The sequence below is a fragment of the Rudanella paleaurantiibacter genome (assembly GCF_009184635.1).
In the GTDB taxonomy this organism is placed as follows: Bacteria; Bacteroidota; Bacteroidia; order Cytophagales; family Spirosomataceae; genus Rudanella; species Rudanella paleaurantiibacter.
Window position 1 is genome coordinate 1 of the sequence record NZ_WELI01000009.1, and the last position, 57,671, is coordinate 57,671.

The window sequence follows — 57,671 nt, forward strand, 5'->3', positions numbered from 1 at the left end:
CTGAGCCTGCCTGTCCTGGTAGAAGAGGGGTGATTTTAGTCCATTCCTGCTCGGTGATCTCATAGCGTCTCATGCCACAAAGATCGTAGGATTGGGTAAGTTTATCCTAATTGTCCACACACTCTAAGCACATTCCTTTATTTTTGTACAAAATCAGACTGACTCTATGAAATTTTTCATCGATACGGCAAATCTGGCCGAAATTCGTGAAGCGCAGGACATGGGTATCCTCGACGGTGTAACCACCAATCCGTCGCTCATGGCCAAAGAAGGTATCACCGGCAAAGACAATGTACTGCGTCACTACAAGCAAATTTGCGATATTGTAGAGGGCGACGTAAGCGCCGAAGTTATTGCGACAACGTTTGACGAAATGATTCGCGAAGGCGAAGAATTGGCCGAACTCGACGAGAATATCGTGGTGAAAGTGCCGATGATCAAAGACGGCGTTAAAGCGATTAAGTACTTCTCCGAAAAAGGAATCCGCACCAACTGTACGCTTGTTTTCTCGGCTGGTCAGGCATTGCTGGCGGCCAAAGCCGGGGCTTCGTACGTATCGCCGTTCGTGGGTCGGCTCGACGATATTTCAACTGATGGCATCGCGCTGATCGAGCAAATTGTGGGTATCTACCGCAATTACGGCTACACCACTGAGGTGTTGGCGGCTTCGGTACGGCACCCGATGCACCTGATTCAGTGCGCCGAAATTGGTGCCGACGTGATGACGGGCCCGTTGAGCGTCATCAAAGCCCTGCTCAACCACCCTCTTACCGATATTGGCCTCGCCAAGTTTCTGGAAGACAACAAGAAGGCAGCAAACAAATAAGTTTTCGGTTTACGGTTTATAGTTTACAGTTAATGCTGATGGCAACGTGATTCCCGTTAGATACTGTGAACTATAAACCGTAAACTGTAAACCGTAAACTTTCTCTATGTTCAGCACCGAACCCGTTCTGATGCTCGAAAGAGCCGACATTTTTCAGGATACGAAGCTGATTCTGGGCGACATTAGTTTCTCGATTCAGAAAGGCGAATTCGTGTATCTGATCGGCCGGACAGGCAGTGGAAAAACCTCCCTGCTTAAAACGCTCTACGCCGACCTGAAACTACAGAGCGGACAGGGGAACGTAGCCGGTACACCCCTACACCGGATCGACAAGAAGCAGATTCCGTTTCTGCGCCGGAAAATCGGTATCGTGTTTCAGGATTTTCAGCTTTTCTTCGACCGCAATGTGGAAGAAAACCTGCGCTTTGTGCTGAAAGCAACGGGCTGGACCGACAAGAAAAAAATGACCGACCGTATTTCGGAGGTACTCATGCAGGTGGGGCTGGGAACAGCACAGCGTAAAATGCCTCATCAGCTCTCAGGGGGAGAGCAGCAACGGGTGGTCATTGCCCGCGCCATGCTCAACGAGCCACAGATTCTGATTGCCGACGAGCCGACGGGTAACCTCGACCCGGCCGTTTCGGACCAGATCATGCAGGTATTCCGGGCCATCAACAACGCCGGAACCGCTATTCTGATGGCTACCCACAATTACGAGCTCCTTACCCGCTACCCCGCCCGCACCCTGCGTGTTGGCGAGGGGAATGTAGAAGAAGTCCCCCCCGGAACCCGGTTTTGAGGTAAACGGACTGATGTAAAAATGGAGAAAGCGGAAGAGACAGGTGTGGCGCCTGTCTCTTCCGCTTTCTCCATTTTATGTTTTCGCAGTGCTTTACTTAGCCTGTAAATACACAAACGGCACCACCATTTCTTCCAGCGAAACGCCCCCGTGCTGGAACGTATCGCGGTAGTAGTTCACGTAGTAGTTGTAGTTATTCGGGTACGCGAAGAAGTAATCTTCCATGGTAAAGACGTAGGCCGTCGATACGTTGGGCTTCGGCAGGAATAACCGCTCCGGCTTACGGGCCACAAACAGGTGGTTATCATCGAAGCCGAGGTTTTTGCCCTGCTTGTACCGCAGGTTGGTATTGGTTTCGCGATACCCCACAATCTTGGCCGGTTTCTGCACCCGAATCATCCCGTGGTCGGTAGTTACAATCAGGCGACCGCCTTTATCGGCAATCTTGCGCAACAACTCAAGCAAAGGTGAGTGCTGAATCCACGACCGGGTGATGGATCGGTACGCGGCCTCGTCGGGGGCCAGTTCCTTAATCATGGCCATGTCGGTACGGGCATGGCTAAGCATGTCCACAAAGTTGTAGACAATCACGTTCAGCGGATTCTGCATCAGGTTGCTCACGTTATCAACGAGTGCCTTGCCCTGGTTAATATTCAGAATCTTGTTGTACGACATCTTCACGTTCAGGCGGCTCTTATCGAGCTGCCGACGTAGAAACTCCTCTTCGTGGTTATTGAGGCCCTCCTCGTCGTTATCATCATTGACCCACAGGTCGGGGTGTTGCTTCTCCATTTCGCTCGGCATCATACCCGAAAAAATGGCGTTGCGGGCAAAGGCCGTAGTAGTGGGGAGAATCGAATAATACGATGACTCTTCTTCGACTGTAAAATAATCCGTCAGAATCGGCTCAATTACTTTCCATTGATCGTACCGCAGGTTGTCGATAAGCAGAAAGAAGAGCGGTTTAGTCGACGACGTGTCAGCTTCTACAAGCGGGAACACCTTTTTCCGCATCAGTTGATGCGACATGAGCGGCTTATCGATTTTGGGGTCGTTGAGCCAGTCTTCGTAATTCTCTTCAATGAATTTACAGAAATTCGAGTTGGCTTCGCTTTTCTGCATATTGAGCACCTCGCCCATGCTTTTGTCCTGAGCACCATCGAGTTCTAGCTCCCAGAAAATAAGCTTTTTATAGATTTCAGCCCATTCTTCGTGTCCGATGCGGTCGTTGTACTGCATCGAAATGTTCCGAAAATCCTGCTGATAACCGATGTTGGTCCGCTCGGTCACAAGCCGCTTATTGTCGAGGTTCTTTTTGAGCGACAACAACAACTGATTCGGGTTGATAGGCTTGATAAGGTAATCGGCAATCTTCGACCCGATGGCCTCCTCCATGATGTGCTCTTCCTCGCTCTTGGTAATCATTACCACGGGCATATTGGGCCGCATCTGTTTGATTTGAGCAAGCGTTTCGAGGCCGGTCATGCCGGGCATCATTTCGTCGAGTAAAACCAGATCATACTTCTCCTGTTCCACCTGCTCCAGCGCATCGGCCCCGCTATTTACGGGCGTCACTGTGTAGCCCTTGTTTTTGAGAAACATGATGTGTGGCTTGAGCAGATCGATTTCGTCGTCGGCCCAAAGGATGGAATATTGCTGCATAACTGTATGGTTTCGTAGTCAAATAGCCCCATGACGGGGGCTGGTTCATGAGTAAGAACGACCGACCCGGCCGGTTCTTGCTTAACCTACTAACGGAAGGGAGTGTTTAGGCATCCCATCCGCCGGGTCTATTTAAGGTTTTTTATGAGTTGACACCCGGCTCCAAACGCGCCCAAACTGACGCACAAACCTCCTGTAAATCAGTAAGTGACCCCACATTTTCGGCAGAAAATCCAAGCAACCGGGCGGCAGTTTGGTACACCAAAACAGGTCCCCTACCCGACTCACGCAGGGCCCGGAGCGAGGTACTCCCCGCCGATTTTGCTAGTTTTTGGCCACTCGAATCGGTCAGTAACGGGTGGTGCCAGATGGTCGTTCGGGCGAATCGGTCGTCGTTGAGTAGCGTTGCCAGAAACAACTGAATAGCGGTCGACTCGCGGAGGTCTTCGCCCCGAACGATGTGGGTAACGCCGAAATGGCAATCGTCGGTGAGCGATGCTACCTGATAGGCCGGGATGCCATCGCGCCGACGTACGACAAAATCTGAAAAGGGCAGGCCGTCGGGTACCCGCACGCGCCAGGGCACACCGGGTGTACGGAGCGACAAATTTTGCGCCCGCATAAGTCGGGTAGCCTCGGCCTCACCCAGACTGCGAATTTGCTGACGCGAGAAGTCAGACGCGTACACCACGCCCCGCCGAACCAGCCGGGTCAACAGTTGGTGGTACAACGGCAGACGGTGCCGCTGCGACCAATGCCGCTCAAAATCGTCGGGACCGGTGGGGCCTACGTCGTAACGTAAACCAAGCCAGTCGAGGGTAAAAAACACATCGTCGACGTATTCGGGGCGCTTTCGGTCGGCATCCAGGTCGTCAATGCGCAACAGAATAGGGGCCGCCAACGCCTGTGCCCAGAGATACGTCAAGACAAAATTGACGCCATTGCCAATATGTAAAAATCCGGAAGGCGTAGGTGCGTAACGGAACATTTTTAGTGGGCAGTAGCAGTGGGCAGTAGGCAGTAGGCAGTAATGCGTGGCAGTGGGCAGTGGCAGTAAGCAGTAATGAGTGGACAGTACTCTTGCGTCAGCTACTGCTTACTGCCACTGCCTACTGCTACTGCTTACTGCCACTCATTACTGCCACTTGAATATCCTCCGGCGTGTCAATACCATAACTCTCCAGTTCGGTGGTGACCACCCGGATTCGGTAGCCGTTTTCGAGCCATCGGAGTTGTTCCAGGGCTTCGGCCCGCTCAAGTGCCGAGGGCGTCAGTTGGGTAATCTGCGCCAGCACGTCGGTACGGTACGCGTACAGACCAATGTGTTTGTAGTACGTATGATGCCGTAGCCACTCCTCGGTGGTACGGTCGCGCTGATACGGAATCGGCTGGCGGCTGAAATACAGGGCCTCACCCGTCTGACTCACTACCACCTTGGGCGAATTGGGGTTAAAAAGCGTGTGGGCATCGGTGATGGCCTTCACCAACGTCGCCAGTTCGGTGGTGCCGTCGAGTACCGATGTCAGCAGCTCAATCTGTTGGGGCTGAATAAACGGCTCATCGCCCTGAATATTCACCACATAATCGAACGATTCCCCCAGCGCCGTGAGGGCCTCCTGACACCGGTCGGTGCCACTCTGGTGGTGCGTACTGGTCATAACCACTTCACCCCCAAAATCGGCCACGTGCGCCCGGATGCGTTCGTCATCGGTAGCGACCACCACCCGGCTCAGTGAAGCCGTCTGACGGGCCTGCTCCACGACCCGCTGAATCATACTTTTACCGTTAATATCGGCCAACGCCTTCGCCGGAAAACGTGTAGATGCGTAGCGGGCCGGAATGAGTCCGAGAATCTTCATGGCTGTAAACATACGGAATTGTACGGGCTGATTGGATTTGAAATAACCCCCGGAAACCATAATTTTACGCAAGGACATGCCCAATGGGGTACGTCTACGCGCTTTTTGAACGTTACTTACCCATGAAATCCCTACTTGCCTTTGCAACCCTGGGTTTGCTGTTGCCCGGTGGAATTCAGGCAGCTTCACTCTCTGATTTCCCCCTCCGCCCCACCACTCCCACTACCATCGACTCGATTGGCGTTGAGAAGCGCGACGGCAAGCGATTTTTGCTGCACCGGGTTAATCAGGGGCAAACACTATACGCGATTGCCCGCCGGTACAACACCTCCGTAGATGTGATTAAATCGGCTAATCCCGACATGAAAGATGCGCTCCAATACAACCAGGTGGTGCGTATTCCCTTGCCCGAACTGAGCCGACGCGAAGAGCGAGCGGCCGAACGGGCGGCCCGACGTGAAGAAAAAGCGGCCCGTAAAACCGACAAAGACAACGAGCAACTGATGAAGCCAACCGAACCGGTGGCCAAATCAGAAACCAAAACGGCAAAACCCGAAACCAAAGAAACCGAGACACGCAAAGCGGCCGATACCCACGTGGTGGAACCGGGCCAAACGCTTTACAGCCTCGCCGTTAAGTATCAGGTACTTATGGCAGACCTGCGTCGGTGGAACAACCTGACCTCCGATAATATTCAGTTGGGCCAAACCCTGATTGTGTCGGAAAAAGGGTTTGCCGCCCGCAACGCCAGTCGGCCGGCAAACGCCGAGGTGGCTAAAACCGAACCGGCTGCCAAAGCCCCCGAGCCAAAGGCCGAAGCGCCCAAGAAAGAGTTAGCCAAGGCCGAGTCGAAACCAGAAGCCCCCACCCGCCCGGCCGAGGAGCGCCCCATCCGACCCGGTGAGTCGGGCAACAACCTGCCCGCTAAGGGCCGCCGAATGGCCGAAATCGGGATGGCAGAGCGCATCGACTCCGACGATTCGTCGAACAAATACCTCGCCCTGCACCGCACTGCGCCCATTGGCTCACTGGTGCAGGTTCGCAACGACATCAGCAACCAAAGCCTGTGGGTGAAAGTAATTGGTCGGCTGCCTAACACGGGTGTCAATGAGCGGGTGCTGATCAAGTTATCGTCAAAAGCCTTTTCGAAACTTTCGCCCAACAATCAGAGTTTTCGGGCTGAGGTGAGTTATATGGTGCCTTAAAAAAGTTTATAGTTTACGGTTTTTGGTTTATCGTTTATGGGTGGAAGTGGGGCGAGAATCTCGCCTAGGTCTGAGTTAACCACCAAAAACCATGAACTAAAAACTATAAACCCAACGAACGATGAATTCAAAAGAAGAGCGTATTGCCCGGCGGCACCGGTTGCGCGATGAGCGGATGAAAGCCACGCCGGGTTATAAAGTATTCAGCGTTATGTTTACGATTGGCTACCCGTTTGTAGCCGTGTTTACAACCGTGTTTTCCGGGATTCTGGCCTTCTTTTCGGCCATTTCGCGCGGAGTAGCCTGGATTGTCAGCGGAGGAAAAAGCCGATGAGCCCCGACATTATCGATTTGTTGAACGTCAAGGCCGATCAGTACAATCGGCCTTCTTTTATTGCCAAAGACCCCGTCAGTATTCCCCATCGGTTTCGGTTGCAGCAAGACATTGAGATCATGGGCTTCTGGGCGGCTATTCTGGCCTGGGGTCAACGGCCGGTGATTCTGAAAAAAGCCGCCCAACTCATTGACCTGATGGACGGCGCTCCGTACGACTTTGTGCGCAACTACGACGAGCGCGATCTGGCGCGGTTTGCGGCTTTCAAACACCGCACGTTTAACTTCACCGACACCGCGTATTTTCTGTCGTTTTTCCAGACCTACTACCAACAGCATGAGTCGCTCGAAGATGCGTTTCTACCGCCCGGTGGAGCAACCGACGACACCACGGTCCGGCGGCATCTCGAACACTTCCACGACCGGTTTTGCAGCCTGCCCCATTTCAGTCCGCGCACCCGCAAGCATATTGCCACACCGGCCCGCAACTCATCGTGCAAACGGCTGCTGATGTTTCTGCGCTGGATGGTCCGGCGCGACCATAACGGGGTCGACTTTGGGATTTGGACTCGTATTCGCCCCGATCAGCTTGTAATCCCGATTGATGTACACGTAGACCGCGTTGCCCACCTGCTTGGTCTCCTCCCCCAACGAGGCACCGGCACGGCTTCGCCCGACTGGAACACGGCCGTTGCCCTCACCGAAACCCTGCGCCAACTCGACCCGGCCGATCCGGTTCGGTACGATTTTGCCCTCTTTGGGCTGGGCGTCGAAGGCGAAATGTAGGTCTGAACGGTAAAAAACATAAACAACCCGGCTTACTTTTGGGTAGCCTTTGTACATCCTCTGTACCGATTTTACCGCCGATCTGATATGCTATTTTCTATCGACGCTCAGCCTTTTGGCGTTTTACCCACTGCCGAAACAAGTGAGCCCATCCTCGAATACTTCGTCAAATACACCGAAACAGGCGAAGGCTTTTCCATACTGCCGGCTTATGGCGGCATTCTGCGGCAACTGGTTTTGGGGCCCAAATCGCTGCTCATCAATGTGCTGCGCGCCCCCGACTCGCCACAGGCCCTCTTTACCGACGAAACCTACGCGAGTGCGTTGCTGTACCCGTTCCCGAGCCGGATTCGGCACGGCATTTACCGGTTTGAGGGCGAAGAGTACGCCCTCCCCATGAACGAGACCGCCCGCGACAATGCCATTCATGGGTTGGTACACCCCCAACCGTTTGAAGTGATCGGGCAGGACATATCCGACGAGAAAGCCCAACTGACGGTACGCTACACTAACGCCGAACCAATCAAAGGGTATCCGTTTCCGTTTTCACTAACCGTTTCGTACATTCTGACCCCGCCCCCGGCCGATCAGCCTAACCAGTCGTGCACATTGACTCTCGATTTTTCGGCGCTCAACACCGGAGATACGCGCTGCCCGGCTTCGTTCGGGTGGCACCCGTATTTTAGTCTGAACGGTGAAGAAACCGATGCGCTGACCATCGACATGCCCGTGAGCGAACTGATTCACCTCGACGAGAACCTGTTACCGACCGGCCGATCACCGTTTGAGGGTCAGGGCATTCTGGCCCTGCGCGACCGGAATCTGGACAATGCGTTCCGGGTACTATCGAAGCCTGAGGGTGTTACTACGGTGTTGCATTCGCCCCGGCAGCAACTGTCCCTGCACGTTTGGCAAGACGCGGCTTTTCCGTATCTTGTGGTGTACACACCCGGCCGACGCGACCATATTGCCATTGAACCACTGACAGCCAATGTCAACGCCTTCAACAACAACGAGGGGCTTTCGGTACTCGAACCGGGCGACGCCCTCCAGGGGCAGATTAAAGTTTGGGTTGGGTAATCCGAGCGGACAAAAAACCGGGCAAGCGAGGCCGCTTGCCCGGTTTTTTGTTCAGTGCTCTACCGGCGGGCCGTTTGGCGATAGTACTTCATAGCATCGGGGATTTGATTCTGAATATCCCGAATCCGGCGAGAGTCAGATGGGTGCGTCGACAAAAACTCAGGGGGTTTCTGACCGCTACCGGCGCGGGCCATTCGAGTCCAGAACCCAACCGCTTCATTGGGGTTATAGCCCGCCATCGCCATAAAAATCAGACCTAGTTTATCGGCCTCCAGCTCCTGTTTCCGGCTGTGCGGCAACGCCCGTCCCACCTGATAGGCAATCGGTAGCACGGCCCCAGCCGCCTGTAATAACATAGCACTCGTTTGTTGCGGTCGCGACTGGGCCACGGCCCCCAGAGCCAACTGACCGCCCTGTAACAGGTTACTGGCAATCAGGCTCTCGCTCATGCGCTCATTACCATGTTCGGCAATGGCGTGCGAAATCTCGTGCCCCATCACGGTAGCCACTCCGGCTTCGTTTTGGGTATAAGGCAAAATGCCCGTGTAAAAGGCCACCTTTCCGCCGGGCATACACCAGGCGTTTACCTGCGGACTCTGAATAAGGGTAAACTCCCACTGAAACCCTTCGAGCCGGTCGGCAAAATTGTTGGCCCGCAGGTAACTTTCCATAGCGGTACGCAGCCGGTTGCCCACACGCTGAATCATCTGGGCATCGTTGCCGGAGCGGATTACCCGGCTGGTATCCAGTACCCCCCGGTAATTACTGAAGCTGAGTGGAAGGAGTTCGCTATTCGGAACCAGCAGGAGTTGCTTACGGCCCGAAAGGGGTACGCGCTGGCAACCAATCGCCAGGGCGAGGGCCAACGTCATCATCATTACTTTTTTCATCGTTCGTGTCTGGTTGAGTAAATCCCTATGGTACAAAAGCAGTCCAGAACCCCGATTTGTTCAGCTTTTTTAGAATGAGGTTCGGTCGGCCCATAGATACTCCTTAGATTTGTGACGCATCTAAACGTTTAAGAGGCTGGCCTATCGGCCACTGCCCAGGTCGAGTATGAAAATTATCTGCGTGGGGCGTAACTACGCCGAACACATTCGGGAGCTGAACAATGAGCAACCCGATGATCCTGTGATTTTTCTGAAGCCCGAAACGGCCGTTCCCCTGAAAAACGAGCCCTTTTTCTACCCCGACTTCTCCAACGACGTACACCACGAGGTTGAGATTCTGGTAAAGATCAACCGGGTTGGCAAAAACATTGACGCCAAGTTTGCCCATAAATACTACGATGAAATCGGGATCGGGATTGACTTCACGGCCCGCGATGTGCAGAGCAAACTGAAAGCCAAAGGGCTGCCCTGGGAACTGGCCAAAGCCTTCAACGGCTCGGCTCCAATCTCGCCGTTTGTTCCTAAAACCGACTTTGCCGACCTGAACAACATTAATTTCCGGCTCGACATAAACGGCGAAACCCGGCAGCAGGGCAACACCAGTCTGATGTTGTTCAAGATTGATTACCTCATCTCGTTTGTGTCGCGGTATTTTCTGCTTCAGAAAGGCGACATTCTGTTTACGGGGACGCCCAAAGGCGTAGGTCCGGTTCAGGTAGGCGATACCCTCACGGCCTATATTGAAGACCGTAAGCTCCTTGAAATTGGGGTGAAATAAGCTCGTACTGTTTTGAAGAATCGAATTGCCCTTTTCTTTTTGTCGATTGCCAGCCTTGGTACAGGTCTTCTGGCTTCTGGTCAGACACCCAAACCAGCCCCGAATGGGCGACCACCTGTCCGACAGGTAGTTGTGCCCGGTTATTTTATGTTTCCGATACAGCCGGGGGGGCAAAACTCGCTCTCCGGCGGCATGGGCGACCTCCGGGCCAATCACTTCCATGCCGGTCTTGACATCCGCACGGGCGGCCGCGAGGGCCTACCCGTGTACGCTGCTGCCGACGGGTACGTGTCGCGCATTGCCGTGTTTACGGGTGGGTACGGCAACGTTATTTTTCTGAAGCACCCCAACGGGATGACCACCGTGTACGGGCACCTCAAAACACTCAACGACACCCTCGGCACCTACCTCCGCACCGAACAATACCGCAAACAAACGTTTGAGATTGACCTGCGCCCGGCACCGGGACAGTATCCGGTTCGGAAAGGCGACATCATTGCCCTGTCGGGGAATACTGGCGGTTCGGGGGGGCCGCACCTGCACTTCGAGATTCGCGACGAACGCGACAACCTCATCAACCCACTGCTGTATAACTTCCGCGAACTACGCGACGAAGTCCCCCCCTATTTCGAACGCATTGCCCTGCGCACGCTGACCCCCGGCTCAAGGCTCAACGGCGAGTACGCGCGGCAAAGTTTTGCACCGGTTCGGCGGGCCGATGGTTCGTATGGCCTGAATCAATCTATCACGGCTGCGGGCCTGATTGGCCTCGAAATTCTCGCCTACGACAAAACAACAGGCTCACCCTACCGCAATGGTATCAACTGCGTGGAGGTGAAGCTCGACGGGCGCGAGATGTTTACGTATAACATGGACTCGTTTCCGCACGAAGAAACCCGCTTCATCAACGTCCACATGGACTATGAAACCGAGCGGCTCTTCGGGCAACGGTATCACCGGTGTTACGTAGCCGACGGCAATCAGCTGTCTTTGTACCATACCGATCAGCCCCATATTCAGGCCCGGCGCGGTCGGTTGCCGCTCATGGATGGCAAGCCCCACGACGTAACCGTAACCCTATTCGATTCGTACCAGAACTCGGCGGTATTGCGCTTTACGGTACAACCCGATTCGTCGGCTAGCAACCTCCCCCTGCGCCTGAAGCCTTCCAACCAGGCCGAAGCAGCCACGATTACTACGGACCAAAACGTACTTAAGCTGGCCATTCGGAACCTACCCGACTCCCTGCCACCAGCCGCCCGTTTGTTTGAAGGTAAGAACGTAACCGAACAGCCAGCCAGCTACGTACACAACAACGCGGCTGTATACCTGATCGACCTCAACACGCACCTGCCTGAGGCCGTTATGGTCGGGGCCGGACGCGTGGCAACTAACCTCAAGAAACGGGTAACCCCCGGCCGTGACGAGACCTATGAAGACGGCACCGTGAGCCTGAATTTTGGCGCTAAAACCCTGTTCGACACACTCTATCTGGCTGTGCGGTCGTTGCCCGGCGGAGGATTGGAGATTAACCAGAACACGATTCCGCTCAACGAGCCGCTGGGCGTGGTCTGGAATACAGCCGGTGTGGCCGATACAGCCCGCACTAAGGCGTACCTCGTTGATAAAGTGGGCCGTGAACGGTACGTGGGCGGGAGCTGGCAAAAAAACAAGCTATCATTCAAAACCCGGGAGTTGGGACGGTTTCAGCTGCTCACCGACGCTACGCCCCCGCAGGCACAGCTTCTGTCGCTGCAACCCAACGGTATCTCGGCCCGCATTACCGACGACCGGTCGGGCATCCGGTCGTTCCGGGCGATGGTCGACGGGCAGTGGCTGCTGATGCAGTACGACTACAAACGAGCCCTGCTATGGTCGGATAAGCTAAACGCCCAGGAACCTTTCCCCGACGGGGCCGAAGTACTCCTCGAAGTGACCGACAACGCGGGTAACGTCACCTCCGTACAAGGCGTGGTGTCGGTTCCGAAACCGAAGGCCAAGCCTAAAGCCAAGCCAACCGCCCGTAAAAAACGCCGACGTTAACCCCAACTTGTAAACAAAACCACCATGACCAAACTGAAGCCCGGCGATCCGGCTCCCGATTTCGAGACGACCGACCAGAACGGCCACCCCCTAAAATTATCTGATTATCGGGGCAAAAAAGTTGTTTTGTACTTTTACCCCAAAGACGACACCTCGGGTTGTACGGCTCAGGCCTGTAACCTCCGCGACAACTACGCCCAATTACGGGCCGCTGGCTACGAAGTACTAGGCGTGAGTATCGACGGGGAGAAGTCGCACCAGAAGTTTATTGGTAAGTATGAGTTACCGTTTTCACTCATTGCCGATACCAATAAGCAGGTAGTTGAAGCGTACGGCGTGTGGCAGGAAAAATCGATGTACGGCCGTAAATACATGGGTACCGTACGCACCACATTCCTGATCGACGAAAACGGCCTTATTACCGACATCATCGACAAAGTAGATACAAAGAAGCACACAGATCAAATTTTAAAATAGTTTACAGTGTCTGGCTTACAGCTTACAGGAACTGACGCTTAAATAAAAGGGCTTCGTGAACTGAAAACAGTAAACCGAAAACTGTAGACTTGAAAACTATGGAAATACAACAACTCGAACACGTCGCTACTGCCGTTCGGCGCGACATTGTACGGATGGTGAACGCGGTTAACTCCGGCCACCCCGGCGGCTCATTAGGCTGCACCGATTTTATGGTTGCCCTCTATTTTGAGGTGATGAACCTGAAAACCGACGATGGTGGGCAGGTAGTATTTGATATGGACGCCCGCGACGAAGACGTTTTCTTCCTGTCGAACGGTCATATTTCTCCGCTCTTTTACTCTGTACTGGCGCGCCGGGGCTACTTCCCGATTTCGGAGCTGAGCACCTTCCGGAAGCTGGACAGCCGCTTGCAGGGCCACCCCACTACGGCTGAGCACCTGCCGGGTGTACGCATTGCGTCGGGTTCGCTGGGACAGGGCCTGTCGGTAGCCTGCGGGGCGGCTTTGGCCAAGAAACTCAACGGCGATCCCAACCACGTGTACGTACTTATGGGCGACGGTGAGCAGCAGGAGGGTCAGGTTTGGGAAGGCGCCATGTTTGCCCCCCACCACAAACTGGGCAACCTGACAGCCGTAATCGACCTCAACGGACAACAGATCGACGGGCCTACTTCGCTGGTGATGAACAACCGCGACCTGGGAGCCAAGTACGAAGCTTTCGGCTGGCACGTGGAGCATATGGAGGGCAACAACATGGCCGAAGTAGTAACCAAGCTCAAAGAATCACGCCAGGACCCCGATGTGCCAACCCTCATTCTGATGCATACCGAAATGGGCTACGGCGTCGATTACATGATGGGTAGCCACAAATGGCACGGCGTAGCTCCCAATGCCGAGCAACTTGTTACGGCCCTCAATCAGTTGCCGCTCACGGCGGGTATGTCGGACTATTGATCAGAACACAATCATGAAAAAATACGAATACACCGAAAAGAAAGACACCCGTTCGGGCTTCGGCGCGGGCATTTATGAGCTGGGCAAAACCAACCCCAACGTGGTGGCCCTCACGGCCGATTTGGCGGGTTCGCTTAAGCTCGAAAACTTTATCAAGGATTTCCCCGACCGGTACATTCAGTGCGGTATTGCCGAGGCCAACATGATTGGGGTTTCAGCGGGCCTTACCATTGGCGGTAAAATTCCGTTTGCCACCACGTTTGCCAATTTCGCTACGGGCCGGGTGTACGACCAGATTCGGCAGTCGGTGTGCTATTCTAACAAGAACGTTAAAATCTGTGCTTCGCACGCTGGCCTGACCCTGGGCGAAGACGGAGCCACACACCAGATTCTGGAAGACCTGGGCATGATGAAAATGCTGCCCAACATGACTGTTATTAACCCCTGCGACTTTAACCAGACCAAGGCCGCTACCCTGGCCATTGCCGAGCACGATGGCCCCGTTTACCTGCGTTTCGGACGTCCGGTTGTGCCTATTTTCACTCCGGCCGATCAGAAGTTCGTGATCGGGAAAGCGTGGCATGTGAACGAAGGAACAGCCGTTTCGATTTTCGCAACGGGCCATTTGGTATGGGAGGCCATCAAGGCAGGCGAAATGCTGGCCGAAGAAGGCATCGAAGCCGACATTATCAATATTCACACGATTAAGCCCCTCGACGAGGAGGCTATTCTCGAATCGGTGAAGAAAACAGGTTGCGCAGTGTCAGCCGAAGAGCACATGCTCAACGGCGGTCTGGGCGACAGCGTGGCGCAGGTGCTGGCACGTAACCTCCCGGCTCCGCTCGAAATGATTGGCGTACACGATACCTTTGGCGAAAGCGGCACGCCCGATCAGCTGATGATCAAGTACGGCCTCACGGCAGACAAAATTGTGGAAGCCGCCAAAAAGGCAATGTCAAGAAAATGAGTTTACAGTTTACGGTTTAGAGTTTACAGTGTGCTGGCGCATATTAACCGCTTCGCGCAACTGTAAACTCTAAACCGTAAACTGCAAACTAACCTCCCTATGACTGACCAGGAACTGTTAGAAAAATTTCGCGATCCGTCGAGCCGGAATTATGCCTTTAACCTGATGGTGCGTAAGTACCAGCAGAAAATCTATTGGCATATCCGGAAGATGGTGATTGACCACGATGATGCCAACGACCTTACGCAGGAAACGTTCATCAAAGTGTGGTCGAGTCTGGAACAGTTTCGGGGTGATAGTCAGTTGTATACGTGGATTTACCGCATTGCTACCAACGAGTGTTTGAACTTCCTGAATAAAAAACGTCGGCGCTTCTTCCTGCCTATTGGCGATGTGGAGGGCGAGCTGATGGAGAAATTGGAAGAAAATTCGGACTTCACCACCTCCGGGGGCGACATCAGTGGCGATGAGGTTCAGTTGAAACTTCAGAAAGCTTTATTAAAATTGCCTGATAAACAGCGACTCGTGTTTAACATGAAGTACTTCGACGACATGAAATACGAGGATATTGCTGCCATCACGGGCACGTCGGTAGGTGCATTGAAAGCATCATACCACCTGGCCGTGAAGAAAATTGAGGATTTTCTAAACAATGATTAAACCCCTGCCGTACCTGTCTGTCCAATACGTAAAATATCGGTCCACAACACGCTATGAATGAGAAACGATACATACGGCTCGATGAACTTGATGCGGGACATCCGCTCCGAAAGCACCCGATTGAGGCTACCAACCTCGGCGTGCCCGACGGCTATTTTGATGCCCTCCCGCACCAGATTCAGGAACGGGTCGTAACGAAACAGCACGGTTGGTCGATAAACTGGTCGTGGCAACGGTCGGTGGCTTCGTTGGCGGGTGCTGGCTTGGTAGCAGCGTTGGTTTGGGTGACCTGGCCCGCCCGGCAAGACTCCCTCGGACAGGAGAGCCTCGCTGACGTCAGCAATACGGCCATCACGAATTACCTTGACGAACAGGGCGTTAGCTCCATGGACCTGGCTGACTACACCCCGATTCAGCAATCGTTTGATTCCGAAGCCATCGAAACGCAGCTTCAGGACGTCAACCCGGAAGTAATTCAGGAAGAGATTGACCTCGACGTGGTAGCTGAAGATATGGCAAACGTAAACTCCTAAATGATTTTATAAATACACCTGAGATATGAAACACGTAGTAATGGGCTGGCTGATGATGATGACATTGTTACCAGCGGTCAGCACCGTCCAGGCCCAGGACGATGGACGACAGAAAATTGAGTCAGCGAAGATCGGCCACATAACCAACCGCATTAACCTGACCCCCGAGCAGGCTCCGCAGTTTTGGCCGATTTACAACGAATACAGCGCCCGGAAGCGGGAACTGAACCAGAAAGTTCGGCAGCTGAACACCCGTTCGGTGCAGCAGGGCCTATCGGAGCAGGATGTTCTGAACAACCTGCGCGAAAGCAACAACGCTAAACAAAAAATTGCGGACCTTGACCAGGAGTACATGCCGCGTTTTCTGAAAGTGATTTCACCGGCTCAACTGGCTGAGCTTCAAAACGCCGAACGGTCGTTCAACCAAATGCTGTTGAAGCGACTGAACAAAGACTAAACGTACGGACGAATACAATTCGTCTTTTTTTGAAAAAAATTATCGTCTGGCAAAATCCGCCCGACTCTCTTCTTCGTAAGTACTTCTGATCACGACCCGGAATCGTTGGATCAAGACTATGGAAAGAGAGCAAAAATCCCGGCCCCTCTTGCGGCCGGGATTTTTTTATTTGTCCAGATGGGTTTGTTCGGGTTAGTACCGCTCCACCTTAAAGCGGGAGATACCGCCGTTGAATACAATGTTGATTTTCTTGGCAGCGCTTTCGTAGTTCGAAGTTTGCATCAGCCGATCGCTGACCTCCACAAACCCTTCGAGCTGATTCACGTTTAGCCCGCCCTGCTTCTCGACCCGGCAACCTACACCTTCGGGTACACGGACCACCACCGAAGCCACACCCGCCGATAGATCAACCGAAGTCAGATCGGCACGGTCGCCCAGTTTCAGTTCCACGTCGGCAGCCCCGGCCTGCACTTTCAGATTTTTTACACTAAACGCACTCAGGTCAAAATCACCTTCGCCGGCCCCCAAGGCCAGGTCCATAGTCCACTGCGGGCGGCTGTTGAGCTTCACCTCAACCCGGTTGGCCAGTTTGCCTTCTTTCAGTTCGGCTTTGCCTTCGTTGGGTTTCAGCTCGATAGTTGGGATGCGGGTGGTAGGGTCACGCTCCACGAGCATTTTGTAGGTACCAACCGTTTGCCGGGCCTCGGCTTCGATCAGATTACTCGTCGTTTCCTCAATGGAAAACTGCCCGGCTCCCCCGCCAAATTTCAGCACGGCTTCGGGTGTTTCGCCATCCATCGACTCTACGAAGTTGGCAACGCTCGTTTCGCGTTCATCGTCCTCGTCAGAGTCAATATTGATATCAACATCAGCCTGCTCATCCTCGTGGTTGTCGTGGTCACGATGGCGGTACTCCCACCGGTTTTCGTCGTTGTTCCAGTGCCGATTACGGCCCACAAAACTAAACAGGGCAACGGGCAAGGCTACCGCCAGCAATACCGTAGAAACAACAGCCGCCTGATTGCCGCGCCGTTCCAGAATCATGTTAATGCCTGCCAGAATAAGCAATAAGGGCCAGAGATTACGGATCGTTTCCCAGTCGATGGCCAGCCAGCCTAAGTTACGCCCCAGAAAGAGCAGGCCGATCGTGATGAAGAATATACCCCAGAAAAGTCCTCGGTTCATAGTTGAAGGGAACATTAAACAGACGGACGTTAGCCTGTCGACGCATCCGTGAGATACAGTCGGTTGGCTAACGTCCGGTGCTCAACGTCATTTAGGATGGATTGTTGGTGTTATACGGATCGTTGTTCCGGTTGAATGGGTCGTTCCGGTTTGAGATCCGGTCTTTAAACAGTAACCAGACCCCGACGGCAATGAGTACCAGCGGCCACAGATCGCCGAGATCAATATCGAACCAGCGGTCGAGTAAGAACAGGACCCCTAAAACGATCAGGATAACGCCAAAGATGAGGCTCCCCTGCGAGCGGTCGGGGTTACTTGGGTTGTACGGATTCATGGTAGAAAAAGTTGGATTAGAATACAAAATTGGCTCCTGGAGTACCCCGAACCGACGTTCGGGCAACACTACCCACAAGATAATATAAACGATGACGGCCGGAAAATGGGGAATGAATAATCCGATTAGAAACAGCACCCGTACCAACGTCCGGTCGATGTTAAAGTAGCGGGCTATACCAGCAGCCACCCCGCCTAACATGGCTTCATCGCGCAATCGTTCGAGTCGAGTTTCCATTGTATTTGTTTGTTTTCGTGGTTGAAACTGATGTAAAAGTAGACCACGACTCGATTGCCAACAACGCGATTCGTAAGAGTGGATACGGGCTATGATGAATGCTTTATTTTACTGATAGTAGGTAATACATAGTACCTTCTAATCTATCTCGATTGATTCCAGAATATCCATCAGTTCCCCGAACTCGCGGCTTCCGGGCCGGTCTTCGGGGCCACCCGTGAGGGCAATGCCTTTGATGGGCCACTGCGCCAGTCGGTTGTGCACCGTTTCGGCCGTAATACCAACGCCCAGCAAAACGGCGTGTCGGCTGGCCAATCGTCCGATGGCCAGACTTATATCGTCGTCCAGGTGCAACGGGGCTCCACTTTCGAGCAGAATGTAATCGGCATCAACGGGATTGGAGTCGATCAGAGCGTCGAGCTGGTCGAGCGTGAGGTCTACCAGGTTCAGGCGCAGAATGAGCGGCTTACCCAACAACGAGAGGGCGGGTAGCAAAGCGGGTTCATCAACCTGCAGCATGTCGGGCCCGTACGTTTCCAGGTGCTCCCGAATGCGCTCCTGATCGATCTCGGCCGTTTCGCCTACAATCTGAACACCGGCCAGCCAACCCCGGATTTCGTTGAAGCGCGCAGGGTCCACATAATCGGGAGAGCTTTCGTCCATCGAGAATCCGAGCATATCAACGCCCATACCGGCGCAGTACCGGGCATCGCTGAGGTTGGTTACGTTTGAAATTTTTACTGTTGTTTGTAAGGCCATGTGTACGTAGCGCGGTTGCCCGCGCGTCATGTTGAATCGAAAAAGACCAGTTGGTCGAAGCTGGCGCGAAGTTACAAGTCAGTGGGCATTGTCGTACCCCGTACACGAAACGGCTGTTCAGGTTCGGACAAAAAGTGTACGCTTTCGGACAACACGCCCCAGTACGAGGGCCAAAGTGGGCCGAAAACCGGCTTTGCGACGTTTGGCAAAGCATTTGTACCTACCGGGCCGTTGTAAACCTGTATCCCGCTATGCTTCGCAACTACCTGAAAATTGCTTTTCGTAACCTGGTCAAGCACCGGGTCAGCACGCTGATTAACCTGTTCGGGCTTACGATCGGTGTTACAACCTGCCTGACCATCTATTTGATTACCCGGCACGAACTGAGCTACGATACCTTTCACGCTGACCACGAGCGTATTTACCGGCTGGTGGGCGAAACCCAATTTGGCAATCCGCCCGAAAAACGCCCGGCCGGTTTTGTGCCCAATGCCGTTCCAGAGGGCGTTCGCCAGGAGATTGTCGGGATTGAAACGGTAGCTGCTTTCCACAACATTGAATCAGATGTACTTATCCCGAACGGCACCGGAAAACCCCAACGGTTCGAAGCACGCAAACGCGGAGTCGACCCCGCCGAAATCATCGTAACTGACCCGCAGTATTTCGACCTGTTCAGCTACCAATGGCTGGCCGGAAACCCTAAAACCGCACTCAATGAGCCCCTTACGCTTGTTTTATCGGCTCAGAAAGCGCGGAAGTATTTCGGCGATTTGCCCCCGCACCAATACCTGGGCAAACAGGTCATCTACTGGGATTCTTTACGGGTTACGGTGTCGGGCGTTGTGCAGGACTGGGCCACGCCCACCGATCTCACATTCACAGACTTCATCTCATTGCGCAGCATTCGGGGGAGTAACTTGCTTAAACAGTCGATCAATCTGGATCAGTGGGACGATATCTGGTCTTCGTCGCAGGCGTTTGTGAAGTTGCAACCGGGCGTAACCCCGGCCCAGTTGTCGAGTGCATTTAGCAAATTTAGCCGCCAGCACTACAAAGGTCCGTTTGTATTCACCCCTGCTCTCCAGCCCTTAGCCGACCTGCATTTCAACGAAGCGTACAATGACAATTACGCGCGAAAGGCTCACCTCCCAACTCTCTATGGGCTCATGGGTGTTGCGCTGTTTATCCTGCTCATTGCGGCCATCAACTTCATAAACCTAAGCACAGCTCAATCAATGAGCCGGGCGCAGGAGGTGGGTATCCGTAAAGTGCTGGGCAGCAGCCGGGCATCGCTACTCACTCAGTTTATGAGCGAGACACTCCTGCTGACCATCGGGGCCGTGCTACTGGCTCAACTACTGGTGCAGCCTGTACTGACCGAGTTCAACGCGTTTATTCCGGCCGGTGTCCGATACGATGGGCTCACTCCGGAAACCGCCCTCTTTCTGCTTCTACTAACGGGGATTACAGCCCTGCTGGCTGGCTTCTATCCGTCGTGGGTACTGGCGTCGTACCAACCTGCCCGATCGCTCAAAGGGCCCATAGCGTCAGCCGGAGGGCTGAAAGGGTATTTCCGCAAAAGCCTCATTGTGTTTCAGTTTACGGTATCGTTGCTGTTCATCATCGGCACGTTATTTATTGGGCGCCAGCTGGCGTTTATGCGCAACAAAGAACTTGGTTTCTCAACCGACGCGGTGGTGTCGTTGCATACTGCTCAACTGGGCAAAGCCGATATTCTGGCCGAGAAGCTCCGGCAGCTTACCGATGTTCAATTGGTTACGCGGGAGTGGTTTCCGCCCATGGGTAGCAGCTACATGGTGGCCAATCTGAAGTATCGGGGTAAAAAAGATGTCGAGATGGATGTGTCAATCAAGGCGGGCGACGAAAACTTTATTCCGATGTACCAGCTGAAACTGCTCGCTGGCCGTAACTACCTCCGTAGCGACTCGCTGCGGGAGATTGTTATCAACGAAACCTACGCCCTGGCGCTTGGCTTCCCGAAACCCACCGACGCCGTCGGCCAAAACGTAGAACTCCAGGGGCGAAGTTATCCGATCGTGGGTGTCGTGGCCGATTTTCATGAGCAATCGCTACACGAAAAAGTAGGGCCGGTATTTATCGGGTACATGCCCCGACAGGCTGGCAATTTGGGCGTAAAATTAGTCAGCCAGGGTAAATCGGCTCAGGAGATTCAAACCACGCTGGCCGAAATTGAGCGTGTGTGGCAAACCGTTTATCCCGACCATGCATTCAGCTATACGTTTCTCGATGATTCCATTGCCCAGCTTTACGAAAAAGAAGCCAAAACAGCTCAGCTTGTTAACGTAGCCACGATTATTGCCATCCTGATTTCATGCATGGGCCTGTTTGGACTGGCTATGTTTACAGCCGAACAACGCACCAAGGAGATAGGCGTCCGAAAAGTACTGGGCGCATCGGTATTGAGCATCATGCGCCTGCTCTCCACCGACTTTCTCAAACTCATTCTGGTGGCTCTGCTGGTAGCTTCGCCCCTGGCATGGTACGCTACCACCCAATGGCTGCAAGGTTTTGCATACCGAATATCAGTTGACTGGTGGGTGTTTGGGGTTGCCGGGCTCATGGCCGTTGGCATTGGCTTACTTACGGTTAGTGTTCAGAGCCTCAAAGCAGCCCTGCAAAACCCCGTTGACAGTCTGCGGAACGAATAAACCCGAGTCAACCCCACAAACGGAATACTAGTTACGTCTGTACAGCCCGGCCGGAAACCAAACGCCCGGCTTCGATTGTTGGCCCTATTGTCGGTACGTTTACCCGACCCCTATCGGAGGGCTTTGAACCCTCGCAGAGCATTTATGAGCAAACACGGACGCATTCTGGTCGCCATGAGTGGCGGCATCGACTCTTCGCTGGCAGCGGTTATGCTGCACGAAGAAGGCTACGAGGTGATTGGCATGACCATGAAAACCTGGGATTATGCCTCGTCGGGCGGGACCAAAAAAGAAACGGGCTGTTGCAGCCTCGACAGTATCAACGACGCCCGCAATATCTCGGTGAGCCTCGGTTTTCCGCATTACATTCTCGACATCCGGTCCGAATTTGGCGATGCTGTCATCGACCATTTCACGGGTGAATATATTGAAGGGCGCACCCCAAACCCCTGCGTACTGTGCAACACCCACATCAAATGGGACGCACTGCTCCGCCGGGCCGACCGGCTCGATTGTGAGTTTATCGCAACGGGGCATTATGCCAACATCCGGCAGGATACCGAAGGCCCCTCGGCGGGCCGGTACGTGATCTCGAAAGGCGTTGATACGCTCAAAGATCAGTCGTATGTGCTATGGGGCGTTTCGCAGGAGAGCCTGAGCCGCACGAAACTGCCGCTGGGTCACCTACGTAAGTCCGAAATTCGGGATATGGCCACCGATCGGGGCTTTATCGAACTCGTGACCAAGTCAGAATCGTACGAAATCTGTTTCGTGCCCGACAACGACTACCGGGGTTTTCTGAAACGACGAATCCCGACGCTGGAAGCCGAAGTAGCGGGCGGTAATTTTGTGGAAGAAGGCACCGGTCGGATTCTGGGCAAGCACGAAGGATACCCCTTTTACACCATTGGGCAACGCAAAGGGCTCGGCATGGCGTTTGGGAAGCCGATGTTCGTGACCGAAATCCGGAAAGAAACGAACGAGGTAGTTCTGGGCGTTGATACCGACCTCTTCCGCGACGGCATGATGGTGAGCAAGCTAAACCTCCAGAAATACGCCCGCATTACCGAACCCCTCGATACCGTCACCCGAGTTCGGTACAAAGACCCCGGCACCCGTGCCATAGTCACCCAAACCGGCGACGATCAAATCGAAGTTCTGTTTGAACAAGGTGTTTCGGCCATTGCGCCGGGGCAGGCAGCCGTTTTCTACGAAGGCAACGACGTGGTAGGTGGCGGCTGGATTATGAAAAGCTTCCGGCAAAAATAAAAAGCGAAACATGAGTCATCCCGAATTTTCAAGGTTTTGACTATGTTGATCCAAGCTCCTCCCTGGATGCCCCGTTAGGGGCCTAATGTTGGTAGCTAACCCGGAAAATAGATCAAATAGCAGAGCCCCGAAGGGGCGTAACCCTAAACAAGTTACGCCCCTTCGGGGCTCTGCTATTGGCGGGAGACGTCTTTTCTACCAATATTGGGCCCCTGACGGGGCGTTCGAGAAAGGAATCTCCCCCTAACCTAAAATTCGGGATGACTCACTCTTTCGCTTTTTCACAGCCCGGCGGCCCGGTCTTTCACCAATTCTTCTGTTGTCCGTTCGCCTACCGGGGGGCGGTATTTCCCGAACGGTACTTTCAGAATGCCGCCGATATGGGCGTGCTCGTGCGGGTCGGGGTGGGTATCCAGGCCATACACCAATTGGCGACCCTCCTCGCGCGCAAACGTTCCGAAAATCCAGTCCCAATACGGAAAAATATTGCCATAGTTGGTGTTCGACAAGGGCAGCACGTAATGATGGTGCACGTGGTGCATATTGGGCGTAACCACCACCAGCCCCAGCAACCGGTCGGCCCAGCGAGGCAGCTCAATATTGGCATGGTTAAACTGCGACAGCACCACCGATAGCGACTGGTACAGAAACACCAGCCACATGGGTGCTCCCGTGACCACAACGGCCACCAGCGTAAACACAAATCGAATTACGCTCTCGCCCGGATGGTGCCGGTTGGCAGTTGTGGTATCAACGTGCTGATCGGAATGATGCACCGAATGAAACTGCCACATCCATTTTACGTGATGCTCTGTCCAGTGCGCCAGCCAGGCCCCGATCAGATCGAGAAGTAACAGACCAACCAAAGCCTCAGCCCAGAGTGGCAAATCGAGCCAGGGCAATACGCCCACTTTACTGGCCACTGCCCAATCGCTGGTTTTCACGAGCAGAAACGCAAGGCAAAAATTGACAACGATGGTTGTGAGCGTAAAAAAGAAGTTGATACCGGCATGGCGCGTTTTGCGGTAACCGGGCGTCGATTGATCGAAGCGAAATAAGGGGACAGCACTCTCCAGAAGCCAGAAAAACGTAATGCCACCCACCAAAATCAGGCTTCGGTGCAATGACGGAATCGTTTCAAAATACCTCACTACTTGTTCCATACCTCTTGTGAAATTTTCCTGAGTAAAAAACAAAAATAACCCAGAAAAACCACAAACCACTTGGAGGCTGGCCTATATTTCAGCAGGTGCTCTGCCCAGATCGGCTCTCCTGCCCTACCCCTTCCGGGCCTGCTCTTCCACCCTGACTTCATCGGCAACGGCCTCTACACGTTGTTGGCGATTTTGGCGTTCAAACACCTCCATCAGCACAATAAAGTAAGAGAGCAGCAACGGCCCGATAACCAGACCCAGAATCCCGAAAATAGGTACCCCGAGTACAATACCTGTGAGCGTAATGAGCGGGTGCACATCGCCCATACGTTTGGCGAGCAGAATTCGCAACAGATTATCGATGTTGATAATCACGATCACACCAACCAGCAGAATACCCAGCCCCTGCCCGGTTTCGTTTTGCGAAAATTTGATCAGTGCGGCCGGGCCCCACACCAACGGCGTACCCAATACCGGTATAAATGCCATAAAGAAGGCTATCATGCCCCAAAATGCCGGGTCGGGCGTACCAAAAATCCAGAGCGTCAGCCCAGTCAGAATGGCTTGTACAAACGAAACCACGGCCTGACCGATCACGTTGGCATTGACGTTATTCTTGAGCGATTCGCCCAGTTCGTTGAGGGTTTTCTGCTCAAAAGGCAGGTAGCGCTGCAAGCCCTTCATGAAGGTTTTTTCCTCCATGAACATGAAATACAGAGCAAAATACAGCAGGCCCAGAATGACCACAAAGTCGAGGGTGCCCCCCAAAATTGATGGAAACTGCTTGCTGGCAAACGAAGCTCCCTCGGTCACTAACTGCCGTACATTCTGTTGGGTTGTCAGCTTAAAACCAGTTGCCTTTTCGAGCTGATTGACCAGGTCCAGAATCTGCTGGGGGTTACGGGCGTAAACCTGTATCCGGTCGACGAGCAACACACTCAGCACGGCAAAAGGCAGAATAATGACAATGAGCGAAAACAGCATGAGTAATACCGTTACCAGCCGCTTATTCCACTTCTTTTTCTGCGTTAGAGAATGAAACCAGGGGCGAAATACCACGAAAAGGATGGCCGCCCCCAGAAAAGCGGTCGCATACTGACGTAACCCGGCAATGATGAACCCGGCAATAACTACCAGGCTGGTAATGAGCAAAATACGCTGTTGGCGTGGCGTGTAAATATTGGCCATAGTAAAAAGAGTACGCAATAAGATTCCCCGTAAGAGAAGCTGTTCGAGGGGAACCATTCAAACAGCTTCTTAACGTCCAGCCGGTAAGGTAGTTTGTTTTACGGGTAAAATCTGAGTCAACAGCCTCAGTTAGCACTCAGTGGCACTCAAGGCCAGGCCAGCCTCCGAGGTTTCCTTGTATTTCGTCGACATGTCGCGGCCGGTGGCTTTCATCACTTTCACCACGGCATCGAGCGATATTTTCTGATCGGAGGGCGTACCAGCCGTAGCCAGTAAAAAGGCGTTGTAGGCCTTTACGGCTCCCATGGCGTTGCGTTCGATGCAGGGAATCTGCACATAGCCACCAATTGGGTCGCAGGTCATGCCCAGGTGGTGCTCAATACCAATTTCGGCAGCAGCTTCCACGGCTTCAATGGCTTTGCCAGCGCACTCGGTCAGAAATGCCCCTCCCATAGCCGAGGCCGTTCCGATTTCACCCATGCAGCCCATCTCGGCCCCCGAAATACTCGCATTGTGTTTGACCAGAAACCCAACCGCAGCCGCAGCCCACATGCCCCGGCGGAGCGTAGCCCGGTCGTAATGAAAATGATTCTTGGCCAGGTAGGTCAAGCCCGGAATCACGCCCGACGCACCCGATGTGGGGGCCGTCACAACAATTCCGCCAGCCGCATTCTCTTCCGAAGCAGCCAGACAGTATGCATTCAGAAAAATCAGAAAGCTGTCGCTTGTTTGAGCGAGTCCCTTCGCCTGTGCGTAGAGCATAGGGGCCTTGCGTCGGAGCCGAATATTACCCGGCAGGGTGCCTTTTTGCCGGAGTCCCCGCCGAACAGCGCGGTGCATCACGTCGAGCAGTTGATCAATCCGGCGGTTTATATCTTTCTCAGAGGCTCCCGTAATGGCCTTTTCGTTGGCCAGCATGAGTTGTTCGAGCGTAATCCGGTTTGCTTTCAGGTGCGCTTTCAGCTCCTTCATGGTCTGGTACGGATACGGCACCGTAACCGAGTTGGTCGGGGTTTCGGGTTCGCCTTTCCGAAGCACAAACCCGCCCCCAATGGAGTAGTATTCCTCCTCTGCCAGCGTAGTACCCTCGGCATCGGTCAGCCGCAGAATCATGGTATTCGCGTAGGGCAACCGAAACGGCGGTTTTCGCTCAAAATGAATATGTGCAGGCCCCACCTCCACTGTTTTCGCACCCAGCTCGACCGGATAGGTCACCGTTTCGTCGCTTAGCAGTGCCAATAACTCATCAGGATCAGTGGTTTCGGGTTGCCAGCCGAGTAGACCGGCCACCACGGCGCGGTCGGTTCCGTGCCCTTTGCCGGTAGCACTGAGCGAGCCGTACAAATGAATATGAATTTCGGAAGCCCGGTTGAGGGTTTCGGCGGGCAGTTGTGTCAGCCGCTGCCGAAAATCAAAGGTGGCTTTCATCGGTCCAATGGTATGCGAACTCGACGGGCCGGGGCCGATCTTAAACAGGTCAAACAAAGAGGTCGTGATGACCGACGTGGGTACTGAACTCATTGAAATAGATTCTCAAATTGATGAAGTGCCTAAACATACAAAAAACGCGAGAGCAAAGCTTCGCGTTCTGGGGAAATTGTGTGTATAGCCTCCGGCAAACGCTGTTCGACTTACGGACTCACTAAGTTCAAACTCACGTTGACGTAGGGCGCATTACGCAGGGTATTGGCAAAAAGCGGTTTTTCGTTGGCCACGGGATTTTGGGTACCCAGCACATCGTACCGCCAGTTGATGGCCATACCGCCCTGCACCGCCAGCCACACGAACCCTTTCAGTTTACGCTCGTAGTTCAGGCGGGGCTTTATTTCACTTCGGCGCACAAACCAATCGGCAGTACGGCCCGCATTATTGCTCAGGAAGAATGAGTTTCCTTCCAGCTCGTACCCAAACGAGAGCAGCGCATTGGTGCCAAAATTGCGCCGGATGGCCGCCCGGGCGGGCAAAATGGCCTCAACACCCCATTTCGGGCTGAACGTGCGGTTATAAAACAAAACCGGAATATGCAGCAGGTCGCCCCCGCGGTAGGTGCGGGTCAGGCCGAGGCCCCACATAAAATTGTCGTCTTTTTTCCAGCCGAAAATAGCCGTGCCACTGTACGTCAGATGCTTGCTACTCAGGTCCGACAAGGCCCGGTAGTTCCCGTTGGCGTCGGCATTGGCCTGTATGATCAGGAAATGGGTGTTGTTGAGCGGCTTGAACACCGTAGCGTTCACCCCCGCTGTGCGCAGCCCCTGCTCCAGTGCCCCTTTCAGGCCGGTGGGTGCCGACAAATCGGTTTGGATTCCTGTGTTCCAGTACGAAACACCTAGATTCAGGATAAAATTGGAGCGCGAAATTACGGGCGTGTTGTACGCCAGCCGAAGCCCCCGGTAGGCCGTCAGCCGGGCGTCAGTGATGGATTGGCCTCCTTCCGGGCTACCTACCGAGGTCAACTGAGGGCCAAACTGTGCCTCATACCCAACCGAAATCAGGCGTGTAGGCGACATATACAGCACTTTTTGGGTAGCAAAGGTTTTCACCTTGCGGTCGTCGGCATCCGAAAACTCATCGAAGTTAAGGTCTTCGGGCGGGGCCGAGGTCGTATCGGCTGGGGTGGTCTGGGCAGTAGCCGTATTGTAGGTCAGGCAGGCCAGAACCAGCAGTTTGATGAAGCGAGAATACATACGTACGATGGGAGGTACTGAACGATCTATTTTTTGACTTGCCGTTTCCAGACGTCGGTCCGGCCGAACATGGATACGCCAATGTAGCCACGCACTTCGAGCGTATTCTCGTCGACGAGCTTCATTTCGCAGGCATAATCATTGCCATTTTTGGGGTCATAGATGCGGCCGTCTTCCCACTTATTTTCGCCCTTGTACGCAAATTCGCGCAGGTTTTCGAGGCCTTTGAGGGGGCGGTTGCGCAGGTTTTCTTCGGGGTTGTTTACATCGGTACGGGGCTTACCGGCTTCATCGTTGGCCACCTTTAGCCATACAATTCGCCCGAAGTACTTGTCCCCTTTTTTGTAAATCTGCACCATACCGGTGCCTTCCCCATTTTTCCAGACACCCAGCACTGCATCAGGATTGTTGGCACGGGCAGTCAGTGCGGTCACCAGAAAAAATAAGGCAAGCCAAAAACAGTTTAGTCGTGTAATCATGGTTCTATCAGTTAATGAATATACCAGAAACGACACTTTTACTATTTTGTTTAAAAGTAATGCTATCATTTTTTATAAAAAGTAAGGGGTAAGCCTCATGTCTTACCCCTTACTTTTTATCCATCTACCCGATTGTCTGCGCCTTAGCTTTCCGCCACCCGGTTGGGGTTCCAGCGCCAGAGGTACCGGCAGGCCAGGGTCCGGTAGGGTCGCCAGGGTTCGGCTATTTCGTGCAACCGGCGGTACAGCGGTCGGCCCGTTTCGGTAAGGCCATATGCCCGGACCATTTTTTGGCGAATGACCAGGTCATCTACAGGCAACACATCGGGCCGGTCGAGCACAAACATCAGTAGCATTTCCACCGTCCATCGGCCTACGCCCTTAATCGGGATGAGGTAACTAATCACTTCCTCATCAGTCAGAGCGTCAAAGAACGGCCGATCCATCCGGTTGGCCAGTGCAAACTCGGCAACACTATGGAGGTACTTGATTTTCTGAAACGATAGCCCCGCACTGCGCAGTTCTTCGGGCGTTTTGGCCAGCAAGCGCACCGGGTCGGGATACCCCTCGGCTCCCTCCCCCGGCAAGGGTGCGTCGGGGGAAGGAGTTGGGTCGAGAAACAAAAGCCGGAATTTCCGGAAAATAGCGTCGGCTGCCTTCACCGAAATCTGCTGCGACACAATGCTTTCCAGCAAGGCCAGATACACATCGTCGTTCCAGTCGTAAAACGCCTTGGGAAGGGGCGTTTCGGCAATAATTTTACCCATAACCGGGTCATTGGCCAGATGGCTCAGGGCAGCGTCGGCAGCGGTCATTCCAGACGGTAAAGCTGATTAAACAATAATTTAAAGGTGCCGTGCGGCTGTGCCCGGAAAGTTGCCTCGGGGCCTACCACCACCAGCCGACCCGCACCTACCGGGGCGGCAAAGGCGGCTACACCATCCTGCAGGTACTGCTGCCCCCAGGCCCAGCCACTGCGGAGGGGCTTGTCGGTAGCAAACCAGGCCAACGGCTGCACAGCCCCGCTCGCAATGGCGCTGGGGGCAACATGAAACACCGGGCTCGAATCAAAGTACACATCGGTTTGTGCGGGCATACCCCAGTTAGCCTGATGCGTAGAGTCGAGCGAAACCCGCAGCAAACTGCCGGGAATGTAGTACTTCTCGGCAGGCAGCGGACGCTCCTGACCCGTGGGTCCCAGTTCGGTGAGGGCATTGCGCACGGGCAAATCAAGATGATACGCCAGGTTGGCACTGCTACCCATAGTGACAATGGTACCGCCCTCTTCCAGAAACTTCTTCAGGGCCGGAATCGACTTATCGGGCGTGATGCGACCCACCCACGACCGGAACTCGGCCGGAATCGAATCTACTTTGGGCTCGCGGGGCGTGTAGCCGCCCGTTTCGCCACCACGGGCCCCTTTGGCCGGAATAGCACGGGGTACAAACACCAGTACGTCGTATTTTTTGCGGAGGTCGCCCCCGTCAATTTCGGGTGAGTACACCACACTGGCCGGGAAATGAAACTGCTCCATAAGCAACCGCAACCAGCCTGATGGCATCGAACCACCGTAGGTATCCCAAATGGCCACGCGAGCGGGCTTTAGTTTCACCAGTTTACCGGCAGGACGCTTGGAAACACCGGTGGCGCTCAGGCCCAGGTCAACACCCGCTTTGGTCAGCATCTCGCGCGACTTGGCTGAGGCAGGCACAAAAAACGAACCGGCATCGGCCTTCCCCGAACCGGCGGGCATCCGAAACACCTCAACGCCCGCTTTGAGCAGGTCATTGACCGCCACAAAGGCGTTGTTCATGCGAGCAGGCAGCACGTACCCCGCGGCCGCACCGGTTGTGGCCACATTGGCTGCTGGGGCATTGAGCAACTCACCATACGGCAGAGCCTCAAACGGCCCGTTGAAATCGGTCAGAACCCGGTCGAACTGCACCCCCATCTGAAACGCCAGTGTCCAACCGGCCGCATCGTACGGCCGAATCGGAGGGCCACCCGCGTAGGCAAAATCATTGGGGTGGTCCTGTGGCTCAAACATGTCCAGAATGTGCGGCCGGAACGACTGCGCCGTTTTCACCACATACGAGCCCGTCGGATAACTCCGGCCATTCACACTGAACGGAGCCGTAGCCCGGTGTACCTGAATACCCGTTCGGATGAGAGCATTGAGGAATTTCACCGCCGTGGGGAAATCGGGTTGGTTAGCCGAAATAACATAGCCACGGGCGTCGCGCAGGGTCGAATCTTTCAGCACGGCATCGTAGTAGCGCTTCGGAATACCCCCTTCGCGGGCGGCTGCGGCATGACCGGCCGTATCGGGGCGGGGTTTCTGAACAGCTGCGCGGTACGCCTGCTGAATAGCATCGATACGCTTGGGCGATAAGGTCCAGTAATCACCGCTGCCGCGCTCGATTGAGTTTTTGCCCATCCGGTAGATGTTGTACAACACCTGATCGCGGTGGCGGGCTGCATAGTCGAGTACCGAATAGTTCAGCGACATCGAGTAGTCAATCGACTGTTTGAAGTGCCATTTCTGCGGCAATACCGGCAGCGGAGTGTTGCCGTTGGGCAGGAGCCGCTGTGGCACTACGGGCACATCTTCGGGCGTGGGGCCACCAATAATTTCGGTTAACAGGCCCAGCATGTTGTGGAAGTGCGTCGTTGTGCGCAAACCACCGTTATACCAGGTCGAAAACACTGAGCCATTCAGGCGGGTGTAACCGGGCTTGTTTTCGGAATTCAGCCGGTTAATCATCGACGCCCCGATGGCATCCAGACCCGTAATCATAAGCGGGTCAAACACGTAATTGAACGGGTCGCGGTACGGCGGGCCTGCCAGCACCGACCCTGCCGGGCCCCGCTGATGGTGGTTATACATGATCTGCGGAATCCAATCGACAAACAATTGCCGACCCATATTCTGGGTTTCCTTCAGGTTCATGATGTAAAAATCCCGGTTGTTATCGTGCCCGGCGTATTTTTCGTACAGCCGGGGCAGGTATTCCAGGCTGCGCTTTTGCGGAACCGGGTTGCGCATGTACCAGTTCGCTACCAGTTCGTGCCCATCGGGGTTGGCGTGTACGAGCAGCACAATACAGTCGTTCAGAATCCGGGTTGTCTCGGGGTCTTTGCGGCTCACCAGTTGCCAGGCCGTTTCGATCAGTTGCATGGTCCCAACGGTCTCGGTCGAGTGCAGGCCTCCGTCAATCCAGACCACGGCTTTTCCCTCGGCCGCCAAGGCGCGGGCCTGCTCATCGGTGAGGCCTTCGGCACGGGCCAGCCGACGCGAAATATCCTGGTACCGCGCCAGGTTTTTGAGGTTCTCGGGCGACGACACCACCAGCATATACTGATGGCGGCCCTCTTCGGTGAGGCCAATGTCAACCAGTTTTACCCGGTCCGACTGCGCCAGCTTTTTAAAGTAGGCCTCCGTTTGGGTGTAATTAGCCAGTTGGTAGTCATCACCGATGTTAAAACCAAAGTGCTCCTTCGGCGATGGAATCGGCTGGGCAACGGCTATCGACAGGCTCAGCAACGAGCCCGCACAAAGACGTAAAAGTTTTTGGAACATACTGGGGTAATTTAGAGCGTAGGTGGGCGTTTGTGATGAAAATCGCGGACCACACCCCAAAAAAAGCACTTTTCCGGTTCGGTTGGGCCCTTGTTCCGAAAATATTACCCGTAATTCACTCTGGACAATCATCGACACCAACCGGCCAAAAAGTTAGCCAGGACGTAGATTATTTCGTCGGTTAATGTCCAATTTTGCCCCAATGAGTCGACGCCGATACAAAACAGGTCAGAAACAGGCCGGAGCCTCGCCCGGCACCATCACGTACGTAGGTCGCGAAGTGGCCCATGCCACCCGGATTTCGCGCATCGAGTACAACGCGGCCGAGTATCACATTGATGGGTCGGGGCGGTTGAGTAACTGCCGCATCCCCGCAGCCAGCACACCGTTTGTGACCTGGATTGATGTCGACGGGATTCACCAGCCGCAGGTGATCGAGGCTCTGGGCCAGCAGTTCAGGCTGCATCCGCTCCTGCTCGAAGACGTGGTAAACACCGAGCAAAAACCCAAAAGCGAGGCTTACGACGATGGGGTTTTGTTCGTGACGCTCAAAATGCTGCATTGCCACAACCGCATCAGCGAAATCGATGCCGAGCATATCAGCTTTGTGCTGGGCCCCAATTACCTCATTTCGTTTCAGGAAGAGCGTACGTCCGATATTTTCACGCCCGTGCTCGACCGAATTAAGGCCTCGGCCGGCAAAACCCGGCGTAACGGTCCCGACTACCTCCTGTACGCCCTAATGGACCTGATCGTCGACCGGTACTTTGAAGTGCTCGATTTTATTGGTAACCAGCTCGACAAGCTCGAAGACCGCATTGTGCAGGTGCAGGTGGGGGGCAATGGTGTGCAGCAACCTACGCTCACCGAGCTGTACAGCCTGAAGCGCGAGCTGACCTACACCCGCCGGATGGTGTGGCCCCTGCGCGACATGATCGGTGCACTCATTCGGGACGAACACCCGCTTATTCAGCCGGGCACCCTCCCCTACCTGCGCGACCTGTACGACCACGTGACGCAGGTTATTGAAACCATTGATTCGTACCGAGAACTGATTCCGGGTCTGATGGATGTGTACCTCTCAACCATGAGCAACCGAATGAACTCGGTCATGAAAACGCTCACCATTTTCTCGGCTATTTTTATGCCTCTGACGTTCATTGCGGGTATTTACGGCATGAACTTCGATAATATGCCCGAGCTAAAAACGCCCAACGGGTACTTCATAACGCTCGGCGTGATGGCCGCTACGGCTGCCGGGCTCATTATTTATTTCCGCCGTCGTGGCTGGATGTAACCCCTTTTTTGCATGAACCCCATCTGGCTTACCGATTCCCGCCAGGTCATTGCCGACCCCCAAAACACTGTTTTTTTTGCCATTCCGGGTACCCGGCACGATGGCCACCTGTACATCAACGAGCTGTACGAACGCGGAGTCCGGCAGTTTGTGGTGCAACAGGGCCTGGAACGCCCTGAGTGGCAGGCCCTAACCCATGCGGAATGGATTCGCGTACCCAATGTACTGGTTGCACTACAGCACGAAGCCGCCCGACACCGGGCCCAGTTCACGATTCCGGTGGTAGGCATTACGGGCAGCAACGGCAAAACGATTGTAAAGGAGTGGCTGGCGCAACTTCTCGCTACCGACTTTGTCATTGCCCGTAGCCCTAAAAGCTACAATTCGCAGGTGGGCGTACCGCTTTCGGTGCATCAACTCAACGGGTCGCACACGCTCGGCATTTTTGAAGCGGGTATCTCGGCTCCGCACGAAATGGTTAACCTGGAACCGATTGTGGCCCCTACCATCGGGGTCTTTACCAACATCGGAACCGCCCACGACGAAGGGTTTCGGAGCCGAAAGCAAAAAGTTGCAGAGAAGCTAAGGCTGTTTACCCACGCGCAATGCCTCATTTACCGGAAAGACTACTCCGACATCGACGAAGAGATCCGGCTGTTGCTCAAGGCTGTTAACCCGGCTATTCGGCTCGTAAGTTGGTCAACGACCGATGAGGCAGCCGACTTCACGGCTCAGGTGACAGGCCCAACACTCCGGCTAACCCGTAGCAACGGGGGAGCCTGGCACCTTCAGCTCCCCTTCACCGACCCCGCTTCGGTCGAGAACCTCATTCATTGCCTGCTTGTGCTTCTGGAGCTGGGCCTAACCGACGAAGCCGGGCTGCAGAAACGGCTCAACCGGCTCCGACCCGTATCTATGCGGCTTGAACTGAAAGAAGGCATCCATAACAGTGTGCTCATTGATGATACGTACAACAACGACGTTGCTGGTTTGCAACTTGCCCTCAACTTTCTGAATCAGCAGCGCACGCGTCCCCGGCAGGTTATTATTTTATCGGATGTGCTGCAATCGGGCCAACCCGAAGCCGACCTCTACACCCAAATTGGGCAACTTATTAGCGAACAGCACCCCGACCTGTTTGTGGGTATTGGTCCGGTTCTGAACGGGCAACGGGGCCATTTTCCGGCTGGCAGCGCATTTTACCCCGATACCGAATCGTTTTTGGCTGAGGTACCTGCCGAGCTTTTCCGCGATGCCGTGGTGCTCGTCAAAGGAGCCCGGTCCTTCACGTTCGAGCGGATTATCAACCGGCTACAACGCAAAGTGCATGGCACAGTGCTGCACATCAACCTCGATGCTCTCACCCACAACCTCAATTACTACCGCGCCAAGGTTGGCCGGAGCGCCGGACCGTCTCCAACCAAAATTATGGTCATGGTGAAGGCCTTCGCGTACGGAGCTGGTAGCGTTGAGGTGGCCCAGTTGCTCCAGTTCAACCGGGTCGACTATCTCGCGGTTGCCTATGCCGATGAAGGGGTGCAACTCCGACAAAACGGGGTCGATTTGCCCATTATGGTCATGAATCCAGCCCCCGAAACCTTCGCTACCCTCCTCGACCATCGGCTCGAACCCGAAATCTACAGCCTCAGACTCCTGCGCGAATGGTGCGATTTTGTGCAAACCCGATCCGACCTGAATCCTGACGAGCCGGTGCGACTGCATCTTAAAATTGATACGGGTATGCACCGGTTGGGTTTTTTACCCGATGATCTGCCCGCCGTTATCGCGTTGCTTAACGAACACCCTAACCTGCAGGTACCTACCGTTTTCAGCCATTTGGTTGGGGCCGACGAAGCCCAGTTCAATGCCTTCTCACAGGAGCAGTACACCCGATTTGTACAAGCCACTACCCAGCTGGAAGATGGTCTCGGGTATTGCCCCACGCGGCACCTGCTCAACTCGGCCGGTATTGTGCGGTTCCCCGAGTTTCGGCTCGACATGGTGCGGCTGGGAATCGGGTTGTACGGCGTTGAAAGCAGTCAGATTGAACCGGGGCGCGTGCTGCCCGTTGGCACGCTCCGCACCGTTATCAGCCAGATCAAAACCGTGCGGGCGGGCGATACAGTTGGATATAGCCGCCGGGGTGTACTCGACCACGACGCCCGCATTGCCACGCTGGCCATCGGATACGCCGACGGTTACGACCGGCGTTTCGGCAATGGTGTAGGCAAAATCTGGGTCAACGGCACCCTCTGCCCTACCATCGGCAACATCTGTATGGACATGACCATGATTGACGTAACAGCAGCCTCCGTTTCGGAAGGCGACGAGGTCGAAATCTTTGGTCCGAATGTATCGGTTAAGGAATTAGCCCAACTGATAGGTACAATCCCCTACGAGCTGCTCACCAACGTGAGCGACCGAGTCAAGCGCGTTTTTTACAAAGAGTGACAAATTGACTTACCTTAACCACCTCAATTTCAACAAATTAAACCCCTCCCACCATTAATAAAGGATTAAAATTATAAAGTGAGGTTTTGTTCATACGTAAACTTTTGATTAAGTTGTGATCCAATTATTAATCCTATTTATTTATGAACAAACTAACTTCTCTTGGAAAGCGGGCGGCAACCGTTCTGCTGAGCAGTGCTCTGCTGTACAGTTGCCAGCCCCAGATTGAATTAACGCCAACAACAACCGGTCAGGCCCGGGTTGCCGAGCGGGGCAACTTTGTCCCCGGCGAGGTGTTGGTGAAGTTTAAAGAAGGTGTCGCGTCCGAAAAAATTTTAAAAGCCCTTAGCAAACAGAAGTACAGCAAAGCCGAGAAAATTCTGACCAAAATGATGGAGGACAAAGGCGATAAAGAGGGAGTTACGCTCCTTTCAACGTCGCTGGATGTCTTTGAGGCCATCAACGAGCTAAAAGGCATGCCGGAAGTAGAGTATGCTGAGCCAAACTACATCTACACGCTGGATGCTACCTCCAACGATTCGTATTTCACCAGCGGACAACTTTGGGGCATGTACAGCGCATCGACCTCGCCCGCTAATCAGTTTGGCAGTGGGGCCGCCGTGGCCTGGAACGCCAACAAACTCGGTTCGAGCAGCGTAATTGTCGGCATTATCGACGAAGGGTACATGCGGACGCATACCGACCTGTCGGCCAATAGCTGGGTAAACCCCTACGAAACGAGTAATGGTGTTGATGACGATGGCAATGGCTACGTGGATGATCTGTACGGCTGGGACTTTGCATCTAACAATGCCTCAATTTACGACGGCCCGTCCGACGATCATGGTACGCACGTAGCGGGTACTATTGGCGCACGGGGTGGCAACGGCACCGGCGTGGCTGGTGTGTGCTGGAACGTAAAGATGATTGGTCTGAAGTTTCTGGGTAGCAGCGGAGGCAGCACCGCCAACGCCATCAAAGCCATTGACTACCTGACCGACCTGAAACGGCGTCATGGGCTCAACATCGTAGCCAGCAACAACTCATGGGGCGGTGGTGGCTATTCACAGGCCCTGCGCGACGCTATCGAGCGCGCCAATGCAGCCGGGATTCTGTTTGTGGCAGCCGCTGGTAATGGGGGCTCTGATGGTGTAGGCGACAACAACGACGCTGTAGCCAACTATCCCTCAAACTACAATAACACCAACGTAATTGCGGTTGCGGCCATCACCTCATCGGGGGCTCGGTCGAGCTTCTCGAACTTCGGCGCAACAACGGTAGACCTTGGCGCACCGGGTTCGGGCATCTGGTCAACGGTACCAACGTCGAGCGGGGGCTCGGGCTATGCCTCATACAACGGCACATCAATGGCAACCCCGCACGTAACTGGCGCCGTTGCGCTCTACAAGTCGCTGTACCCAACGGCTACGGCTTCACAAATCAAATCGGCCATCCTGAACACCACCGTACCCACCGCATCTCTGTCGGGCCGGTGTGTTACGGGCGGACGCCTGAGCGTAACGACGTTCTAACTTTCCTTTACCAACCCATATTGATCGGGGGCAGTACTTGTTACTGCCCCTTTTTTTATAATATCCAGATGATCAGTCTATTATACAAAGTGCCTCAGAAACCACTTACCGTTTACACAAAAGTATCCGGCTCATATACTTACCGTAACATACATTTGAATCTATTACCAACAATTCACTACACACAAATGAAACGTTTCCTATTCACTGCCGCTATCCTCGGCCTTACCCTTACCAGCTGTTCAAAGAGTGACGATCCCACACCCGCCAGCGACCCCACAACCTTAATTGCCAAAAACTGGAAAAACACCCAAACTGACCTGCTAGTCGACGGCAAAGTGGGAACAGCCCTGTACAAAGAGGGAGCCAAAGACAACCCAATGGATATGTCGAACTTCAAAATGAACCTGAGCAGCAACGGCACCTTTGTAGAGAGTGACGTTGATGATCAGGGAAAACCCTATCAGGATAAAGGTACCTGGAAGCTGATCGATTCTAACAAGAAGCTGCAACTTACCTACGAAGACAAAACAGTGGAGACCTACGATATCACCAGTCTTACCAGCAATGAACTACAGGTCAAAGCTGAGCAAAAGCTCTCTTCAGTAAGCCAGGACGACGATTTCGGTTTGGCGTTTATTGCCATTTTCCTCGGAATTACCCCAAAAGAATCGCTGGGCCTCCAGATGAAGTTCAAGCCCCAGTAACCTACTGGTCAGGCAACAAAAAAGCGCCCTCAGTCTGGGGGCGCTTTTTTAGTATCACTCAAGCTGACTCACTATTGTTTTTTGGCCTTTACAGTCTCTACATTCTTCTTTTTTACATCCATTTCGGTTAGGGCGTTTTCCTGCTCGGTTTTGTTCAGGTCGACGTCTTTGGTCAGCTGGTCGAGTTCCTTTGCATTTTCATCCAGACTACGCAGGAGCCGTTCTTTTTCGCGCTTATTCCGCTCAATATCCCGCCCAAGCCGTTCGCCTTTCTGCACTGAACGCTGATGCGCTTTCTGAGCTTCGGTAAAGCTTTCTTCGGCAATGCGTACTTCATTATTGTATAGCGCCTTAGCCGCAAAGTCTTTCAGCAGGGTTTCAGCAGCACTGTAGCTGGGGTCGCCAGGCCGGGCAAAATTGCCACTGCCCAAATCAAACGACGCAAACAGAGTAGTTGATGCTTTGCCTCCTTTTAACTGACTGGTCAGATTGATTGGCTCCGACGAGACCGACGGAATGTCGGCATTGGTCACCCGAAACACCCCTCGCGAGAGGTTCATCCGGCCGTATGACCGTAGCACCTGTTCCCACTCGCGGCTAACCGCTTTCTCGTCGACGGGTAAGGTCAGAAACAAGCCCGACAACTTATTTTTCTCAATCGTTTGTTCGCCAGCGTACACGGTCTGCGCCCGACTTCCAAAGCCAGCCAGCATCAGTATTGCCCAGAAACCAATCCAGTTTGTTTTCATCACGACGTGGGTTTTTGCGAGCAAAGGAAAGAGGTTCTACCCGAAAAGGCAACCCAATTTTTACCAGCCGGTTGGGGCACGGGTTACACGGACGAAAAGCAGGTCGACTGCCAGCCGGACTCCCGTAAAAGAACCTTACATCCACTCCCAGGCACTGCGGTACCCATCGTGCGTTTGGGCATAGCTGATCAGGTCGGCATAAAACGAATGCGTTGCCAATGTGGCACTATCGCCAATCATAACCAGTTTTTTACGGGCACGTGTCATGGCTACGTTCATCCGTCGGATGTCGGACAGGAAGCCAATTTCGCCTTTGTCGTTGCTGCGCGTGAGCGAGATATACACAATGTCACGCTCCTGGCCCTGAAAACTGTCAATGGTATTGACGGCAATCCTGGCCCGAAACGGAGCCAGTTCGGCGTTTTGCGTCAGCTGCTCCGACAGGAGATTTAGCTGCGCCTTGTAGGGTGAAATCACGGCCGTCGACGGGAAGTCTGCCGGGCCGTATGCCGGGCTTAACTCCTCAGCCAGTAAGGCCAAATGACGAATCAGAAACGCGGCCTCTTCGGGGTTGGTTGAGCTGGTACCTTCGAGTTTTTCCTCGAAACCGCACCCGGCGGTGTCCACAAACAAAAGAGGCAGGTCGCCCGTATGCAAGCTGTGGGTAGCCACCGAGGTATGCGCCTGGAGTTGCCCGCCGTAAAACACGGATGATGAGTAGCCCATGATCCGCTCGTGCATCCGATACTGCACGTTGAGCAGGCGCACTGCTTCGGGGTGCAGAGTTACCCCTTTTTCAAGGAGCGTGGTGGCTAAACCCTGCCGGGCTGCATCCACTGATTTAATGGTGGGTGGTAACTGGCAATGATCACCAGCAAGCACCACTTTTTGGGCTTTCAGAATCGGAATCCAGCAAGCCGGCTCAAGCGCCTGACCGGCTTCATCAATCACAACGGTATGGTACCGCCGGTCACGAATCAGGTACTGGTTGGCCCCCACCAGCGTTGCCGTAATGACCTGCGCCTGCGCCAGCAGTTCATCGGTAATATACTGCTCGATCTGGGCAACATCTTTCATGATTCGGTGGGCTTCATCAAACAGTGCCTTACGTTGCTCCCGTTCGGCCCGGCCGAAACTGCGCTTGTACTTATGCGCCATTGCCTTAAACTCGCTTGCCTGCTTGCGGAGTTTTTTGATGTCTTTCATCATCCGGTGGTCGGCCATCTGATGATCGAGGGTTAAGCCCATTAACCGTTCCGATACCCGCGCCGGGTTGCCTACCCGCAGTACCCGAAGGCCTTCGTCGTGCAGTTTTTCGCTCAACAGATCAACAGCGGCATTACTCGGTGCTACCACCAGAATCTGTTTATGATCCTGCCCGTACAGGGCCTTGATGGCCTGCACCAGCGTGGTGGTTTTACCGGTACCGGGAGGGCCGTGTACAATAGCCAGTTCGTTGGCCGCCAGAATTGTACCAACTGCCTGTAGCTGACTCTCGTTGAGACGAGGAATAACGGGTAATGTGGGCAACGGCCGAAACGTAGGGTTTGCATCCCCCGTCAGAACTCTGACAAGCCGGTTCTCACCCTTGTCGGCCAACGTACTTGCCAGTTGCAGGGCCTCCTGCATCTGATCATAGCTCTGATCATCAAACAGCAGCTCAACACCCAGCTTACCATCCCGCGACCAATCGGGCAGTTCGTCGGTGAGTAGGGTAATCTTGAGCCGATTACCACCCTGATACGCAATTGTCCCCTCGACCCGGTCATTTTTGGGGTCATGGTTGCTGAACAGCATAGCGGGCGTGCCTACCCGAAACTGATGGGCAATGTCCTGATGCGTAGTCCGCTCAACCTCGACGGTGAGGTAATCGCCCCGGCCCAACTCCGAACCCCGAATGGCGATAGGGTACCACGTCAACCCATCGGACCGGCGCTCGGCAATCGAGGTCGATTCGGTCAGTCGGCGGTACTGTTCACGGTCTTCGTTTCGTTCGGCTTTAAGAAGCTGAAGAAGCTGTTTGAAATAATCCATGCGCAAAGATACCCGACTGGCGCACTTAAGCCGAATGGCTACATATTCGGGTGAACCTGGCAAATCAGACCAGCCATGCTGATTTTTCGGCAGCTATTAGCCATGATTCTCGTTCATACAAAACCCCGAGGCCAGCCCACTTTGATGGGCCAACCTCGGGGTTGAGCACGGTTTAACTCGATTAAAACAGACCGTTTACTAAAATAAAAGGATTCGAATGGAGCGATTAGGGCGATACGCGCTCGATTACCCAGGCTCCGTCGACCAGACGGTACCGTATTCGGTCGTGTAATCGGCTGGGGCGGCCCTGCCAAAACTCGATTGAATCGGGCACCACCCGGTAACCACCCCAATGCGGGGGCCGGGGCACCGGTTTTCCATCAAATTGTGCCTCCAGTTCGTTCTGACGGTTGGTCAGCTCGTCACGACTTTGGATTACGGTACTTTGTCGCGATACCCAGGCACCAATCTGACTACCCCGTGGCCGGCTCCCAAAATAAATATCTGACTCCTCAGGGGTCACTTTTTCCACAACGCCTTCGACCCGAATCTGCCGCTCGAGTTCCGGGTAAAAGAAAGTCAGCGAGGCCACCGGATTAGCAGCCAAATCTTGCCCTTTGTCACTTTCATAATTGGTGTAGAACACAAAACCCCGGCCATCGACCTCTTTGATGAGCACAATCCGACCTGATGGACGGCCATTTTCGCCAACAGTAGCCAAATGCATAGCGTTTGGCTCGGGAATACCAGCCCCCAATGCAGCCTCAAACCACTGCCGAAACTGGGCGAAAGGGTCGGCCAAAACATCGCTGCGATCAAGCCCGTTGAGGGTATACTCCTTTCTTAAGTCTGCTATTTCTACCGACATAATTCGTTTTCTTTGCGATCGTTAGGGAAGGAAAAATCCTCCGAATCCGCAATTCTTTCTATTTTTGCAAAAGTAATCGGTACGTTACCAACATGGCAAACGAAGAAAAAGAAATCAAAGGACCTGAGGATTTGACCAGTAAGCCAGCCGAAATGTTGGAACTGGATGCGACAGAGAACGCTGCTGCTGAGCCTGCTCAAGAGGATGTAACAGACGAACCTGCTGCCCAGTCAACTGAAACGGTTGAGGCATCAACGCCCGTCGAACCCTCGGAAGAACCGGCCCCGGTAGAAGCATCCGCTGAAGCCCCAGTCGCGCCGGTTACCAGTGAAGAGTCATCGGTTCCGACAGCCGCTACGGAGGCTGAACCCACCGATGTGTCAGACGCCCAGGCGGTTTCGACCGACGAGGCTCCCGCCGAAGAACTCCCGGCCGATGCCGAGGTGCCTTCCATTCTGGAAGAAACAGCCCCACAAGCTGAGGCTGTAGCCGAGGTCGCAACACCCGAAGCGGAAGCAGCTCCGGCCGACGCTATCGAACCATCGGTAGCCGAGGAAATCACGGCTGACTACGCCGATACGGAGACCGCCGAGGAAGAAGCGGCTGCCCAGCCTGCCATCGACTACAGTCAGTTTGGTAAGGCTGAATTTGTGGCGTTGCTTCAGGAGCAACTGACAACCATCAGCGCCGAAGGGGTAACACCCGGCGATTTCAAGCGGGCCGACGCCATTTTGAAAGAAGCCAAGCCCCTGTTCGATCAGTTGAAGGCAGGTGACCGCCAATCGGCTCTCTCGAAATACACCGAAGAGAACGGGTCTGACGAAGGATTTGAGTTTAAGTACGACGAAAGCGTCAACCAGTTTGATGCGTTTTACAAGCAGATCAAGAGTCTGAAGAATACCTATTTCCAGAATCTGGACAAGGCCAAAGATTCGAATTTCGCGACCAAAACCGAACTGCTCCGGCGGCTTCGGGAGTTGGTTGAGAACGACGAAAACAGCGCGGCTGATCCTAAAGCCAGCTGGAACGAGTTCAAGCAGGTTCAGGACGAGTGGAAAGCCGCCGGCAATATCAACTCGCCCCACAACGCTACGCTTTGGGCTACGTACCACGCCCTGGTCGACCGGTATTACAGCAACCGGAATATTTATTTTGAGCTGAAAGAGCTCGACCGCAAGCGGAATGCCACCCTCAAAACGGAGGTAATCCAGAAGGTTGAAGCTATGGCGCAGGAACTGGCCGACAAGCCAGTGTCGCGTCAGACAATCGACGAAGCGAACGCCTTGTTTGAAGAGTACAAGCATATCGGCCCGGCCCCCAAAGCCGAGCAGGAAGTACTCTGGGGCCGGATGAAGGCGGCTCTGGATACGCTGTACGAACGGCGTCGGGGACAAACCGAAGAGCAGCGGAAAGAATCGGCTCAGCTGTACGAAGAGAAGTCGAAAATCTACGAAGAGCTGGTTCCGTTCACCTCATTCTCTTCATCGAGCATCAACGACTGGAACGACAAGACCAAAGAGGTCATGGCGATTCAGGACCGCTGGAATGCGCTGAAAGGCTCTATGCCGCGCGAAGAAGGCAAGGAGTTGAGCAAGAAATTCTGGGCAACGCTGAAGTCGTTCTTCTACAACAAAGGCGAGTTCTTCAAAGAGCTGGAAGCCAAGCGTGAGCAGAACCTGAAAGCGAAAACCGAACTTTGCGAGCAGGTGGAAGCCATCCTGGAGTCGGGCGAAGATACCCCTGAGCTGACGCAGCGCGTGATTGAGCTGCAGCGGCAGTGGAAAAACATCGGCCAGGTACCCGAGAAATTCAAGAACACGATTTTTGATCGGTTTAAGAATGCCTGTGATTCGTTCTTCAACCGCAAGCGTAACAAGAATCAGGAAACTGAGCGGGAGTTTGAGGACAACCTCGCGAAGAAAAACGAGCTGATTGCCCGCATCGAAGCCGCGGCATCGGAAGGTGCCGACCTCTCGCAAATGAACGAGTTCAAGCGCGAGTGGAGCAGCATTGGATTTGTACCCAAGCGCGATATGCAGGTGACCCAGAAACGCTATATCAACGCTATCAACGCGTTGGTCGGTGCGATGGGTAAGATGACCCAGAAAGAAAAAGACCGGGTAATCCAGGAAACCGAAGCCGAAGTAAATCAAGGCCGTCGGGGTGGTGGTGGTAACCGGGGCGACCGCGACCGGGATTCATACCGTCGGGGTGGTCATGGTGATGGCGACAGCCGGGGTGGCGATATCCGTCGTCGGATTACGGCCCTTGAAAACGACATCGCTACATACCGGAACAACATCGAGTTCTTTGCCCGGTCGAAGAACGCCGATAAACTCCGTGCCGATATCGACAAAAAGATTGCTGATGCGCAGAAGCAACTCGATGATCTCCGCAATCAGCTACGGGCTGCCCAGTCGGCCTAAGCGAATCAGAAATGATTAATCAGAAGCCTGTGCGAATAAACGCACAGGCTTTTTTCATCTCAATTGGGCGGGGAGTTTATGTTGCCCCGTTATTCCCTCGGCATCGGTTCTAAAATCTGGCATTTTAGCGTTAGCCAAACCATCTGTTTTTCAACAAAATACGCCTTAGCACCACAAAAAATGCATATTTTTTATATCAAACGCTTGCGCTGAATCATTCTTCGCCCTACTTTTGCACCACGATTCACCGGTAACGGGGCGTCGCAAAAGTAAAGCCTCCATAGCTCAGCTGGTAGAGCAACTGACTTGTAATCAGTAGGTCGTTGGTTCGATCCCGACTGGGGGCTCTTAAAGAAAACCGCTCAAGTATTTGAGCGGTTTTTTTGTGCCTTTCTCCGTGCCGAAACCAAGCTACTTAGAGCCACAGTTCGAGTTAACACGAGTGCCGCCCGCAAACATGACTGCGCCACTAGCTTTAAAACGAAAGCCAGGGGTGCAGTCATGTGCAGATCATAATAGCCCAGTTTCTATTTCTTGTACTTGGTCACGCGGGCGTCTTTGATCACTCCTTTCCAATTAAGGCCAAAGCCAAAATCGTACGAGTTCCCCTCTGAATCACGGTGGCAGGGCATATCAAACGGCACATCTTCGGCCTGCTTTTCAACGACGCTCATCGATGCGGGCATTTGCATCGGCAGCAAACCCGACGGCTGGACTTTACCTGACATAATATCGAGCAACGCCTGATCCTGCACGCCGAAGCTGACAAGAATGGCACTCGCATCGCCCTCAATTTCGCTGAACACCATCGGGTTGGCAACAGCCACCGAAACAATAACGGGCTTACCATTCATTTTCTGGCGGGTTTCGGCTACCAATTGCACGTCTGTTACGTTGCGCGCCGTAACCGATTTATCCTTGTACGAACGGTTGGTAAACGACTCCAGCGGGTCGCCCCCGGCCAGGCTCGTGGCCCGCGCGTCGGTAGCCGTGTAGGGGCCGTACTGCAAACTGATAGGCAGGTAGCCATTACCCCCTTTTTTCAGATCTTCTACGTCGTATCCAATACCCGTTTTGGGGTTTTCGATAAACACCAGAGCTACATCAGCCTCGGCGGGGTTGTCGGTCACCTTGAAGTATTTCTTCACCAGCTCCATATTCACCGGATAATCGGTTGAGGACGGGGTTTCGATACCGAGGAAATTCCGGCTCGCGGCTACGTATCGCTTCGGTACGTACACCGTTTTGGTGGAAGCCAACGGCAGCACCGCGGCCTTATTTTTGAGCATAACGATCGACTTCAGCTGGGCTTCGTACCCGGCCTGCATGTACGCGGGCTTGCCCACAATCCGGCTCGATTCAGCCGCATTCAGATAAGGGTTTTCAAATAGACCAACCCGGAAAATATTACGCAGCAACCGTACGGCCGACTGCTCCATCCGGGCCCGCATAAACGGCTCTCCGTGCTGTTTTATACCAAGTTGGTAGGCCTCCAGAATCGGTTTGGCGTCGTTGTTACCTCCAAACTGATCAACACCCGCCATCAGTACTTTGTAGTGCCGCTCGGCAAGCGATAGTTTTTCGACGCCCCACGACTTTCCATCAATAAACGAGTCCATCACTTTGTGGTCGCCGGTCACGTTCCAGTCGGTACACACCACCCCATCGTACCCGTACTTCTGCCGGAGCAAATCAGTAATCAGGTAACGGTTGTAGTTGTTAGCGATGTTTTCGCCGTTTTTCTTGTCCTGATTCCACGAGATGGTGTAATAGGGCATCACGGCCGACGCCATGCCGGTTTTGCCATTGAGCTTAAACGCCCCCTGGATAAACGGAATCAGGTGCTGATCGAAATTATTACCAGGGTACACCGCGTATTTGCCGTTGGCATAGTGCGCATCGCGGCCAGCCTCGCCAGCCCCGCCACCCGGCCAGTGTTTCACCATGGCGTTGACCGATCCGAAACCCCAGCCGCCCGCTACCAGCTTCGGGCCGAGCGACGTTTGAAACCCGTTACAGTAGGCTTGCGCCATTGCTGCCGACAACCGGGGACTTTCGCCAAATGTGCCCTCAAAACGGCCCCAGCGAGGTTCGGTGGCAATATCGACCTGCGGAGAAAGCGCCGTAGTGATGCCCAGTGCCCGGTACTCATTGGCGGCAATTTGCCCAAACTGCTCTACCAGTGCCGGATCGAACGTAGCCGCTAAACCGAGCGACGAAGGCCACATAGAAATACGGCCACCCGCAGCTGCGTTGTACTCAGCCCGTGCCACCGTGCCGTGGCGGGGGTCAGAGCTGTTATTGGCCGGAATCCCCTTGCCTACCCGCTCACAGAATGCCTGCATCCGGTTGTTCCAGCGGGCTGCCACTTCGGGCGTCTGCACGGAGGTAATCAACACGTGCCGTAGGTGGTCGGTCTGGAGAAATTTCTGCTGCTGATCGGTTAGGGCCGTAGGATCGGTCTCGCCTTCTTTGAACGGTTTGCCGCCATAGGTACCCGCAAAGTAGCCGCCTGCCCGCGCCGGAATAGACTGGTGCGACGAGTACAGCATCAGGCCCGCAATTTCCTCGACAGTCAGTTTCGAGGCCAGGTCTTTGGCGCGCTGTTCAACCGGCAACCGCCAGTCTTCGTAGGGGTCGAGCACACCATTTCGGTTCAGGTCTTTAAACGCCAAACCGGCGACCGTAAGCAGTTTAACACCCGATTCAGCGGAATAACCAAGCGTTTGTCCGTCCGGATTAGTCACTACCCGAAACGAGCCCGCATCGGTTTCGGTCCAGCGCGGCTGAGCAATGGCCAGCGTACTACACGCCCATACCGAAAGGCTGAGCATAAACGATTTTGTCATACAAGTCGATGTCTAAAATGTCTACGGGGTAGCTCACCGAACCACCTTTACGTCAAAAGTACGCAAAGCCCCGATTTGTGCGAAGTTCGGGGCCTGTTTTTTGCCATTCATCCATCTTTTTTGACACCGATGGCATTCAGCAACTAAACCGTTTGATACCCCCACCTACCGTTGAGTCAAAACTATTGTCAATCAGACGATTGCACACTCACTTTCGCACCAAAAATCCATTCATGTTCATGAAGCTTTCACTACTACTTCTCCTATTGGTAAGTTCATTGCGCGCTGTGGCGCAAATCGGTCTGGGCGGCACGCCAAACCCCAACGCAGTTTTAGATTTAAAAAGCCCCAATAAAGGCTTGCTTATTCCCCGCACTTCCACAACTACCCGACAAACCATTCCACCGGTTAAAGGTCTGATGGTGTATGACACCACGCAAAGTTCATTTTGGTACCATACGGGGGCTGTCTGGCGCGAAATCACCGACAAATGGCAAACTAATGGGTCGGTATTGTTCTCAAATAACTGGATTGGTATACAAACAAATTCTCCAGCCTACGCCCTTGATGTTGGTGGTAGTGTTCGGGCACAGCTAAACCTTCGCAGTGATAATGACGCTTTGATCGAGCGCGATGTGCATGCCAAAAATAATCTATACGCTTATAATCGAGTCGGCATCGGTACCCTTTCACCTACACAACCGCTTGATGTAGTGGGGAATGCACGCATCAGTGAAAATTTGCAGGTCAATGGCAATTTCGGCATTGTTCGCAGTAATAGCTCAACCCAGTTGAAAATGAGTTTGCCCAGTGGCAACCTGATTTTAACCTTGCAACCCAATGTATTTTTTGACGTAACGTTTAATATGACAACCTTCACCGGAACTCCACGCGTCAGTATTGCACAAGTCGTGAGTACCGGGAACACGTGGCATCAGATTATACTTACCGTACACGATGTTAATACGACGACCAACACATTCAAGGTTCGATTTTATAATGCGGGCAACAGCACTGCTGTGTTCGATGGCACGCTTAACCTAATGGTGGTTGGCCAACCCTGACTCGCACTCAAACGGGTAGTTGCGCTCCGGTCTGTGATTTTATAGGTATGTTCCGTAAACTTCTCCTTTTCTGCTGCCTTGTTGGCCTGTTTAGCTCGTTCCGGCGCGATACCCTGACGTGGGTAGCCATCGGCGACTCGATCACGTACCTCAACGACCACCTGAACGAAACCGGCAATCGGGTTACCAAAGGGTATATGACCCGCGTAACCGAGCAATTGCCCTATGTCCAGTTTGTGAACCAGGGACATAATGGCTGGACGGCCGGGCGCATTGCCGCGCAGATTGAGACGCTAAACCTCACCAGAGCGGACCTCTACTCGGTGTTTCTGGGCACCAACGACTGGTGGGCCGGGCGGCCATTGGGACAGCTGAACGATTATATTGCCAATACGGGCAACCGGACGGTGTACGGCTCCTATCGGATTATTATTGATAAGCTCCGAAGCCTCAACCCCAACGCGCCGATCATCCTGATTACCCCCATGCAGCGTGTGGATTTTGTGTACCTGTTCAACTTTAAGAACAACGCGTTTGGCTCGTACAAGCCCAAAAACGGGCAGTCGCTCGAATCGTTTGCGCAAGCCATCGACTCCATTGGTCGCCATGAGAAGCTGCCCGTGGTGGATTTGTACCACCTGAAAGGGCTGGACCACAAAGAGCTGGTGAAGTTCAAGCGGCTGAAAGACCCGCAAACAGGGCAGTATCGGAACTACCGCTATCCCGATTTCATCGATGTTCCGTTTAACCCCGAAACCGACGAGTACCCCTACCCCGCTGAGTCGGTCGCACAAACGTACGATGGTCTACATCCTTCCGACGCAGGTTACGAACGGATTGCGCGGGTCCTGATAAAGCGCATTAAACGGCTCTGAAAGGGTAAAGTAGTCAGACTGAATTGAATGTATAATGAACAATGCATAATGAATAATTGTCAGCAGGCAAGACAATTATTCATTATGCATTGTTCATTATACATTCACTTAAGCGTATATAGTTCATCGTTTCTGAGCAGTTAACCAAAAACCACAAACTATAAACCATAAACCAGATTTGCGCGTCTACTTCACCGTCTGTCGGAGATGTTTACGGGCTCGCAGACGGAGTTTCCGCCACGACAGCGGATCGGCCGGGTACGACCGGTCGGCGGGGATATTGTTGATGAGCAGGGCAGTAAGCAGCAAAATACCAACGCCCGTCAGTACCGGCGAGAAAGTGTAGGCAAAGCCAAGGCTTTTGATTTTTTCAGAGCCAATATTAGCGATCAGGGCCGTAGCACCACCGGGCGGGTGCATGGTTTTGGTAATCTGCATAGCCACAATAGACAACGAAACGGCCAATGCCGACGATAACCAGAGCTGGCCGGGAAACAGTTTGTAGACAGCTACGCCAATAAGCGAGGCAATCAGATGACCGCCAACCAGATTACGGGGCTGGGCCAGCGGGCTATGTGCCGACCCGAAAATAAGTACACACGAGGCCCCCAAGGAGCCAATCAAAAACACATTGTCCTGTTCGGTAAAATGCGTTTGCTGCATGAGCCCGATGGCAGCAATGGCCACAAACGCGCCCAGAAAAGTCCAGAAATGGTCGGCGGGCCGAAGCAGGGTTTGACGATAGATCACATACCGGGCCACACGGTAGTGTCGCTTCATTCGTATTCTCATTCTCACAACGTCAATTACACATACTCTGCAGAGCTGAACAGGCAGCCCACTCGTTGGCAACAGCCCAACCGGTCTGATTAATTCCGAAAACAGGCTCAAAAGTCAAAACCCATCCCAGTCAGGATGGGCTTTGACCCTTAAACTGTATGTATCGTTTACGCCCGTTGCAGCGAACGGCTCCGGTTGCCGCGCAACAGGGCTACTACACCAGCCGTGATCGCTACCGTAATCAGCACTTTGGTTGCCAACCCCTGCGGGTTATGCTTCCACTCCGATTTCCAGCCCTTTTCAGCGAAAATATTGGGCACCCGCCCCTGCTTAAAATCGTCGATAATACCTTCGACCACATTGACGCGGTCGGCCAGCAGCAGCGGTAACCAATGACCGTAACTCGACTCGCTATATTGGAAAGCGTACCGCCGAAGGGCACCACTCAGGCCGGTTGGCGGTACCGTTGTGCCAAATACCGCCGTCAGGCCGGGGCGTTCGTTGGAATGCAACACCTCTTCATGGGCTACCTGCTGCGTAGGCCGGTCCCACGAATACCCCGAATGCTCCGCATTGGTGCGCTGTTTCATGGGGTATGTCGGATCATTTTTCGGGTCTGCGTCGATGCCCCAGCCCTTGATATGGGCAAATTGAGGGGCTAATTCTTCCAGATTAGGCATTGGCTGAAGGGGGGATAAGAACCGGTTTGATACAATTGTCGAGTTTCTCGGAGAAGATGTGGTAGGCATCGGCTACGTCTTCAAGCGGGACGCGGTGTGTAATGAGTGCCCTAGGATTAAGCACACCATTCTGCACGTGTTCGATGAGCCGGGGCAACAACCGTTTTACCGATGTCTGATTGCCCCGCATGGTTAGGCCCTTATTCATGAAGTTGCCAATCGGAATTAGGTTGTCGGTTGGGCCATACACCCCTACTACCGAAATGATACCGCCCTTTTTTACCGAATTAATGGCCCAGTGCATGGCTGTTGCCGAGCCCGCCTGTAACAGCGTTTTGCGACCTGTAATGGTTTGTAGCGCACTGCCAGCGGCCTCGGCCCCAACGGCATCAATACACACATCGGCCCCCATCCAGTCGGTCATTTTCTTGATGAACAAGACGGGATCGTCGATCTCTTTAAAATTATAGGCTTCGCAGGGCGCATAGTTGCGCACAAATTCGAGCCGGTACTCGTACTGATCGAACACAATAACCCGGCCGGCCCCAAACAGCCATGCACAACGCGCAGCCATAATCCCAACGGGGCCTGCACCAAACACCACCACTGTATCGCCGGGCTGAATACCACCCATTTCGGCAGCCTGATACCCGGTCGGCACCACATCGGTGAGCAATACGGCATCATCGGGGTCCATACCGGGTGGAATCACCGTTGGCCCCACATTGGCGTAGGGTACCCGGACAAACTCGGCCTGACCGCCATCGTAGCCGCCTGCCGTGTGTGAATAGCCAAAAATACCGCCCACGGCTGTAGCCTCCGGGTTCGATTCGTGGCAGTTGCCAAACATCCCCTGCTGGCAGAAATGGCATTTCCCGCAAGCCACATTAAACGGCACCAGTACCTGATCGCCTACTTTCAGTTTGTGCACTTCGGGACCTATTTCTTCGACCACGCCGATAAACTCGTGCCCAAATGTGGAGCCAACGCGTGTATCAGGCACATTGCCATTATAGAGGTGCAGGTCGGACCCACAGATGCAGGACCGTGTGACCCGAACAATCGCATCTTCAGGATGCTTGATTTCAGGCATGGGCTTATGGTCGATTCGGACTCGCCCGGGGCCCCGGTAATTCATAGCCAGCATAGTATTCGGTTTACGTTGTTTATTGTTTTTAATTTTTACCCCCTTACCCTCTCCTATTTTTCAGGAGGGGAAACCTTACAAGCCACATTATGAGCCTTTTACCAGCTCGCTAATGGCTCGAAGTAGACGTTTCATTCCCCCTCCTGCTTTTCAGGAGGGGGTTAGGGGGTGGTCGGCAACGGCCGATCCTCAGGCTTCTTTATTATTCAACCGGCCCAGTATCGCGGTAGCCAGGTTCACCGCTCCCTCGCGGGCCACGCGCTCGTTCATCCGAACCGGGGCCGTCACGTGCATGATGTGATTCAGGTAGAGCACATGTAGCGTCCGTTTGGTCGGCTCCCAAATAGCTTTGTCGCCCACACCATTGAGTGCCACCCCCGTGGGCGTGTTCTGGGCGGGAGTCACCAGCTTGGTAGCAGCCGGTGTCAGGTTTGGCGACGGGTGATTCGAGGAATCGTTGTCAGCCGACGCATCGCCGACGCCCCCACCCGGCCGGATACCCGATTCGGGCCGCTCGGCGGCTGTGCCCTCCGGATTGGGGCCATGATACGACCCCTCTTTCACGCCGAGCGTCAGGGCCGCCGAGTCGCGTTCGGCTACGCGCTGGGGCTGGAATAGCCGGTCGAACGCGTACTCCGACTGAAACGTAGACTCGTAAGGCGAGTCTTTTTCGAACGAAAAGGTCACTTTTTCACCTCCCCAACGCACCTCGCAGCCGTTGAGCATATCGTATTTTTCGAGTTCGACCGCTTCGCCCAGTTTAAAGAGATTACGGACAAACTCAACCGGCAGGTAATTACATCGTTGATCGTAATTATAGTCGGTGCTCAAGAGCCAAACACCCGATACCTCGCGAGCCAGGTGCGGGTCGCCCGTACCCGCGGCATCATTGGCGGCATCGGTCGTGGTGCTTTGGTCTCCGAAAAAACAGGCACTAAGCCCGCACAGGGGCAAAATGCAGAGTAAAATCAGGCGTGTTCGTTTCATAGCGGGTTAGTCTTCGTCGTGATACGGGGTGCCCGTTGTTACGGCTCCTCCACTTGTCCAGAGGCCACCTCCCTGTTGGGCGGGGGCTTTACTGTTTTCGCCACTTGGACCGTCCCCGTCGGCCTCCGTTTCGGCATTGTAATCGGGGGCATGGCTTCCCGTGTACGGCGTTTCGCCGGGGCTGCTGGTTACGGGCGCATTGTAGGTACGGGTTTGATCGAGACCGGCACTGTTTTCGGGCGAGTACGCCGAAGCCGGTTGGTCGGCAGCATCGCTATTGGGCGAGCGCCAGAGCCGGAATTGCATGGTCATCCAAGTGTTTTTCAGGTTGGTTGAGTAAACGTTATGAGCCCGACGTTGGTAGGCAGGCCGCTACAGATTCCAACCCGAAACCGCGCGAAGTACGACCCGCTGCTTCGCCAGAAGTAAGGGAACGGCCCCAGGCAGACCGCTCCCTCTATTTAGCTACAGTAAACTCGTGGTGCCACGTTATAGTCGTAAGGCCGTTTGCCCGACAGGCCTGTCCAGACGACATTCATACTGGCCCAACTTCACTCAACATATTCGTTATGGAAACCCAGATCCCTTTGATGTATCTGCTGCCTTTGCTATTACTGGCAGCCATTTTGCTCACCTATATCACCCACGACCCTATGCGCCGGGCCGGGTATGTACGCCCCGAACGGAAGCGTAAAAAAGTTCGCAAAGCCAAAATGCGCCCGCACCCACAGCAACCTTACCTACTCGAAAATGGTACGGTGATTCTGGCTTCGGAGCGCCCCCGGCCAGCACATGCCTCAGAACCGTTTTCTCACTAATTGCCGCCCGAAGACAGACTCATCCGGCGAATTGGGGCTTTACAAAGGGTTGTCGACTGGCAACGGCATAAACCAATTCAACGGATGAAAAAGGTAATCATGGCCGCAGCATTGCTCATGGCAGTAGCCGCCACCCACGCAAACGCTCAGGCAAATAACGGAGCGGCTTCGGGCAGTTCGACCCGCCAATCGGGCTCCAGTACGAACAGCCAATCGTCGGGTAGCAGCACCCGCCAATCGGGTTCCGGTGCCTTATCGGGTGGTAACACCGGGCAGACCAACAACGCCAACGTCGGCACGGGAACTACCGGCACCACAACAGGCGGCACTGACGTACGCAGCCAGTCGGGCAGTACATCGGGGCAAGGCCAGATGAATCGCCGGAGCCAATCGACCAAAACCCGTCGAACAAACACCAAAGCCACCAACAACGGCAACAGCGGCTCGGGTACGGGCAACTCAGGTTCAGGCAATAGCAGTACAACGTCAGGCTCACGGACGGGCAATCAGTAACCCTTTTTAACCGACGTAAGCATGTTCTATCACGACAAGAAACTCCAGTACAAAGTACGGGTCGACAAGCCGAACCCACAGTTTGCCCGCGCTCTGCAACAGGCCATTGGCGGTATTGAAGGCGAAATCCGGGTGTGTTTGCAGTACCTGTTCCAAGCCTGGAACGCACGCGGGCCGGTTCGGTACCGGGATATGCTCCTGGATACCGGTACCGAAGAAATGGCCCATATCGAAATGCTGGCCACGGCCGTTTGTCTGAACCTTGAGGGGGCTTCCAGCAGTGTAATCGACACAATTGTGGGCAATGACCCACTCATGGAGAAAATTGTGGGCGGGGGCGACCCTCGCCATTATCTGTCGGGTGGTTTGGGGGCTTTGGCCTCCGATGCCAACGGGGTTCCATTCAACGGCTCGTGGGTAGTGAGTTCGGGCAATATGGCGTCGGATATGCTCGCCAACGTAACGGCCGAAGCCACCGGGCGTACTCTGGCTACACGCCTGTACGAGATGACCGACGATGCGGGTATGAAAGATATGCTGGCGTTTCTGATCGCCCGCGATACCATGCACCAGCAACAGTGGCTGGCCGTACTGGAAGAGCTGGGACAAGGTAACCTGTATAATGTGCTACCCATTCCGAATAGTTTCCCGCAGGCGCAGGAAGTGCAGGAGTTTAGCTACGCCTTTGTGAATACCAACATCGACCCCGAGCAACCATCGGCAGGTACCAACCGGCGCTGGACCCAAGGGCCCTCGCTCGATGGGCGCGGCACATTCCATGAAATTAAGGCGCAGCCACTCGGACAGGAGCCCCAATTGGCCCCACCCATCCCGCAGGGGCACGCCCAAACCGAACAGATGCAGGGGTCGGGCCACAAAAAGGAATAAAGCCCGGTACTTATTTTTTGGCTACAAGCCCAACGTGCCACAGTCGCGTTGGGCTTGTAGCCACTTTTTTGTAAACTCATCTCTATTTCCGGTAAAGCCGGTTTATACCACCGCTACTATTTGTTTCGCCCATGAATTCGATACGCGCTACCACCTGGAACCAGCTCATGGACCTGCTCTACGAAGATGCCTGGATGCCGTCGCTCCGCCGGTTCAGGCCACCCTTTGCGTTCCGGGGCCTTCCCGACGAGTCGTTTGTGCTCGACACCTCGCTTATGCGTATGGGGCAAGACTGCGCCCGAATTGAGGGACACCTGCTACGAAATTTCAAAAAATATGCCCTCCGCGATGTGGTTGAGCGAGACTCACTCTGGTACTGGCTCTCGGTAGCCCAGCACCACGGGCTCCCCACCCGCCTGATGGATTGGACCTTTTCGCCCTACGTGGCTCTGCACTTCGTTTCAGCTAATACCGAACGATACCACTCCGATGGGGTTATCTGGTGCCTTGACTACAAAAAAGTGCATAGCTACCTCCCGGCCGCCCTGAGTGGATTACTCGAAGACGAAGGGGCCGATGTCTTTACTATCGATATGCTCAGTCCGATTCACTCGTTGCGCGAATTCGATGCCCGTAGTGAGCACCCATTTGCTCTGTTTTTTGAGCCGCCCTCGATCGACGACCGGATTGTGAACCAGTACGCCTTGTTTTCGGTCATCTCAAACCCAACCATCAGCATGATAAGCTGGCTTGAACAACGGCCTGATGTGTACCGGAAAATTACCGTCGCTAATGACTTGAAGTGGGAAATCCGGGATAAACTTGATCAGGCTAACATCAATGAACGGGTGCTTTTTCCCGGTCTTGATGGCCTCAGCCGGTGGTTGCGACGGCAATACGTACAACCCATCCTACCCAATCGTGATTCACCCGAATAGCCCTTTACTAATGCGGATCACGTCAACTGAAACTGTATCACGTCAACTGAAACTGTCTGGTTCGTCCAAACAAAAGAGAGTGACCACCAGCCGGGTCACTCTCTAAAAATCGCCTTGATTGCTGTATATAGCCGAAGAGCGGCCTGAACACATTCACTCGGATACGCTCACCTCATTTTGCGAACAGGGTTGGCGTACCCGAACTCTTTCCTTCGGACTATCTATTTTCCAATACGAGGGCCATCCCAACCCTGTTGCAGCCAATGCAAAAAATACCCCTCCGGGATCAGTTTACTTTGGCTTTCCGGCTTCCACCGGCCGAAGAGTACCCCGTGCCAGCGGCTCAGGCTTCGATTTGGGTGTACTATACCGGAGCAGGGTCGCTATCGGATACGCCGATTTAGGCGGACGGGTAATCACCAACTGGTACGACAGTGTGCCAATGACAAGGTTGTAGTACGTCATGCTCCCGCCCGATTCCTGCGCCAGGCCCCAGTTGGCCACGGGCTCTTTGGCCAGTTGGGCTTCGTCTTGCTTCGATAAAGCAACGAAAGCCGTGTCGGGCATAAATTGCTTATCAGTAATGCCTTCGATTAGCGACACGACTGCGGGCGGTGTGGTCGTGGCCGGTTTGGTTTGAGCGCGGGCCGTTATGCCAAACAGGCACAACGCGGCTAAAAAAAGTCTGCTTTTCATCGTGTTGAGTACGTTGCATGTTTGATGCACCTATTCTAACAACGCTCTTCGTGGGCCGAATGCTTATTTTATTGAGGATGGCGTCGCCTTAAAGTGGCCTCATCGAGTCTATTGGCCCTGTTTTTACCTGACCAGTTAATCAGCGCATTAAAATGCTGACGAATGGAGAACAACCGGGTGGAACAAAGTATTACATATAAACTTGATAGATTTTATATTTTTTGCCAACGTTAGTAAAAACGCACATGAAAACTTCACAACAATGGGCGCTGAGCCTAAGTGTACTGACTACCCTGACTCTGTCGTCGGGCGCTATGGCCCAACAAAATTCGGGCATGAACACGGGGGGGACTACAGCCTCAACGGGCAGCATGGTGGGCCGCGAAAGCAAGGCTGACTTCGACCGCATGAATAAGAAAGGTGCCGCCGACGTTTCGGGTATTCGACCAACGAGTGCCAAACTTTCCGACGCCGACAGTAAGCTGATGATGGAAGTAGCCAAAGGGGGCATGATGCAATTGGCCGTCAGTAAAATTGCGGCCGAAAAAGCTACCAACCCTGAAGTACGCGAGTTGGCCCGCGCCGAGGTGGAGGAACAAACCGGGCTGGCGGCCAAGCTGAAAGAAATTGCCGCAGCCAAAGGGGTTACGCTTCCGGCAGCCCCCGACAGCGAGGCTCAAGCGATGATTGCCCAGATGGAAGGTACTGCCGCCGGTGCGCAGTTTGATATGGCCTATGTACGCGAAAGCGGGGTTAACGGCCACCAGAAACTCGACAAAGTGATGGATATGGTACGGAGTCAGGCATCAGACGCCAGCCTGAAGAACCTCGAAATGGCCGCTCATCCGCTTGTTAAAAACCACCTCAAGGTTTCGCAGGATATTATGAGTAAAATGGGCAGTGGTAGCTCGTCGAACCGGTAACCGGAGCAATGAGGCCCAGACCGACCTCTTTATTAAGACCATAACCATATCATACGCAAGGGGGCCACGGCAGTATGCCGTGGCCCCCTTGCTAGTAAATGTATTGACTGATGAGAGCTTGCTACTTTTTCTGCTCTTATAATTCGTCACAGAATACCACTATAACCACTACCAGGGTCTTTGACCACTGGCAGGGTTTCATCGCTCTAAACCCTGCCAGTGGTCAAAGACCCTGGCAGTGGTTAAAACTATAATCCAATAATAGCCCCATCACTCAAAACAGCTAAAAATTACCCATTTCCTTACTTCTCCTGCCGTTTCAAACTGGCCAGAAACTCAACCATGTCGCGGATTTCGCGCTTCGACATGATGTAGCCCATAGGTGGCATACTCGACGGCATATTTTCGCGCTTTGTAATCCGCGACACCGCAATTTTAAGCGGTTCAGCGTCGGTCGTTTTGAGCACCAGTTCGCGTTCGTTTTCCGCCGTCAGCACGCCGTTTACGGTCTGACCGTCGGATAAGGTCAGCATTACGCTCCCGTACCCCGGCGACAGACGAGCACTCGGCTCAATCAGC

The 57,671-nt window shown here is 54.0% G+C and carries 53 protein-coding genes and 1 tRNA gene (1 of these 54 running past the window's edge); 29 read left to right on the forward strand and 25 right to left on the reverse strand.

Features of this window, described 5'->3' with window-relative positions:
• Positions 1–166 precede the first annotated feature (166 nt).
• Complete coding sequence (gene fsa / locus F5984_RS18980) at positions 167–826, forward strand: fructose-6-phosphate aldolase (RefSeq protein WP_019986922.1); 660 nt, start codon at positions 167–169, stop codon at positions 824–826.
• Between the two features lie 106 nt (positions 827–932).
• Complete coding sequence (locus F5984_RS18985; RefSeq protein WP_152125807.1) at positions 933–1,625, forward strand: cell division ATP-binding protein FtsE; 693 nt, start codon at positions 933–935, stop codon at positions 1,623–1,625.
• A 93-nt stretch (positions 1,626–1,718) separates the two neighbouring features.
• On the opposite strand, the gene porX is transcribed toward F5984_RS18985, so the two are convergent.
• The 3 genes from porX to kdsB form a co-directional block, all read right to left on the reverse strand.
• Positions 1,719–3,287: a T9SS response regulator signal transducer PorX gene (porX, locus tag F5984_RS18990; protein ID WP_152125808.1), complete on the reverse strand. Its 1,569-nt coding sequence runs from the start codon at positions 3,285–3,287 to the stop codon at positions 1,719–1,721.
• 142 nt (positions 3,288–3,429) lie between these two features.
• Positions 3,430–4,275 carry a glutamate--tRNA ligase family protein gene (locus F5984_RS18995; RefSeq protein ID WP_152125809.1) on the reverse strand — a complete coding sequence of 282 codons (846 nt, stop codon included), beginning with the start codon at positions 4,273–4,275 and terminating at the stop codon, positions 3,430–3,432.
• 127 nt (positions 4,276–4,402) lie between these two features.
• Entirely contained in the window at positions 4,403–5,146 is a 744-nt protein-coding gene (kdsB, locus tag F5984_RS19000) for a 3-deoxy-manno-octulosonate cytidylyltransferase (protein ID WP_185155571.1), read from the reverse strand.
• 122 nt (positions 5,147–5,268) lie between these two features.
• Here kdsB and F5984_RS19005 point away from each other — a divergent pair, with 122 nt between their 5' ends.
• From F5984_RS19005 to F5984_RS19020, 4 genes are all read left to right on the forward strand, one after another.
• Positions 5,269–6,351 (forward strand): septal ring lytic transglycosylase RlpA family protein, encoded by a 1,083-nt coding sequence (locus F5984_RS19005; RefSeq protein ID WP_152125811.1) that lies wholly within the window; start codon positions 5,269–5,271, stop codon positions 6,349–6,351.
• Positions 6,352–6,472: 121 nt separating this feature from the next.
• A complete protein-coding gene (locus tag F5984_RS19010) occupies positions 6,473–6,685 on the forward strand; it encodes a hypothetical protein (RefSeq protein WP_152125812.1) in 213 nt (70 codons plus the stop codon).
• Entirely contained in the window at positions 6,682–7,470 is a 789-nt protein-coding gene (locus F5984_RS19015; protein WP_152125813.1) for a TIGR02757 family protein, read from the forward strand. Before F5984_RS19010 ends, F5984_RS19015 begins: the two co-directional genes overlap by 4 nt.
• Before the next feature lie 87 nt (positions 7,471–7,557).
• Complete coding sequence (locus F5984_RS19020) at positions 7,558–8,550, forward strand: aldose 1-epimerase (protein ID WP_152125814.1); 993 nt, start codon at positions 7,558–7,560, stop codon at positions 8,548–8,550.
• Between the two features lie 59 nt (positions 8,551–8,609).
• Here F5984_RS19020 and F5984_RS19025 read toward each other — a convergent pair whose 3' ends face one another.
• Positions 8,610–9,440, reverse strand: coding sequence for a M48 family metallopeptidase (locus F5984_RS19025; protein ID WP_152125815.1), 831 nt, complete (start codon positions 9,438–9,440; stop codon positions 8,610–8,612).
• Positions 9,441–9,606: 166 nt separating this feature from the next.
• On the opposite strand from F5984_RS19025, the gene F5984_RS19030 reads away from it, so the two are divergent.
• The 8 genes from F5984_RS19030 to F5984_RS19065 all read left to right on the forward strand — a co-directional run bounded on the left by F5984_RS19030 (position 9,607) and on the right by F5984_RS19065 (position 16,311).
• Positions 9,607–10,218 carry a fumarylacetoacetate hydrolase family protein gene (locus tag F5984_RS19030; protein ID WP_152125816.1) on the forward strand — a complete coding sequence of 204 codons (612 nt, stop codon included), beginning with the start codon at positions 9,607–9,609 and terminating at the stop codon, positions 10,216–10,218.
• A 12-nt stretch (positions 10,219–10,230) separates the two neighbouring features.
• Positions 10,231–12,261 (forward strand): M23 family metallopeptidase, encoded by a 2,031-nt coding sequence (locus tag F5984_RS19035; protein ID WP_152125817.1) that lies wholly within the window; start codon positions 10,231–10,233, stop codon positions 12,259–12,261.
• Positions 12,262–12,285: 24 nt separating this feature from the next.
• Complete coding sequence (gene bcp / locus F5984_RS19040) at positions 12,286–12,738, forward strand: thioredoxin-dependent thiol peroxidase (protein WP_152125818.1); 453 nt, start codon at positions 12,286–12,288, stop codon at positions 12,736–12,738.
• 89 nt (positions 12,739–12,827) lie between these two features.
• Entirely contained in the window at positions 12,828–13,694 is an 867-nt protein-coding gene (locus tag F5984_RS19045) for a transketolase (protein WP_262884514.1), read from the forward strand.
• A 13-nt stretch (positions 13,695–13,707) separates the two neighbouring features.
• Complete coding sequence (locus tag F5984_RS19050; protein WP_152125820.1) at positions 13,708–14,661, forward strand: transketolase family protein; 954 nt, start codon at positions 13,708–13,710, stop codon at positions 14,659–14,661.
• A gap of 99 nt (positions 14,662–14,760) precedes the next feature.
• Positions 14,761–15,321, forward strand: coding sequence for an RNA polymerase sigma factor (locus F5984_RS19055; RefSeq protein WP_152125821.1), 561 nt, complete (start codon positions 14,761–14,763; stop codon positions 15,319–15,321).
• 53 nt (positions 15,322–15,374) lie between these two features.
• A complete protein-coding gene (locus F5984_RS19060) occupies positions 15,375–15,854 on the forward strand; it encodes a hypothetical protein (protein ID WP_152125822.1) in 480 nt (159 codons plus the stop codon).
• A 25-nt stretch (positions 15,855–15,879) separates the two neighbouring features.
• Positions 15,880–16,311 (forward strand): hypothetical protein, encoded by a 432-nt coding sequence (locus F5984_RS19065; protein WP_152125823.1) that lies wholly within the window; start codon positions 15,880–15,882, stop codon positions 16,309–16,311.
• A 192-nt stretch (positions 16,312–16,503) separates the two neighbouring features.
• On the opposite strand, the gene F5984_RS19070 is transcribed toward F5984_RS19065, so the two are convergent.
• The 3 genes from F5984_RS19070 to F5984_RS19080 all read right to left on the reverse strand — a co-directional run bounded on the left by F5984_RS19070 (position 16,504) and on the right by F5984_RS19080 (position 18,826).
• Positions 16,504–17,496, reverse strand: coding sequence for a LiaI-LiaF-like domain-containing protein (locus F5984_RS19070; RefSeq protein ID WP_152125824.1), 993 nt, complete (start codon positions 17,494–17,496; stop codon positions 16,504–16,506).
• Positions 17,497–17,587: 91 nt separating this feature from the next.
• Entirely contained in the window at positions 17,588–18,067 is a 480-nt protein-coding gene (locus F5984_RS19075; protein WP_152125825.1) for a PspC domain-containing protein, read from the reverse strand.
• A gap of 138 nt (positions 18,068–18,205) precedes the next feature.
• Positions 18,206–18,826 carry a beta/alpha barrel domain-containing protein gene (locus F5984_RS19080; RefSeq protein WP_185155572.1) on the reverse strand — a complete coding sequence of 207 codons (621 nt, stop codon included), beginning with the start codon at positions 18,824–18,826 and terminating at the stop codon, positions 18,206–18,208.
• A gap of 251 nt (positions 18,827–19,077) precedes the next feature.
• Between F5984_RS19080 and F5984_RS19085 the strand changes: the two genes are divergently transcribed.
• Both F5984_RS19085 and mnmA read left to right on the forward strand, forming a co-directional pair.
• Positions 19,078–21,516, forward strand: coding sequence for an ABC transporter permease (locus tag F5984_RS19085; protein WP_152125827.1), 2,439 nt, complete (start codon positions 19,078–19,080; stop codon positions 21,514–21,516).
• Between the two features lie 144 nt (positions 21,517–21,660).
• Positions 21,661–22,785 (forward strand): tRNA 2-thiouridine(34) synthase MnmA, encoded by a 1,125-nt coding sequence (mnmA, locus tag F5984_RS19090; RefSeq protein WP_152125828.1) that lies wholly within the window; start codon positions 21,661–21,663, stop codon positions 22,783–22,785.
• 281 nt (positions 22,786–23,066) lie between these two features.
• On the opposite strand, the gene F5984_RS19095 is transcribed toward mnmA, so the two are convergent.
• The 7 genes from F5984_RS19095 to F5984_RS19125 form a co-directional block, all read right to left on the reverse strand.
• The gene (locus F5984_RS19095; RefSeq protein WP_152125829.1) at positions 23,067–23,948 is read right to left on the reverse strand and encodes a sterol desaturase family protein; all 882 of its coding nucleotides are present in this window, start codon (positions 23,946–23,948) and stop codon (positions 23,067–23,069) included.
• 114 nt (positions 23,949–24,062) lie between these two features.
• Positions 24,063–25,127 carry an AI-2E family transporter gene (locus tag F5984_RS19100; RefSeq protein ID WP_152125830.1) on the reverse strand — a complete coding sequence of 355 codons (1,065 nt, stop codon included), beginning with the start codon at positions 25,125–25,127 and terminating at the stop codon, positions 24,063–24,065.
• A 129-nt stretch (positions 25,128–25,256) separates the two neighbouring features.
• Positions 25,257–26,648 (reverse strand): L-serine ammonia-lyase, encoded by a 1,392-nt coding sequence (locus F5984_RS19105; protein ID WP_152125831.1) that lies wholly within the window; start codon positions 26,646–26,648, stop codon positions 25,257–25,259.
• Between the two features lie 110 nt (positions 26,649–26,758).
• On the reverse strand, positions 26,759–27,811 hold the full coding sequence (locus F5984_RS19110; protein ID WP_152125832.1) for a DUF6268 family outer membrane beta-barrel protein: 1,053 nt from the start codon (positions 27,809–27,811) through the stop codon (positions 26,759–26,761).
• 26 nt (positions 27,812–27,837) lie between these two features.
• A complete protein-coding gene (locus F5984_RS19115; protein ID WP_152125833.1) occupies positions 27,838–28,290 on the reverse strand; it encodes a DUF2147 domain-containing protein in 453 nt (150 codons plus the stop codon).
• 143 nt (positions 28,291–28,433) lie between these two features.
• Positions 28,434–29,105: a DNA-3-methyladenine glycosylase family protein gene (locus F5984_RS19120; RefSeq protein WP_152125834.1), complete on the reverse strand. Its 672-nt coding sequence runs from the start codon at positions 29,103–29,105 to the stop codon at positions 28,434–28,436.
• Positions 29,102–31,870: a M14 family metallopeptidase gene (locus tag F5984_RS19125; protein ID WP_152125835.1), complete on the reverse strand. Its 2,769-nt coding sequence runs from the start codon at positions 31,868–31,870 to the stop codon at positions 29,102–29,104. Before F5984_RS19125 ends, F5984_RS19120 begins: the two co-directional genes overlap by 4 nt.
• Before the next feature lie 202 nt (positions 31,871–32,072).
• On the opposite strand from F5984_RS19125, the gene corA reads away from it, so the two are divergent.
• The 4 genes from corA (at position 32,073) to F5984_RS19145 (ending at position 37,857) form a co-directional block, all read left to right on the forward strand.
• Positions 32,073–33,167 (forward strand): magnesium/cobalt transporter CorA, encoded by a 1,095-nt coding sequence (gene corA, locus F5984_RS19130; RefSeq protein ID WP_152125836.1) that lies wholly within the window; start codon positions 32,073–32,075, stop codon positions 33,165–33,167.
• Between the two features lie 12 nt (positions 33,168–33,179).
• Positions 33,180–35,618 (forward strand): bifunctional UDP-N-acetylmuramoyl-tripeptide:D-alanyl-D-alanine ligase/alanine racemase, encoded by a 2,439-nt coding sequence (locus tag F5984_RS19135; RefSeq protein WP_152125837.1) that lies wholly within the window; start codon positions 33,180–33,182, stop codon positions 35,616–35,618.
• 143 nt (positions 35,619–35,761) lie between these two features.
• Entirely contained in the window at positions 35,762–37,150 is a 1,389-nt protein-coding gene (locus F5984_RS19140; protein ID WP_152125838.1) for a S8 family peptidase, read from the forward strand.
• 188 nt (positions 37,151–37,338) lie between these two features.
• On the forward strand, positions 37,339–37,857 hold the full coding sequence (locus F5984_RS19145; protein ID WP_185155573.1) for a lipocalin-like domain-containing protein: 519 nt from the start codon (positions 37,339–37,341) through the stop codon (positions 37,855–37,857).
• A 71-nt stretch (positions 37,858–37,928) separates the two neighbouring features.
• On the opposite strand, the gene F5984_RS19150 is transcribed toward F5984_RS19145, so the two are convergent.
• The 3 genes from F5984_RS19150 to pdxH form a co-directional block, all read right to left on the reverse strand.
• Entirely contained in the window at positions 37,929–38,606 is a 678-nt protein-coding gene (locus tag F5984_RS19150; protein WP_152125840.1) for a hypothetical protein, read from the reverse strand.
• 135 nt (positions 38,607–38,741) lie between these two features.
• A complete protein-coding gene (locus F5984_RS19155; RefSeq protein WP_152125841.1) occupies positions 38,742–40,640 on the reverse strand; it encodes an AAA domain-containing protein in 1,899 nt (632 codons plus the stop codon).
• A gap of 226 nt (positions 40,641–40,866) precedes the next feature.
• Positions 40,867–41,508: a pyridoxamine 5'-phosphate oxidase gene (gene pdxH / locus F5984_RS19160; protein WP_152125842.1), complete on the reverse strand. Its 642-nt coding sequence runs from the start codon at positions 41,506–41,508 to the stop codon at positions 40,867–40,869.
• Positions 41,509–41,600: 92 nt separating this feature from the next.
• Here pdxH and F5984_RS19165 point away from each other — a divergent pair, with 92 nt between their 5' ends.
• Both F5984_RS19165 and F5984_RS19170 read left to right on the forward strand, forming a co-directional pair.
• A complete protein-coding gene (locus F5984_RS19165) occupies positions 41,601–43,934 on the forward strand; it encodes a DUF349 domain-containing protein (protein WP_152125843.1) in 2,334 nt (777 codons plus the stop codon).
• Between the two features lie 274 nt (positions 43,935–44,208).
• Positions 44,209–44,281, forward strand: a tRNA-Thr gene (locus F5984_RS19170).
• A 180-nt stretch (positions 44,282–44,461) separates the two neighbouring features.
• Here F5984_RS19170 and F5984_RS19175 read toward each other — a convergent pair.
• Positions 44,462–46,783, reverse strand: a complete 2,322-nt coding sequence (locus F5984_RS19175) for a glycoside hydrolase family 3 protein (RefSeq protein WP_152125844.1) — start codon at positions 46,781–46,783, stop codon at positions 44,462–44,464.
• 239 nt (positions 46,784–47,022) lie between these two features.
• Here F5984_RS19175 and F5984_RS19180 point away from each other — a divergent pair, with 239 nt between their 5' ends.
• Complete coding sequence (locus tag F5984_RS19180) at positions 47,023–47,847, forward strand: hypothetical protein (RefSeq protein WP_152125845.1); 825 nt, start codon at positions 47,023–47,025, stop codon at positions 47,845–47,847.
• A 47-nt stretch (positions 47,848–47,894) separates the two neighbouring features.
• Positions 47,895–48,722, forward strand: a complete 828-nt coding sequence (locus F5984_RS19185) for an SGNH/GDSL hydrolase family protein (RefSeq protein WP_152125846.1) — start codon at positions 47,895–47,897, stop codon at positions 48,720–48,722.
• Between the two features lie 186 nt (positions 48,723–48,908).
• Here F5984_RS19185 and F5984_RS19190 read toward each other — a convergent pair whose 3' ends face one another.
• From F5984_RS19190 to F5984_RS19210, 5 genes are all read right to left on the reverse strand, one after another.
• Positions 48,909–49,502, reverse strand: coding sequence for an HPP family protein (locus tag F5984_RS19190; RefSeq protein ID WP_152125847.1), 594 nt, complete (start codon positions 49,500–49,502; stop codon positions 48,909–48,911).
• 167 nt (positions 49,503–49,669) lie between these two features.
• A complete protein-coding gene (locus tag F5984_RS19195; RefSeq protein ID WP_152125848.1) occupies positions 49,670–50,182 on the reverse strand; it encodes a hypothetical protein in 513 nt (170 codons plus the stop codon).
• Positions 50,175–51,329: a zinc-dependent alcohol dehydrogenase gene (locus F5984_RS19200; RefSeq protein ID WP_152125849.1), complete on the reverse strand. Its 1,155-nt coding sequence runs from the start codon at positions 51,327–51,329 to the stop codon at positions 50,175–50,177. The genes F5984_RS19195 and F5984_RS19200 overlap by 8 nt, the downstream gene beginning before the upstream one ends.
• Before the next feature lie 189 nt (positions 51,330–51,518).
• On the reverse strand, positions 51,519–52,316 hold the full coding sequence (locus F5984_RS19205) for a hypothetical protein (protein ID WP_152125850.1): 798 nt from the start codon (positions 52,314–52,316) through the stop codon (positions 51,519–51,521).
• Between the two features lie 6 nt (positions 52,317–52,322).
• Complete coding sequence (locus tag F5984_RS19210; protein WP_152125851.1) at positions 52,323–52,622, reverse strand: hypothetical protein; 300 nt, start codon at positions 52,620–52,622, stop codon at positions 52,323–52,325.
• Positions 52,623–52,885: 263 nt separating this feature from the next.
• Here F5984_RS19210 and F5984_RS19215 point away from each other — a divergent pair, with 263 nt between their 5' ends.
• From F5984_RS19215 to F5984_RS19230, 4 genes are all read left to right on the forward strand, one after another.
• Positions 52,886–53,134 (forward strand): hypothetical protein, encoded by a 249-nt coding sequence (locus tag F5984_RS19215; RefSeq protein WP_152125852.1) that lies wholly within the window; start codon positions 52,886–52,888, stop codon positions 53,132–53,134.
• 84 nt (positions 53,135–53,218) lie between these two features.
• A complete protein-coding gene (locus tag F5984_RS19220) occupies positions 53,219–53,647 on the forward strand; it encodes a hypothetical protein (RefSeq protein ID WP_152125853.1) in 429 nt (142 codons plus the stop codon).
• Between the two features lie 21 nt (positions 53,648–53,668).
• Positions 53,669–54,535: a manganese catalase family protein gene (locus tag F5984_RS19225; RefSeq protein WP_152125854.1), complete on the forward strand. Its 867-nt coding sequence runs from the start codon at positions 53,669–53,671 to the stop codon at positions 54,533–54,535.
• Positions 54,536–54,666: 131 nt separating this feature from the next.
• Positions 54,667–55,473 (forward strand): FRG domain-containing protein, encoded by an 807-nt coding sequence (locus F5984_RS19230; RefSeq protein ID WP_152125855.1) that lies wholly within the window; start codon positions 54,667–54,669, stop codon positions 55,471–55,473.
• 291 nt (positions 55,474–55,764) lie between these two features.
• Here F5984_RS19230 and F5984_RS19235 read toward each other — a convergent pair whose 3' ends face one another.
• Positions 55,765–56,169 (reverse strand): hypothetical protein, encoded by a 405-nt coding sequence (locus F5984_RS19235; RefSeq protein WP_152125856.1) that lies wholly within the window; start codon positions 56,167–56,169, stop codon positions 55,765–55,767.
• A gap of 245 nt (positions 56,170–56,414) precedes the next feature.
• Between F5984_RS19235 and F5984_RS19240 the strand changes: the two genes are divergently transcribed.
• Positions 56,415–57,092: a DUF4142 domain-containing protein gene (locus F5984_RS19240; RefSeq protein ID WP_152125857.1), complete on the forward strand. Its 678-nt coding sequence runs from the start codon at positions 56,415–56,417 to the stop codon at positions 57,090–57,092.
• Positions 57,093–57,394: 302 nt separating this feature from the next.
• Here F5984_RS19240 and F5984_RS19245 read toward each other — a convergent pair whose 3' ends face one another.
• On the reverse strand, positions 57,395–57,671 hold the 3' end of the coding sequence (locus tag F5984_RS19245) for a PVC-type heme-binding CxxCH protein (protein WP_185155575.1). It continues 3,149 nt past the right edge of the window; the window shows 277 of its 3,426 coding nt (coding positions 3,150–3,426); the start codon falls outside the window, past its right edge; the stop codon is at positions 57,395–57,397.

What these genes read in the sequence shown, in the direction of transcription:
- fsa (WP_019986922.1), top strand. Translation starts at nt 167, where the DNA reads ATGAAATTTTTCATCGATACGGCAAATCTGGCCGAAATTCGTGAAGCG.
- F5984_RS18985 (WP_152125807.1), top strand. Translation starts at nt 933, where the DNA reads ATGTTCAGCACCGAACCCGTTCTGATGCTCGAAAGAGCCGACATTTTT.
- porX (WP_152125808.1), bottom strand. Translation starts at nt 3,287, where the DNA reads ATGCAGCAATATTCCATCCTTTGGGCCGACGACGAAATCGATCTGCTC.
- F5984_RS18995 (WP_152125809.1), bottom strand. Translation starts at nt 4,275, where the DNA reads ATGTTCCGTTACGCACCTACGCCTTCCGGATTTTTACATATTGGCAAT.
- kdsB (WP_185155571.1), bottom strand. Translation starts at nt 5,146, where the DNA reads ATGAAGATTCTCGGACTCATTCCGGCCCGCTACGCATCTACACGTTTT.
- F5984_RS19005 (WP_152125811.1), top strand. Translation starts at nt 5,269, where the DNA reads ATGAAATCCCTACTTGCCTTTGCAACCCTGGGTTTGCTGTTGCCCGGT.
- F5984_RS19010 (WP_152125812.1), top strand. Translation starts at nt 6,473, where the DNA reads ATGAATTCAAAAGAAGAGCGTATTGCCCGGCGGCACCGGTTGCGCGAT.
- F5984_RS19015 (WP_152125813.1), top strand. Translation starts at nt 6,682, where the DNA reads ATGAGCCCCGACATTATCGATTTGTTGAACGTCAAGGCCGATCAGTAC.
- F5984_RS19020 (WP_152125814.1), top strand. Translation starts at nt 7,558, where the DNA reads ATGCTATTTTCTATCGACGCTCAGCCTTTTGGCGTTTTACCCACTGCC.
- F5984_RS19025 (WP_152125815.1), bottom strand. Translation starts at nt 9,440, where the DNA reads ATGAAAAAAGTAATGATGATGACGTTGGCCCTCGCCCTGGCGATTGGT.
- F5984_RS19030 (WP_152125816.1), top strand. Translation starts at nt 9,607, where the DNA reads ATGAAAATTATCTGCGTGGGGCGTAACTACGCCGAACACATTCGGGAG.
- bcp (WP_152125818.1), top strand. Translation starts at nt 12,286, where the DNA reads ATGACCAAACTGAAGCCCGGCGATCCGGCTCCCGATTTCGAGACGACC.
- F5984_RS19050 (WP_152125820.1), top strand. Translation starts at nt 13,708, where the DNA reads ATGAAAAAATACGAATACACCGAAAAGAAAGACACCCGTTCGGGCTTC.
- F5984_RS19055 (WP_152125821.1), top strand. Translation starts at nt 14,761, where the DNA reads ATGACTGACCAGGAACTGTTAGAAAAATTTCGCGATCCGTCGAGCCGG.
- F5984_RS19060 (WP_152125822.1), top strand. Translation starts at nt 15,375, where the DNA reads ATGAATGAGAAACGATACATACGGCTCGATGAACTTGATGCGGGACAT.
- F5984_RS19065 (WP_152125823.1), top strand. Translation starts at nt 15,880, where the DNA reads ATGAAACACGTAGTAATGGGCTGGCTGATGATGATGACATTGTTACCA.
- F5984_RS19070 (WP_152125824.1), bottom strand. Translation starts at nt 17,496, where the DNA reads ATGAACCGAGGACTTTTCTGGGGTATATTCTTCATCACGATCGGCCTG.
- F5984_RS19075 (WP_152125825.1), bottom strand. Translation starts at nt 18,067, where the DNA reads ATGGAAACTCGACTCGAACGATTGCGCGATGAAGCCATGTTAGGCGGG.
- F5984_RS19080 (WP_185155572.1), bottom strand. Translation starts at nt 18,826, where the DNA reads ATGGCCTTACAAACAACAGTAAAAATTTCAAACGTAACCAACCTCAGC.
- F5984_RS19085 (WP_152125827.1), top strand. Translation starts at nt 19,078, where the DNA reads ATGCTTCGCAACTACCTGAAAATTGCTTTTCGTAACCTGGTCAAGCAC.
- mnmA (WP_152125828.1), top strand. Translation starts at nt 21,661, where the DNA reads ATGAGCAAACACGGACGCATTCTGGTCGCCATGAGTGGCGGCATCGAC.
- F5984_RS19095 (WP_152125829.1), bottom strand. Translation starts at nt 23,948, where the DNA reads ATGGAACAAGTAGTGAGGTATTTTGAAACGATTCCGTCATTGCACCGA.
- F5984_RS19100 (WP_152125830.1), bottom strand. Translation starts at nt 25,127, where the DNA reads ATGGCCAATATTTACACGCCACGCCAACAGCGTATTTTGCTCATTACC.
- F5984_RS19105 (WP_152125831.1), bottom strand. Translation starts at nt 26,648, where the DNA reads ATGAGTTCAGTACCCACGTCGGTCATCACGACCTCTTTGTTTGACCTG.
- F5984_RS19110 (WP_152125832.1), bottom strand. Translation starts at nt 27,811, where the DNA reads ATGTATTCTCGCTTCATCAAACTGCTGGTTCTGGCCTGCCTGACCTAC.
- F5984_RS19115 (WP_152125833.1), bottom strand. Translation starts at nt 28,290, where the DNA reads ATGATTACACGACTAAACTGTTTTTGGCTTGCCTTATTTTTTCTGGTG.
- F5984_RS19120 (WP_152125834.1), bottom strand. Translation starts at nt 29,105, where the DNA reads ATGACCGCTGCCGACGCTGCCCTGAGCCATCTGGCCAATGACCCGGTT.
- F5984_RS19125 (WP_152125835.1), bottom strand. Translation starts at nt 31,870, where the DNA reads ATGTTCCAAAAACTTTTACGTCTTTGTGCGGGCTCGTTGCTGAGCCTG.
- corA (WP_152125836.1), top strand. Translation starts at nt 32,073, where the DNA reads ATGAGTCGACGCCGATACAAAACAGGTCAGAAACAGGCCGGAGCCTCG.
- F5984_RS19135 (WP_152125837.1), top strand. Translation starts at nt 33,180, where the DNA reads ATGAACCCCATCTGGCTTACCGATTCCCGCCAGGTCATTGCCGACCCC.
- F5984_RS19140 (WP_152125838.1), top strand. Translation starts at nt 35,762, where the DNA reads ATGAACAAACTAACTTCTCTTGGAAAGCGGGCGGCAACCGTTCTGCTG.
- F5984_RS19145 (WP_185155573.1), top strand. Translation starts at nt 37,339, where the DNA reads ATGAAACGTTTCCTATTCACTGCCGCTATCCTCGGCCTTACCCTTACC.
- F5984_RS19150 (WP_152125840.1), bottom strand. Translation starts at nt 38,606, where the DNA reads ATGAAAACAAACTGGATTGGTTTCTGGGCAATACTGATGCTGGCTGGC.
- F5984_RS19155 (WP_152125841.1), bottom strand. Translation starts at nt 40,640, where the DNA reads ATGGATTATTTCAAACAGCTTCTTCAGCTTCTTAAAGCCGAACGAAAC.
- pdxH (WP_152125842.1), bottom strand. Translation starts at nt 41,508, where the DNA reads ATGTCGGTAGAAATAGCAGACTTAAGAAAGGAGTATACCCTCAACGGG.
- F5984_RS19165 (WP_152125843.1), top strand. Translation starts at nt 41,601, where the DNA reads ATGGCAAACGAAGAAAAAGAAATCAAAGGACCTGAGGATTTGACCAGT.
- F5984_RS19175 (WP_152125844.1), bottom strand. Translation starts at nt 46,783, where the DNA reads ATGACAAAATCGTTTATGCTCAGCCTTTCGGTATGGGCGTGTAGTACG.
- F5984_RS19180 (WP_152125845.1), top strand. Translation starts at nt 47,023, where the DNA reads ATGAAGCTTTCACTACTACTTCTCCTATTGGTAAGTTCATTGCGCGCT.
- F5984_RS19185 (WP_152125846.1), top strand. Translation starts at nt 47,895, where the DNA reads ATGTTCCGTAAACTTCTCCTTTTCTGCTGCCTTGTTGGCCTGTTTAGC.
- F5984_RS19190 (WP_152125847.1), bottom strand. Translation starts at nt 49,502, where the DNA reads ATGAAGCGACACTACCGTGTGGCCCGGTATGTGATCTATCGTCAAACC.
- F5984_RS19195 (WP_152125848.1), bottom strand. Translation starts at nt 50,182, where the DNA reads ATGCCTAATCTGGAAGAATTAGCCCCTCAATTTGCCCATATCAAGGGC.
- F5984_RS19200 (WP_152125849.1), bottom strand. Translation starts at nt 51,329, where the DNA reads ATGCTGGCTATGAATTACCGGGGCCCCGGGCGAGTCCGAATCGACCAT.
- F5984_RS19205 (WP_152125850.1), bottom strand. Translation starts at nt 52,316, where the DNA reads ATGAAACGAACACGCCTGATTTTACTCTGCATTTTGCCCCTGTGCGGG.
- F5984_RS19210 (WP_152125851.1), bottom strand. Translation starts at nt 52,622, where the DNA reads ATGCAATTCCGGCTCTGGCGCTCGCCCAATAGCGATGCTGCCGACCAA.
- F5984_RS19215 (WP_152125852.1), top strand. Translation starts at nt 52,886, where the DNA reads ATGGAAACCCAGATCCCTTTGATGTATCTGCTGCCTTTGCTATTACTG.
- F5984_RS19220 (WP_152125853.1), top strand. Translation starts at nt 53,219, where the DNA reads ATGAAAAAGGTAATCATGGCCGCAGCATTGCTCATGGCAGTAGCCGCC.
- F5984_RS19225 (WP_152125854.1), top strand. Translation starts at nt 53,669, where the DNA reads ATGTTCTATCACGACAAGAAACTCCAGTACAAAGTACGGGTCGACAAG.
- F5984_RS19230 (WP_152125855.1), top strand. Translation starts at nt 54,667, where the DNA reads ATGAATTCGATACGCGCTACCACCTGGAACCAGCTCATGGACCTGCTC.
- F5984_RS19235 (WP_152125856.1), bottom strand. Translation starts at nt 56,169, where the DNA reads ATGAAAAGCAGACTTTTTTTAGCCGCGTTGTGCCTGTTTGGCATAACG.
- F5984_RS19240 (WP_152125857.1), top strand. Translation starts at nt 56,415, where the DNA reads ATGAAAACTTCACAACAATGGGCGCTGAGCCTAAGTGTACTGACTACC.